Source organism: Streptomyces microflavus (assembly GCF_014650075.1).
Classification (GTDB): Bacteria; Actinomycetota; Actinomycetes; order Streptomycetales; family Streptomycetaceae; genus Streptomyces; species Streptomyces microflavus.
The window spans coordinates 287997-344283 of the sequence record NZ_BMUG01000006.1 but is presented as its reverse complement, the minus strand read 5'-3'; the positions used below and the strand labels follow the sequence as shown (position 1 = coordinate 344283).

Genomic DNA, 56287 nt, shown 5'->3' with positions numbered 1-56287 from the left:
CGGAGCGCGGGGCGTCGGCGCGGGGGGCCGCGGGTGCGGGGGCCGCGCCGGCGGTGCCCGCGAAGGGGACCAGTGTGGAGCCCAGGAGCGCCGCCGAGGTGGCCAGGAGGAGGGCTCTGCGTCCTGGGCGGGCGGATCTCGCCCGGCCGGGAACGGAGGAGGGGGAAGAAGTCATGCAGCTGATCTACCGGTAAATCGTGGGCGACCGCTGCGTTCATGGCTGGCAGGAAACCGCCGTGGCGGTTACCCGCCCGGCGTGGACCAGGGGTTTCAGGCCACGGAGGCGAGCGGTTGTCCGCTGCTGTCGTGGTGGATGGGGGTATGGGCGCCGGTGAGCGGTAGGCCGCTGCCGCCGCGCCGGACCGCGACGATCTCGGCGGCGATGGAGAGTGCCGTCTCCTCCGGCGTACGGGCGCCGAGGTCGAGGCCGATCGGCGAGTGCAGCCGGGACAGTTCGCGGTCGGTGAGGCCGACCTCGCGCAGCCGGTCGTTGCGCTCCAGGTGGGTGCGGCGCGAGCCCATCGCGCCGACGTAGGCGACCGGGAGGCGCAGTGCGGCCTCCAGCAGCGGCACGTCGAACTTGGCGTCGTGGGTGAGGACGCAGAGCACCGTACGGGCGTCGGTGGCGGTCCCCGCGAGGTAGCGGTGGGGCCAGTCGACGACGATCTCGTCGGCCTCGGGGAAGCGTGCGGCGGTGGCGAAGACGGGCCGGGCGTCGCAGACGGTGACCCGGTAGCCGAGGAACTTCCCGGCCCGGACCAGCGCGGCGGCGAAGTCGATGGCGCCGAAGACGATCATGCGGGGCGGGGGCACGCTGGACTCGACCAGGAGCTGGATCGGCCGGCCGCAGCGGGACCCTTCCGCGCCGATGGCGAGCGGCCCGGTGCGGCCCGCGTCCAGGAGGGCGCGGGTCTCGGCCGCGGCGGTCCGGTCGAGCGCCGGGTGGCCGCCGAGCCCGCCCTCGTAACTCCCGTCGGCCCGGACCAGGAGCGGGAGTCCGAGCAGCTCCTCGGGGCCCTCGGTGACCCGCGCCAGGGCCGCCGCCGCCCCCTGTGCGGCGGCCGCGAGCGCTGCGGCGAACACCGGCCGGGCGGGATCGTCCGCCCGAACCGGTGTGACCAGGATGTCGATGACGCCGCCGCAGGTCAGGCCGACCGCGAAGGCGTCCTCGTCGCTGTAGCCGAAGCGCTCGCGGACGGACCTGCCGTCATCGAGGGCCTGCCGGCACAGTTCGTAGACCGCGCCCTCCACACATCCGCCGGAGACCGAGCCGATGGCCGTGCCGTCGCGGTCGACGGCGAGGGCGGCACCCGGCTGGCGGGGCGCGCTGCCGCCGACCGCCACCACGGTGGCGACGGCGAACTCGCGTCCCTGCGAGACCCACCGGTGCAGCTCTTCGGCGATGTCCAGCATGGCGTTTCTCCTTAGGCGGGAAGAGGGCGGGGAGGGCGGCGGCCGTCAGTGGACGCCGAGCCAGCTCTCGATCGGGTTGAGGGCGAAGAAGACGATGAAGATCACCGTCAGCCCCCACATGAAGGCCCCGACCTCGCGGGCCCTGCCCTGGGCGAGCTTGATGGCGGAGTACGCGATGACACCCGCGGCGACACCGGTGGTGATGGTGTACGTGAAGGGCATCAGGACCACGGTCAGGAAGACCGGGATGGCGACGGAACGGTCGCTCCAGTCCACGTGCCGGGCGTTCTGCATCATCATCGCGCCGATGACGACGAGGGCGGCGGAGGCCACCTCGGTCGGCACGATCGCGGTGAGCGGGGTGAAGAAGAGGCAGGCGGCGAAGAAGAGGCCGGTGACGGCGGAGGCGAGCCCGGTCCGGGCCCCTTCCCCGACCCCGGTGGCCGATTCGACGAAGACCGTCTGGCCGGAGCCGGAGGCGACACCGCCGATGACACCGCCGGCGCCGTCGATGAACAGCGCCTTGGACAGGCCCGGCATACGGCCCTTGTCGTCGGCGAGCTTGGCCTCGGTGCCGACGCCGATGATGGTGGCCATCGCGTCGAAGAAGCCGGCCAGCACCAGGGTGAAGACGATCATGCCGACGGTCATCACGCCGACGTCGCCCCAGCCGCCGAACTCGACGTTCCCGAAGAGTGAGAAGTCGGGGGCGGAGACCGCGCTGCCCTCCAGGGCGGGCGGGCCGCTGCTCCACGCCTTCGCGGGGATGTCGACGATCGCGTTGATGACCAGGGCCACCAGCGTGCCGACGACGATGCCGATGAGGATCGCGCCGGGGATGTTGCGCGCCTGGAGCATGAAGATGAGGAGCAGGGTCACGCAGAAGATCAGGACGGGCCAGCCGGCGAGTTCACCGGCCGGGCCGAGGGAGACGGGGGTGGCCGCGCCCTTGTGGACGAATCCGGCCTTGTAGAGGCCGATGAGGGCGATGAAGAGCCCGATGCCCATGGTGATGCCGTGCTTGAGCGCGAGCGGGATCGCGTTCATGATCATCTCGCGGAGGCCGGTGACCACCAGGAGACAGATCACCACACCGTAGATCACACACATGCCCATGGCCTGCGGCCAGGTCATGTTCGGTGCGACCTGCGAGGCGAGCACACCGGAGACGCTGAGTCCGGCGGCGAGCGCCAGGGGCACCTTGCCGACGAAGCCCATGAGCAGGGTCGTCGCGGCCGCCGCGAAGGCGGTCGCGGTGATCAGGCCGGGCTGGCTGAGGAGGTTGCCGTTGACGTCCTCCCCGCCGAGGATCAGCGGGTTGAGCAGCAGGATGTACGCCATGGCCATGAAGGTCGTGACGCCGCCGCGCACTTCGCGCGCGACCGTGGAGCCTCGTTCGGATATGTGGAAGTAGCGGTCGAGCCATGATCTGCCGGCGGGGACGCGCGAGCCGGGGCCCGCGGCCTCCGCGCTGGTCTTCGGTTCCACTGACTGCTGGGTCATGATGCCTGACTCCCAAGGTTCACAGGGGCACCCGCGTGGTGACTGGGGATTGCGGGATTTGGGATGACTGCGTCGGCTGCACGACCCGGGGACGGCCGGGACGAACTGTTGAAGCAGATACGGATGTGCCGGAGCACGGTTGATCCGTGAGGCGCTGCCGGTGCGCCGGCGTGTGCCGGCGTACGGCGAAGAACCGCGAGCGGTGCGGTACTTGGTGTCTCCGGGCGGTGCGGGGTGCGGAAAAGTGTGACGTTCTCGGCTCAGCACACCGCCCGGAGAGTTCAGGGGGGACCGCTCGGAGGCGGGGGCCGGGGATCACCCGGCCCCCGCCTCAGGTACCGGTGAGGTGCTCGGGGCGTACCGGGGTCCTGTTGAGCTCAAGGCCCGTCGCGTTCCGGATCGCCGCGAGGACGGCCGGGGTCGACGACAGGGTGGGGGCCTCGCCGATGCCACGCAGCCCGTACGGGGCGTTCTCGTCGGCGAGTTCGAGCACGTCGACCGGGATGGTCGGCGTGTCGAGGATGGTGGGGAGGAGGTAGTCCGTGAAGGACGGGTTGCGCACCTTCGCGGTCTTCGGGTCGACGATGATCTCCTCCATCACGGCGACGCCCATGCCCTGGAGGGTGCCGCCCTGGATCTGGCCGAGGACGGAGAGCGGGTTGAGCGCCTTGCCGACGTCCTGGGCGCAGGCCAGTTCGATGACCTTGACCAGGCCGAGCTCGGTGTCGACCTCGACGACCGCACGGTGCGCGGCGAAGGAGTACTGGACGTGGCCGTTGCCCTGTCCGGTGCGCAGGTCGAACGCCTCGGTGGGCCGGTGGCGCCACTCCAGCTCGATGTCGATCGCCTCGTCCTCCAGGACGTCGGCCACGTCGGCGAGCACCTCACCGCCGTCGGTGACGACCTTGCCGCCCTCCAGGAGGAGTTCGGCGGTGGCCCAGGCCGGGTGGTAGGACCCGAACTTGCGGCGGCCGATCTCCAGCACCTGCTCCCGGACGGCCTCGCAGGAGTTCTTGACCGCGCCGCCGGTGACGTACGTCTGGCGGGAGGCGGAGGTGGATCCGGCGGAGCCGACCTTGGTGTCGGCGGGGTGGATGGTGACCTGGTTGACACCGAGTTCGGTACGGGCGATCTGGGCGTGCACGGTGACACCGCCCTGCCCGACCTCGGCCATCGCGGTGTGCACGGTGGCGACCGGCTCGCCGTTGATGACCTCCATCCGCACCCGGGCGGTGGAGTAGTCGTCGAAGCCCTCGGAGAAGCCGACGTTCTTCAGGCCGACCGCGTAGCCGACGCCGCGGACGACGCCTTCGCCGTGGGTGGTGTTGGAGAGCCCGCCGGGCAGCGCCCGCACGTCGACGGAGGTGCCTTCGCTGCCCGCCGTCAGCCACTCCTGCTCGGGCGGCAGCGGCCGGGCCTTGACCAGGCGCAGCAGCTCGGCGACCGGGGCCGGCGAGTCGCAGGGCTGGCCGGTGGGCAGCAGGGTGCCCTGTTCCATGGCATTGAGCTGCCGGAACTCGACGGGGTCCATGTCCAGCTTCGCGGCCAGCTTGTCCATCTGCGCCTCGTAGGCGAAGCAGGCCTGGACCGCGCCGAAGCCGCGCATCGCGCCGCAGGGCGGGTTGTTGGTGTAGAGCGCGACCGCCTCGATGTCGACGTCCTCGATGACGTACGGGCCGACCGAGAGCGAGGAGGCGTTGCCGACGACCGCCGGGGAGGCGGAGGCGTAGGCGCCGCCGTCCAGGACGATGCGGCACTTCATGTGCGTGAGCTTGCCGTCCTTGGTGGCGCCGTGCTCGTAGGTGAGCTTCGCCGGGTGCCGGTGGACGTGTCCGAAGAAGGACTCGAACCGGTTGTAGACGATCTTGACCGGCTTGCCGGTGCGGAGCGCCAGCAGGCAGGCGTGGATCTGCATCGAGATGTCCTCGCGGCCGCCGAAGGCCCCGCCGACGCCGGAGAGCGTCATCCGGACCTTGTCCTCGGGCAGGCCGAGGACGGGGGCGATCTGGCCGAGGTCCGAGTGCAGCCACTGGGTGGCGACGTACAGCTCGACACCGCCGTCCTCGGAGGGCACCGCGAGCCCGGACTCCGGGCCGAGGAAGGCCTGGTCCTGCATGCCGAAGGTGTACTCGCCCCTGACGATGACGTCGGCGCGCTTTGCGGCCTCGTCGGCGTCGCCACGGATGATCGGCTGGCGGTGCACGATGTTGGGGTGCGGGACATGACCGATGTGGTGGTCGTCGCGGCCCTCGTGCACGAGCACGGCGCCGGGAGCGGTCGCCGAGGCCTCGTCGGTGATGAGGGGCAGCTCCCGGTAGTCGATCTTGATCTTGGCGGCGGCGCGGCGCGCGGTCTCCGGGTGGTCGGCGGCCACGATGGCGACCGGCTCACCGTGGTGGCGGACCTTGCCGTGGGCGAGAACCGGGGTGTCCTGGATCTCCAGGCCGTAGTTCTTCATCGCGGCGGGCAGGTCGTCGTAGGTCAGCACGGCGTAGACGCCGGGCATCGCCAGGGCCTCGGAGGTGTCGATGGAGACGATCTCGGCGTGCGCGACGGTGGAGCGCAGCGTCTGGCCCCACAGCATGTCCTCGTGCCACATGTCGGAGGAGTACGCGAACTCTCCGGTGACCTTCAGGGTGCCGTCGGGGCGGAGCGTGGACTCACCGATGCCGCCCTTGGTGGGCGAACCCTGGGTGATCTTGGTGGGGGTTCCGGCCGGTACGTTCTGGGCCTTCGGGTACGTCGTCATGACTGGACCGCCTCTTCCTGGCGGGCGGCCGCGAGGCGGACCGCGTCGAGGATCTTCTCGTAACCCGTGCAGCGGCACAGGTTGCCGGAGAGCGCCTCGCGGATGTCCTGGTCGGACGGGGACGGGCTGTTCTCCAGCAGTTCGTCGGCGGCGACCAGCAGGCCGGGGGTGCAGAAGCCGCACTGGACGGCTCCGGCGTCGATGAACGCCTGCTGGATCGGGGAGAGCGGGGCGGCCTCGCCGGCCCGGCCGTCGGTGGGCTTGGACTGCCAGCGCTTGGCCTCGTCCAGGGTGGTGCCGCAGGCGCCGGAGGCGCAGCCGCCGCCGGGGTGGGTGTCCTGGCGGTGCTTGGCGTAGTCGGCCAGCCCCTCGACGGTGACGACCTCGCGGTCCTGGACCTGGCCGGCGGCGACCAGGCACGCACAGACCGGGACGCCGTCCAGGCGGACCGTGCAGGACCCGCACTCGCCCTGCTCGCAGGCGTTCTTGGAACCGGGCAGCCCCATACGCTCACGCAGCACGTAGAGAAGGGACTCGCCCTCCCATACGTCGTCGGCTTCCTGAGGACGGCCGTTGACCGTGAAATTGACTCGCATGGTTACGCAGCTCCTTCCAGCGTGCGGCCCGCGCCGCGGTACTGCTCCCAGGTCCAGCCGAGCGTGCGGCGGGCCATGATCCCGACCGCGTGCCTGCGGTACTTCGCCGTGCCCCGTACGTCGTCGATCGGGTTGCAGGCGCCGGAGGCGAGCGCGGCGAACTGCTTGGCGATGGCGGGGGTGATGATCTTGCCGCTCTCCCAGAACCCGCCCTCGTCGAGCGCGGCGTTCAGGAAGGCCTCGGCCTCCTTGGCCCGGACGGGGGTCGGGGCGGCGGAACCGATGCCGGTGCGCACGGTGCGGGTCTCGGGGTGCAGTGCGAGGCCGAAGGCGCAGACGGCGATGACCATCGCGTTGCGGGTGCCGACCTTGGAGTACTGCTGGGGCCCGTCGGCCTTCCTGATGTGCACGGCGCGGATCAGCTCGTCCGGCTCCAGGGCGTTGCGCTTGACCCCTGTGTAGAAAGCGTCGATAGGAATCAGCCGCGTTCCGCGTACGGATTCGGCCTCCACCTCGGCCCCCGCGGCGAGCAGCGCCGGGTGGGCGTCACCGGCGGGCGAAGCGGTGCCGAGGTTTCCTCCGACACCGCCGCGGTTGCGGATCTGCGGGGACGCGACGGTGTGCGAGGCGAGCGCCAGGCCGGGCAGCTCGGCCCGCAGGTGCTCCATGATGGCGCTGTACGGCACCGAGGCGCCGAGCCGTACGCTCTCCTGGCCCACCTCCCACTCGGACAGCTCACCGATGCGGTTCAGGTCCAGGAGGTACTCGGGCCGCCGGTGGTCGAAGTTGATCTCGACCATCACATCCGTGCCGCCCGCGATGGGCACAGCCGTGGGGTGCTCGGCCTTGGCGGCGAGCGCCTCCTCCCAGCTGGCGGGGCGAAGGAAGTCCATGAGTGGCTCTCTTCTTCTCAATCGGGTCGTTCGCTGGGGCTGGGGACGGCCGGCCCTCGACTGGCTCGTTCATGTGGTGTTCACGTGGTGTGTGGCCCAGTACACAAGCCAGGGCCCGGTGGGTGCAGTCACCGAAACACTGAAGGAGTTGGCTGGTCTCCGTCCTCGTCTTGTAGATTCGAACGAATGACGGGGATCAGTAACCTCGCTGCAATTCACAGGTACCCGTTCACCCCTCCGCTCCCCCACCCACCCACTCCTTCACCCACCTCTCCCACACCTACGGAAAAGATCGGCGGCGACGAGATGCGGCTGCGCGCACTGCTGGAGACCGAGGCGCTGGGCCTGCGGCTGCTCGGCGGTGAGGACGAGCTGGACCGCACGGTCCGGGGCGTCATGACGACCGACCTGCGCGACCCCAGCCGCTACCTCTCCGGCGGCGAGCTGGTGCTGACGGGTCTTGCCTGGCGCCGGGACGCGAGCGACTCCGAGCCGTTCGTGCGGATCCTGGCGGGCGCCGGGGTGGCGGGGCTCGCGGCCGGTGAGGCGGAGCTCGGTGATATCCCCGCCGACCTGGTGGAGGCATGTCTCCAGCATCGCCTGCCGCTCTTCGCGGTGCACGAGACCGTGGCGTTCGCAACGATCACCGAGCATGTCGTACGCCAGGTCTCCGGCGAGCGGGCGGGCGATCTGGCGGCCGTGGTGGACCGGCACCGGCGGCTGATGACCTCGGGCCCCGCCGGCGGCGGCCCCGAGGTGGTCCTGGACCTCCTCACCTCCGACCTGGACCTGCGGGCCTGGGTCCTCTCCCCCACCGGCCGCCAGATCGCCGGGGCGGGCGCCCCGCTACCGGGTGCGCTGGGCGCCGCCCTGGCCGGACGCCATCTGGCGGCGACCCGCACCGGACGCCGGGGCCCGCACCGGGCCGCCGTCGCCGGTACGACGTATTCGCTCTTCCCGATCCGCAACACCGGCCGGGGCGCGGTCCCGGCCGCCCGTGACGTCCGCGAGTCGGTGCTCTCCGACTGGCTGCTCGCCGTCGAGGCGGACGCCTCGGACTGGCCCGCCGCCCGCCTCGACCTGCTCCAGGGCGTCACCCAGCTGATCGCAGTCGAGCGCGACCGCCGCGACGCGGCCCGTACGGTACGCCGACGGCTCGCCCAGGAGGTCCTGGAGCTGGTCCAGGCGGGCGCCGCCCCGGCCGAGATCGCCGCCAGGCTCCGGGTCGCAGCCCCGGTCCTGCTGCCGGGCCTCGGTGCGGCCCCGCAGTGGCAGGTCGTGGTGGCCCGGGTCGACTGGACCGCCACGGACACGCCGGGCCCGGGAGGCGTCCCCGGCGACATCGCGGGCGGGCCGGCCGCCCAGGCCCTGCTGGAGGAGATCCTCGTCGACCCGGCGGTCAGCGGCCCGGACTCCGCCGACCGCATCGCCGTCGCCCACACGGGCGAGGAGGCCATCGCCCTCGTACCGCTCCCGGCCGTGCCCGCCCCCCTCCCCGACACGGTAGGCGGCCCCACCGACACCGCCGCCGGTACCGCAGAGACGGCCGCCGCACCGGAGAGCGGGGAGCCCACGGCGGCGCAGGACCCCGCGCTGCACGCCGACGCGCTGCTCGCCGCCGTACGCGAACCGCTCTCGGCGGGGCTCGCCGACGACGGGCGGCTGACACTGGGTGTCAGCGCGGCCGTGCACTCGGCCGAAGGGCTGCGCGGCGCGCTGGAGGAGGCCCGGCACGCCCGCCGGGTGGCGGCGGCCCGTCCGGGGCGGGTCTGCGCGGCCGGCCACCACGAGCTGGCCTCGCACGTGCTGCTGCTGCCGTTCGTCCCCGACGACGTCCGCCGCGCCTTCACCGCCCGGCTGCTGGACCCGCTGCGCGACTACGACCGGCGCCACCGCGCGGAGCTGATCGAGACCCTGGAAGCCTTCCTGGACTGCGACGGCTCCTGGACCCGCTGCGCGGCCCGGCTGCACCTCCACGTCAACACACTGCGCTACCGCGTCGGCCGCATCGAGCAGTTGACGGGCCGTGACCTTTCGCGTCTTGAGGACAAGCTCGACTTCTTCCTCGCCCTGCGTATGAGCTGACCTGTGCGCCCCGCCGCGCGCTGATGAGCTCCCCCCGTTTGTGAATTCCTTCACCTGACATCGGTCGGAACCCTTGGCCCGGCGTGCCAATCCGTGCTGAGATGCGGCCAGACTCAACAGCACAATGGCGCGCTCGGGGAGGGCAATGTGGCGCATACCGCCATGTCTGGTTCCGGAACGACAGCAGACGATCCGCCGCTCCAGACAGCGGTATGGCGGCTGAGGTCCCGCGCCTGCTGGACGGATGCGGCCGCCCTGCTGGAACCGCACGCGGCGAAGGACCCGGCGGCGGCGCTCCAGCGCACCGCCCTGCTGACCGAACGGTGTCTCTACACCGGCGAGGGCTGGACGGACGCCGAGGACGCGCTGCGCAGCGCGGAGGCGCTGGCCCGCAGCGACGACGAGCGCGGCGGGGCCGCCTGCGAGCGTGGCCACCTCGCCTACGCCTCGACCCTTCTGAGCGTACGGGACCGGGCCGACGAGGCGAGCGTCGCGCTGAGCCGGGCGGCGGCACTGCTGGCGCCCGCCGCACCGGGGCGGCCGCTGCTGGACTTCCGGCGCGGGCTCATTGCCCAGAACATCGCGGACTCCCCGGAGTCCGCCCGCGCCGCGTACCGCCGGGCGCACGCCGGAGCGACCGCGCGCGGCGACGAGCTGCTGCTCTCCTTCACCTGGCGCCACCTCGCGTCGCTCGCGCTCCAGGAGGGCGAGCTGGCCGAGGCGCGGCACGGGTTCTCGGAGTCGCTGCGGATCCGGGAGGAGCTGGGCTACCTGGTCGGTACGGCCCCGGCGCTGATCTCCCTGGCGGAGGCGGAGCCCGAACCGGAGGCCGCCAGGCTGCGTGCGGAGGCGGGGCGGCTGTTCCGGCTGCTCGGCGGGGTGCCCACCTGGCTGGCGCCGCACATCGGGGTCCCGGCGCCGCGGCCGGCGGCGGCGAGCTGAGGACCGGCGGGCCGCCCGTCCCGGCGGGCGACCTGTCCGCCGGGGGCGGGCGCACGCCGGAGCGGTCGCCCTGAAACATCCGCGCACGCCCGCAAACCCGCGCGCCCCGGTCAGCCGTCGTCAGCCGTCCGCGCCGGTGAAGTGCTCCCGTACGAGGGCCTGGACGACGGCCAGATCCTGGGCGATCAGGGCGTCGAGCAGGGCGGTGTGCTCGGCGGCGTCCGCCAGCAGGTCGGCCCGGCGGGTGGCGGGGCCCGCGACCAGCGGCCACTGCGAGCGGCGGTGCAGCTCGTCGGCGACGGCCACCAGCTGCTCGTTGCCCGCCAGGGTGAGGACCGCGCGGTGGAAGGCCCGGTCGCATTCGGCGTAACTCGCCCGGTCCCCCACGGCGGCCGCCGCGACCGTGGCGTCGGCCAGGGGGCGCAGGGTGCCCCAGCGCTCCGCCGGAACCGTGCGGGCCAGTCGCAGCATCACCGGTACCTCGATCAGGGCACGTACCTCGGCCAGCTCCGCCAGCTCACGGGGTCCTCGTTCGCTGACCCGGAAGCCGCGGTTCGGCACCACCTCGACGGCGCCCTCGACCGCCAGCTGCTGCATCGCCTCGCGCACCGGGGTCGCGGAGACCCCGAAGCGGGCGCCGAGCGCCGGGGCGGAGTAGACCTGGCCGGGGATCAGCTCGCCGTCGACGAGCGCGGCGCGCAGGGCCTCCAGGATCTGGCCCCGGACGGAGTGGCGGACCACGCGCGGGGCGGGCGGCTCGCTGTGGGTGTGCTCACCCCGGGCGGCCGCCCCGTCACGCGGACGGTCGCCGCGCAGCTGTTCGGGCACCCTGACGGTCTCCGGGGTGCCCGGGTACGCGCCGGGCGCGTACGGCGGCCGTACGCCCTCTCGCGCACTGCCCTGCTCCACCCGGACCTCCTAGGCCTGCCGCGCGGGCCGGCTCGCGCGTGCCCGGCCCCCCGTGCACGATAGAGGGAGGAGGCCGCAGTTCAAACATCGATCGCGTCGGGTAAGGTAAGCCTTACCTGCAAACGATCCCGATTCGGTGGTCCCTGCATGACCCTCACCACGCTGCTCACCGGCGCCGCGACGTCCCCCGTGACCGCCGCGTACGCCCGCCTGACCGAGGTCTTCCCCGGGCTGCGCGCCGAGGTCCTCGACGAGGGCGCGAGCGCCCCGTCGGGCGCCGGCTGGGTCGGCGCGGCCGAGCTGGCCGCGGGCGGACCGGCCGTGGACACCTTCCTCGCCTGGGACAACGCCCAGGTGCTGCGGGACTACGGACAGCAGGCCCGCCCCGACGTGGTGGCCAGCTTCGGCCTCCACCGGTACGCGTGGCCCGCCTGCCTGCTGGTGACCGTGCCCTGGTTCCTGCACCGCCGGGTGCCGCGCATCCCGGTCGAGGACGTGGCGTTCCAGCGGGCGCTGGGCCACCTGACCGTGCGGGTCCGGGAGTTCGCCTGCCTGCCGGACGACCCGGCCGCTTCCCTGCCGGGCGCCCGGGTGGTCCCGGACGAGTCCGCGCTGCGGGCCGAGGTCCTGGCCGCCCTCACCGAGCACCTGGAACCGGTGCTGACGGGGTTCGGACCGCGCATGCGGCGGGGGAAGCGGGCCCTGTGGGGGATGGCGACGGACGAGATCGTCGAGGGCCTCTGGTACATCGCGCACCTGCTCGGCGAGGAGCGCCGCGCGATGGCCGAGCTGGAGCTGCTGCTCCCCGGCACCACGAAGCCGTACGTCGGCACCGCGGGCTTCCGTGAGCTGACCGGACCCGAGGGGCAGTCGCTGCCGACCCGGGACCGGGCGAGCTGCTGCCTCTTCTACACCCTGCGTCCCGACGACACCTGTGTGACCTGCCCGCGTACCTGCGACGCGGACCGGGTGCGGAAGCTCGCCGCCACTTCCTGACCGCGCGTCATCCACACCGCCCGTCCGGATGACGTGGAATCGAACACAACTCGGCCGTACCGCGCGGCAGTTCGAGAAGATTCCACCCATCGATAGCCTCTCCCACCCCCATGGCGTGCTCTTGTCCCGAAACCCCCGGAGCGGGACGGGAATTCCGTCACGATGGCGCACGAAACGCCCTACGTGACGCAAGGGACCGCGCATGAGACTGACCGACATATCGCTTGACTGGCTGCTTCCGGGCGCCGTACTGCTCGTGGGAGTCATGGCGGCGGTGACGGTGGTCGCACGCGGCAAGCGTGCCGCCGGCAAGGCCGCGCCCGACGACAACTGGGAGCGCAGCGAGGACCGCCGCAGGCGCAAGGAAGCGCTGTACGCCACCGCCAGTTACGTCCTGCTGTTCTGCTGCGCGGCCGTCGCCGCCGCGCTCTCCTTCCACGGGCTCGTCGGCTTCGGCCGGCAGAACCTGAACCTCACCGGGGGCTGGGAGTACCTGGTCCCGTTCGGACTGGACGGCGCCGCGATGTTCTGTTCCGTGCTTGCCGTGCGGGAGGCGAGCCACGGAGACGCGGCGCTCGGCTCCCGGCTGCTGGTGTGGACCTTCGCCGGGGCCGCCGCCTGGTTCAACTGGGTGCACGCCCCGCGGGGCATGGACCACGCGGGCGCTCCGCACTTCTTCGCGGGGATGTCCCTGTCGGCGGCGGTGCTCTTCGACCGCGCGCTGAAGCAGACCCGCCGGGCCGCGCTGCGCGAACAGGGCCTGGTGCCCCGGCCGTTGCCGCAGATCCGGATCGTCCGCTGGCTGCGGGCGCCCCGGGAGACCTTCGGCGCCTGGTCGCTGATGCTCCTGGAGGGTGTCCGGACGCTGGACGAGGCGGTGGACGAGGTGCGGGAGGACCGCAAGGAGCGGGAGCAGGACCGGCTGCGCCGACGTGACCAGGAGAAGCTGGACCGGGCCCGTATCAAGGCCCTGAACCGGCAGAACCGGGTCTGGGGGCGCGGCGGCCGCGGCGGCCACCAGGTGGACGTACCCGCCCTCGCCCCCGCTTCGGGCTCGGCGGCGCAGGCCGTCGCGGAGCCTGCCATAGCAGAGCCGGGACAGCTGCCTCTGCGACCCCGGCCATCCCTGCAAGCCGTCGGCCCGAAGCAGCCGGCGGACGGTTCGAGCTCGAAGAGCCTCGGCCCTTCGACCCCGGGAGGTGACGCACGGACGGTCGACCTCACCGCCGAGGACGACACCCAGACACTCCCCCGGCTCGACTCGCTGGAACAGAAACTGAAGGATCTGGAGCAGCAGTTCGGCTGAGCGTGCGGGTCGGTGACCCGCACGCACCTCCGGGGGCCGTTCAGACCCCCGCGCCGCGCAGCTCGAACCAGACCACCTTGCCCAGGGCCCGCGCCTCGACACCCCAGGCGTCGGCCAGACTCCGCACCAGGATCAGCCCCCTGCCGTGCGTACCGTCGTCGGCGTTCGGTACGTACGGCGCGGGCAGATCCGCCTCGAAGTCCTGGACCTCCACCCGCAGCGCCGCGGGCGTCGCCGTCGCGGTGACCACCGCCCCGTGCCGGGTGTGGATCAGCGCGTTGGTCACCAGCTCGCTCAGCAGCAGCTCCGCCGCGTCGATCTGTTCGGGGCCGGAGCGATGTCGGAGGAACTCCCGCAGCTCGCGCCGGACCTCCCCCACCGCCGACCGTTCCGTATGGCCCACTCTGCGGCGCATCCGGGCCGGCTGCTGCGCCTCGCCCGGTCTCCGCCCCCGAGGGCCGCGCCCCTCTCCGGCCTGGGCCCTCTTCTGACGCTTCACCATGTCCCCCGCCCGCACTGCGATCCGACCTCCTCCGGTCCGGCCGTCCGTCGAACAGCCTCACGGGATGCATGCCCCTGTACGCACACGGTCACGCTTGTCGCTCCTACAGGACGAGCGCAGGCGGAGGCAGCGGGGGGCGCACGGGGAGACTGGCCCCGCACACGATTTCAGGGGTGCTCCGGGCCGCGCCGGGGAAGTGAACCTGGGCCGCAGCCGCCGGGCGCCGACCCCGAGGAGCCGAGATGCACGACGACCGCCCCCTGGTGGAAGGCCGCCTGGACCGGGCCCTCCAGCAGTTCATCCGCCCGGCGCAGTACGCCGCCCGCGCCCCGCTCACCCTGTCCGTGTGGCACGTACCGGGCGAGCCCGTGCCGGTCGCCGAGGCCCTGGAAGCGTCGTACGAGCCCTTCACCGCCGGTACGGAGTGGGGGAAGCCCTGGTCCACCAGCTGGTTCCGGCTCAAGGGGGCGGTTCCCCAGGAGTGGTCGGGGAGCCGGGTGGAAGTGGTCGTGGACCCGGGGTTCACCGGGCAGGGGCCCGGATTCCAGGCGGAAGGCATGCTGTACGGCCATCCGGGCGTCCCCCTCAAGGGTGTTCATCCCCGCAACCGCCACCTGACCGTCGCGCACCCGGCGGCGGGCGGTGAACCGGTCGATCTGCTGCTGGAGGCGGCCGCCAATCCGGCCGTGCTGGAACACGGATTCGAGCCGACCCCGCTCGGTGACGTCCGCACGGCGGGCGACCGTCCGCTGTACCGGTTCGCCTCCGCCGATCTGGCGGTGCTGGACGAGGAGGTCTGGCATCTCGTCCTGGACATCGAGGTGCTCTCCGAACTGATGCGGGAGCTGCCCGCCGACCGCTCGCGCCGCCACGAGATCCTGCGGGCCCTCGAAGCGATGCTGGACGCCCTGGACCTGCACGACGTCTCGGGTACGGCGGCCGCCGGGCGGGCGGAGCTCGCCGGGGTGCTGGCCCGGCCCGCGTCGGCGAGCGCGCACCGGATCTCGGCGGCCGGGCACGCCCATATCGACTCGGCCTGGCTGTGGCCGCTGCGCGAGAGCGTCCGCAAGGCGTCCCGTACGTTCGCCAATGTCACCGCCCTCGCGAAGGACTATCCGGAGCTGGTCTTCGCCTGTTCGCAGGCCCAGCAGTACGCCTGGGTGAAGGAGCACCAGCCGCACATCTGGGAGCGGATCGAGCAGGCGGTGGCGGCGGGGCAGTGGGCGCCGGTCGGCTCGATGTGGGTGGAGTCGGACGCGAACATGCCGGGCGGGGAGGCCCTGGCACGGCAGCTCGTGCACGGGAAGCGGTTCTTCCGGGAGGAGCTGGGGGTGGAGACGGAGGAGATCTGGCTGCCGGACTCCTTCGGATACACCGCCGCCTTCCCCCAGCTGGCCCGGCTGGCCGGGGTGCGGTGGTTCCTCACCCAGAAGCTGTCGTGGAACCAGGACAACAGGATGCCGCACCACTCCTTCTGGTGGGAGGGCATCGACGGCACCCGGGTCTTCACCCACTTCCCGCCGGTCGACACGTACAACGCACAGCTCCACGCCCGCGAACTGGCACACGCCGAGCGGAACTTCGCCGAGAAGGGCCGGGCCACCCGTTCGCTCGTCCCGTTCGGCTGGGGCGACGGAGGGGGCGGCCCGACCCGCGAGATGCTGGAGCGGGCCCGTCGGCTGCGGGACCTGGAGGGCTCGCCCCGGGTCGAGATCGAGAAGCCCTCGGCCTTCTTCGCGGCGGCCGAGGAGGAGTACGGGGAGCAGGCCCCCGTCTGGTCGGGCGAGCTCTACCTGGAGCTGCACCGGGCGACGTACACCACGCAGGCGAAGACCAAGCAGGGCAACCGCCGCAGCGAACACCTCCTGCGTGAGGCCGAGTTGTGGGCGACGGCGGCGGCCCTGCGCTCACCCTCGTCCTACCGCTACCCGTACGAGCGGCTGGACCGGGTCTGGAAGACCGTACTGCTCCACCAGTTCCACGACATCCTGCCCGGCTCGTCGATCGCCTGGGTGCACCGCGAGGCCCGCGACACCTATGAGGAGGTGCGGGCCGAGCTGGCGGAGCTGGTGGCCGAGGCGGTGACGTCACTGGGCGCGGCCGAGGGGATGGTGGCGCTCAACTCATCCCCGTACGACCGAAGTCAGGTGATCGAGCTGAACGCGGAGGCGGCCGGGGTCCTGCCGTCCGGCGCCCATGTCCAGGAGCTGGGCGACGGGCGGGCGGCGGTACTGGCGGTCGCCCCCGGGCTCGGGGCGGGGCTGCTGGACGGGGCGGCGGTGCCGGAGCGTCCGGTGACGGTGGCCGTGGCCGACGCCGGCGAGATCGTGCTGGACAACGGACTGTTGCGGGTCACCGTCGACCGGGACGGGCTGGTGTCGGGGGTTCGGGACCTGGTGGCCGGGCGCGAGGTGCTGGCCCCCGGCGGCCGGGCGAACCTCCTCCAGCTGCACCCGGACCACCCCAACCACTGGGACGCCTGGGACATCGACCGGCACTACCGCCGCACCCGAACCGACCTGACCGGCGCCGATACGGTGTCGCTGACCGAGGAGGGCCCGCTCCGGGCGGCGGTGCGTGTGGTGCGTACGTTCGGGAGGTCCACCCTCGTCCAGGAGCTGCGGCTCGCGGCGGGGAGCCAGCAGCTCGACATCGACACCGAGGTGGACTGGCAGGAGTCGGAGAAGGTGCTCAAGGCGGCCTTCCCGCTGGACGTGCACGCCGAACGGTCCACCGCCGAAATCCAGTTCGGCCATGTCCACCGGCCGACCCACGCCAACACCAGCTGGGACGCGGCCCGTTACGAGATCTGCGCCCACCGCTGGCTGCGGGTCGCCGAGCCCGGGTACGGCATCGCGCTGCTCAACGACTCGACGTACGGCCACGATGTGACCCGCGCCCCGCAACACGCCGACGGTGTGGGCACCACCGTCCGCCTCACCCTGCTGCGTGCCCCGCACAGCCCGGACCCGCACACCGACCTGGGCACGCACCGCTTCCGCTACGCACTGGCACCCGGGGCGGAGGTGACCGACGCGGTACGGGAAGGGCTCGCGCTCAACCTGCCGCTGCGGGCGGCGGTGGCCCCGGCCGTGCCGTCGCTCGTGGAGACGGGCCATCCGGCGGTGACGGTGGAGGCGGTCAAGTTGGCGGAGGACCGCAGCGGGGACGTGATCGTACGGCTCTACGAGTCGGCGGGCGGCCGGGCGGGCGCCCGGCTCACGGTGTCCTTCCCGGTCGTCCGGGCACAGATCACCGACCTGCTGGAACGGCCGCTCCACCCGGCGGTCACCGACGACCGGGGCCTGGTGCTGGAGCTGCGGCCGTTCCAGATCCTGACGGTGCGGCTCACGCCCGCGTGAACCCGTGAACCTCAGGGGCGGGGCACGTTACGGAGGTTGGAGCGGGCCATCTGGAGCATCCGGCCCACTCCCCCGTCCAGGACGACCTTGCTCGCCGAGAGCGCGAAGCCGGTGACCATGTCGGCCTTGATCTTCGGCGGGATGGAGAGCGCGTTGGGGTCGGTCACCACATCGACGAGGGCCGGGCCCTTGTGCTTGAAGGCGTCCTTCAGCGCGCTCTGCAACTGCTTGGGCTTCTCGACCCGCACCCCGTACGCCCCGCAGGCACGGGCGACGGCGGCGAAGTCCGGGTTCTTGTTGGTGGTGCCGTAGGCCGGGAGCCCGCCGACCATCATCTCCAACTCCACCATGCCGAGCGAGGAGTTGTTGAACAGTACGACCTTCACCGGCAGGTCGTACTGGACGAGGGTGAGGAAGTCGCCCATCAGCATGGAGAATCCACCGTCGCCCGACATCGCCACGACCTGCCGCTCTCGGTCCACGAACTGGGCACCGATCGCCTGCGGCAGCGCGTTGGCCATCGAGCCGTGGCTGAACGAACCGATCACCCGCCGCTTGCCGTTGGGCGTCAGATAGCGGGCCGCCCACACGTTGTTCATCCCGGTGTCGACGGTGAACACCGCGTCCTCGTCGGCCATTTCGTCCAGCACGGAGGCGACGTACTCGGGGTGGATCGGGGTGTGCTTGTCGACCTTGCGGGTGTACGCCTTGACGACACCCTCCAGCGCGTCCGCGTGCTTCTTCAGCATCCGGTCGAGGAACTTGCGGTCGCCCTTGGGCTTCACCCGGGGCGTCAGACAGCGCAGCGTCTCGCGCACATCGCCCCAGACCGCGAGATCCAGCTTGGAGCGCCGGCCCAGGTGCTCGGGGCGGACATCGACCTGGACGATCTTCACATCGTCCGGGAGGAACGCGTTGTACGGGAAGTCCGTGCCCAGCAGGATCAGCAGATCGCACTCATGGGTCGCCTCGTAGGCGGCGCCGTAGCCGAGCAGCCCGCTCATGCCGACGTCGTACGGGTTGTCGTACTGGATCCACTCCTTGCCGCGCAGCGCGTGCCCGACCGGGGACTTCACCTTCTCCGCGAACTCCATCACCTCGGCGTGCGCGCCCGCCGTGCCGCTGCCGCAGAACAGCGTCACCCGTTTGGCCTCGTCCACCATCCGGCAGAGCTTGTCGATCTCGTCATCGCCCGGCCGGACGGTGGGCCGCGAGGTGACGAGGGCATGCTCGACGGTCTTCTCGGGAGCGGCCTTGGAGGCGATGTCGCCCGGCATCGTCACGACGCTGACGCCGCCCTGGCCGATGGCGTGCTGGATGGCGCTCTGGAGGAGGCGCGGCATCTGCTCCGGATTGGAGATCATCTCGTTGTAGTGGCTGCACTCCTGGAAGAGCAGCTCCGGATGGGTCTCCTGGAAGTAGCCGAGCCCGATCTCGCTGGACGGGATGTGCGAGGCGAGGGCGAGGACCGGGGCCATCGAGCGGTGCGCGTCGTACAGGCCGTTGATGAGGTGCAGGTTGCCCGGTCCGCAGGAGCCGGCGCAGGCCGCCAGGGACCCGGTGATCTGGGCCTCGGCCCCGGCCGCGAAAGCGGCGGTCTCCTCGTGCCGGACGTGGATCCAGTCGATGGCCGAGTTGCGCCGAATGGCGTCCACGACGGGGTTCAGGCTGTCGCCGACGACGCCGTACAGGCGCTTGACGCCCGCCCTGGCGAGGATGTCGACGAACTGCTCCGCCACGTTCTGCTTGGCCATGGGTGCGCACCCTTTCCTTGCCCGTGCTCCGTGCACTGTCGCTTGTCCGGACTCCGGAGACCGAAACGTCGCCCGGCCGGTCTCCGGAGTCCATCAACCCACGGTGTGCGCGGTTACGCCTCCCAGACGGCCGCGCAGGTGCGGTCGTCGGCGTACCCCTTGATCCGGAGCTGGGTGTCGGCGAGGAAGGCGGGCAGTCCGGGCGGGCCGGGCGCGCCCCAGCGCTCGGCGAGCTCCGCGGGGAGCTCCGGTTCGCCGCGCATCGGCTCGGCCAACCCGTTGCTGCAGAGCAGCAGCGTGTCGCCCGGACGTGCCACGGAGGCCCGGAAGCGGAAGACCTCGGCGGGCGGCGGCGCAGGGCCGTCGCTGTACGGGGACGGGGGCGTGGTGATCTGGAGGTCCATGGTCAGCCGGTCGCCGTCCGGACTCTCCTCGCTCCCGCCGCCGGCGGCGGAGGTCACCTCCGGCATCGTGGGCTCCAGGTCCTGCCAGAGCCCGTCGCGGAGCCGGAAGAGGCCGCCGCTGCCGACGCCGAAGAAGACCCGGGTGCGGCAGGCGGGGTCGGCGGAGAGCAGCAGACACCGCAGGCTCGTGGTGTACTCCCCCGGTTCGAGGCCGAGTTCGGCGGCGCGCGCCCGGAGCTTGCCGTACGTGCGGTCGGTGAGCCGGTGCAGCCCCGACTTCAGATCGGCCCGGCGGCCGGCCCTTATGTCCTCGGAGAGCCGGGCGTGGCTGCGGGCCACGGCACCGCCGATCCAGCGGCAGGCGTCGGCCGCCGCGAGATGCGCCCCCTCGCCGGCCCGCACGCCCCCGGCCACGGCGACGAGCACCAGGGCGCTCTCGGCCGCCCCGAACCGGGTGGTGAGCAGCGCGTCGCGCCGGGGCTCGCCCCGGAACCGGGCGGAGTCGCCCCGGACGGAGGCGGCCCGCAGGGTGTACGTCCCGTACCGGGCACCGTCCAGCACGGTGTCGGGGACCAGGGCGTCCAGGTTCTCCGAGGTGGCGACGGGCAGGGCGGCGGGCTCCGCGTCATAGGTGGGCGGCCGGTCCCCGAGGTGGTCGACGAGGGGCCGGGCCCCGCCGCCGTCGGCCGGGGCATCGCTCGCGGCCCAGTCCGGGGACGGCTCGTGCAGGGCGCCGGGGTCGGGGACGGTGGCGGTTGCGGAAACGGGCGGGGCGGGCGGCGGCTCGGGCTCGGGCGGCTTCGGCACGGCGAAGGTACGGGGGCCGGGCGGGCCGGCGGGGGCTTCCCAGGGGGCCGGGAAGACGGTGTTACGGGGACCGGGGACGGCGGCGGAAGCGGTGAACGGATAGGGCTCCGGCTCTCGGTACGGCTCCGGCTCCTGGCCCCTGTGCGGCTCCGGCACCGGTTGCGACCGACCGTACGGCTCAGGATCCGGGTCCGGTTCCGGCCCCCGGTACAGGTCCCAGCCCGACCGGGGATCGGGCGTCGGCTCCGCCCGCAGTTCCTCCGGCTCCGGTTTCGGCTCCTCCCACGGCTCCGCCCGCAGCTCCTCGTCCTGTTGCGGCAGCGGCAGCGGCTCCGGTCTCAGCTCCGGTGCCGACACCGGCACCGGATCAGGTCCCCCATAGGCGTCCTCGGCCGTCTCCCGGCCGGTGGCCCGCTGGTGGCCCACCGCCGTGCTCACCGTGTCCGACACGGAGTCGAAGCGGTCGTCGAGGCTGTCGGGCGCGCTGCTCGGACCGGTGTCCGGCGCGGTCTCGTCGTACAGCTTCCGCCACCAGTCGTCCTCATGGGCGGCGGGCTTCTCCCCCTGCTGACTCATGCCCTTATTGTCCACCGCGGAGCCCGCCCGAAAACGGGGCATCCGGAAAAAGTGGCCCGTAAATGAGATCCGCCGGGCGGCCCCACCCCCCACGGGAAGGACGCCCGGCGGACCGGTCGGTGTGATCAGCGGATCAGCGGTTCGGCGGATGCCCACGCGCTGCTTCCCGCTCCCGGGTCGTTTCGGAACGAAGCAGCCCAAGAGAGCGCATTCCCGCAGTAGTTGCTGGTACTGCGGTGGCGCCACACTGGCAGAGGGGCCAGGGGGACGGGGGATGATGTGCGCGGCGGGTTTACGCCGTGGCCCTTTTCCGCCACGGCCGACCGGCCGGAACGGGCGCTACGACGCGCGATCACCACACCGGGGAGGGTCGGGAAATGCTGGGGGCCATAGGTCTCGATGAGAGGCAGGAAGCCGTGTACCGCGCGCTGGTGGCGGCGGGAGCGGCGGAACTCTCCGATCTCGCACACCGGCTGTCCCTCCCGGAGGTGGACGCCGAGCGGGTGCTGCGGAGGCTGGAGCAGCAGGGTCTGGCCGCGCAGTCGTCGGCCCGCCCGGGCCGCTGGGTGGCGGCTCCGCCCGGGGTGGCGCTGGGGGCCCTGCTGATCCAGCAGCGCCACGAGCTGGAGCAGGCGGAGCTGGCGTCCGCGCTGCTGGCCGAGGAGTACCGGGCGGAGGCGAGCGAGCCCGAGGTGCACGATCTGGTGGAGGTGGTGACCGGATCGGCGGCGGTCACCCAGCGGTTCCACCAGTTGCAGCTGGGAGCCGCTTCCGAGGTGTGCGCCCTGGTCACCGGGAAGCCGATCGCGGTGACCGGGATGGAGAACGAGTCCGAGGAGCGGGCGGCCTCGCGCGGGGTGGCCTACCGGGTGGTCGTCGAGCGCGAGGTGCTGTCGCTGCCGTCCGGGATCCTGGAGCTGTCCGCCGCGCTGAGCCGGGACGAGCAGTGCCGGGTGGTCGACCGGGTCCCGACGAAGCTGGTGATCGCCGACGGGACCCTGGCGATGGTCCCGCTGACCGGGCGCGGCGCCGAGCCCGCCGCCCTGGTGGTGCACGCCAGCGGGCTGCTCGAGTCGCTCATGGGCCTCTTCGAGGCGGTGTGGCGCGAGGCCATGCCACTGCGGCTCGGCGAGGGCGGGTGCGGGGTGCGCGAGGACGGCGTCGGGCCCGATCCGACGGACCTGGAGATCCTCTCGCTGCTGCTGGCCGGACTGACGGACGCCAGCGTGGCCAAGCAGCTGGAGCTGGGGCTGCGGACCGTGCAGCGCCGGGTCAAGGGGCTGATGGAGTTGACCGGGGTCTCCACCCGGCTCCAGCTGGGCTGGCATGCGTACGAACGTGGCTGGGTGGCCCGTACCCCGCCTGCCTGAGACACCGTCGGCGCAGGTCGCCGGGGGTGCGCTGACGCGCGGAGACGTGCGCTCTCCGGCAGGCTGGTCGAATGAGTGTGTGGCAGCTCGTCGCCGTGGGCCTGGTCATGCTGCTGGGGCTGGTCGGGGTCCTGGTGCCGGGTGTGCCGGGTCAGGCGATCGTCTGGGCGGCGGTGCTGTGGTGGGCGCTGACGGACATGACCCCGACGGCCTGGGGCGTACTGATCGGCGCAACGGCCCTGTTGCTGGTGAACCAGGCCCTGAAGCCGGTGCTGCCGCCGCGCCGCCCGGCCGAGTCGGGGGCACCCCGCCGGACCCTGATGATCGGCGGGGTCGCGGGGATCGTGGGGTTCTTCGTGGTACCGGTGGTGGGCGGCATCGCCGGGTTCGTGGGGGCGATCTACGGAGCGGAGCGGCTGCGGCTGGGGAGTCGTGGGGCGGGCTGGACGTCGGTGCGCTCGGTGATGCGGGCGACGGGTTACGCCGTGCTGGTGGAGCTGTTCGCCTGTCTGCTGGTGGCGGGGGCCTGGGTGGGCGCGCTGATCTGGGGGTGACCGGCCTCGGCGCGGAGCGCGGCCCCGCGGGCGGCGGTCTCCAGGTGGCGTACGGCGTACGAGCGCCAGGGCCGCCACCGCTCGGCCCCCGGCGTCCCGTACGGGTCCACGTCCGGATCGCCGAGCGCCCGCATCCGGATCAGGGCCGCGGTCGGCCCGTCCACCCCGGGCAGCGTCGCCAGCGTCCGTGCCGCCTCCTCCCGGTCGGCGCCCGCGTCCAGCCGCAGCTCCCCGTCGGCGAGCGCGGTGGCCAGGGCCCGCAGGGCGGGCTCCGTGGCGGCCCCGGCCAGGACGCCCGGCTCGGGGAACACATGGGTGAGCGCGCCGCACGGCACGTCCAGCACCTTCCCGTACCGCTCGACCAGCTCCTCGGCCCGCTCCCGCCCCACGAGCGCCCGTACGGCCTCCTCCTCCGGATCCGCCGCTCCCGGCGAGCGCAGCCCGGGGCGGGCGGCGACCAGCGGGGCGATCCGGGGGTCGGCCGCCAGGGCCTCGTCGACGGCGTACGGATCGGCGTCCAGGTCGAACAGGCGCCGCAGCCGCTGTACGGCGGTGGTCAGGTCGCGCAGGTCGGTGAGGTGGATCCGGGCCTCCAGCCAGGGTCCGGGCGACGCCTCGTCGACGGCGGCGATCCCGGTCCCGTACGGCAGCCGCAGGGTACGCCGGTAGGTGCGGCGCCCGGGCTCCCCGGCCAACTCCTCGACCCGGGCCACGGCCTGCTCCCCCAGCAGGTCGAACAGGGCGCCGGTGGCGTACGGGCCCCGATGGGCGAGGCGCAGCGGGATCCCGGCCCGCAGCCCTTCGCCCCGGCCCCCGCCGAGCCCGGTCCCGGCCTCCGCGCGCAGGGCACTGGGAGTGCGGGCGTAGATCCGGCGGATGGTGTCGTTGAACTGGCGGACACTGGCGAACCCGGCGGCGAAGGCGATCTCGGTGACCGGCAGGCCGGTGGTCTGGAGGAGCACCCGGGCGGTGTGGGAGCGCTGGGCGCGGGCCAGCGCGACGGGTCCGGCGCCGAGTTCGGCGTTGAGCTGGCGCTGGACCTGCCGGGCGCTGTAGCCGAGCCGCCCGGCGAGCCCGGGTACGCCTTCGCGGTCCACCACGCCGTCGCCGATCAGCCGCATGGCCCGGCCGACGACGTCGGCACGGACGTTCCACTCGGCCGAGCCGGGCACGGCGTCGGGGCGGCACCGCCGGCAGGCCCGGAAGCCGCCCGCCTGGGCGGCCGCGGCGGTCGGGTAGAAGCGCACGTTGGCGCGTCGGGGGGTGACGGCGGGGCAGCTCGGCCGGCAGTAGATGCCGGTGGTCACGACGGCGAAGAAGAACGCGCCGTCGAACCGTGCGTCGCGGCTGCTCACCGCCTCGTACCTGGTCCGTTCGTCCATCACACCGTCCAGTGTGCGGCAGCCGCCGCTGCCGCACTCGCGGTTTTCGGACGTCGAACCGTAGGACCCCGGCTACCGCACCCGGCCGCCGCGCTTGGCCTGCATCGCCGCGCGTCCCTCGGCGCCCTTGCGCTTCCAGTCCTTCAGGATCTCCGAGCGCACCCGGGCGTCGGTCTTGGCGACGATCCGCTGGTTCTCGCGCAGCAGCTTGCGGTAGCTCTCCAGCCGCCGCTCGGGCAGGGTGCCGTCCTCCAGCGCGCCGAGGACCGCGCACCCGGGCTCGCTCCCGTGGGCGCAGTCGTGGAACCGGCACCGCGCCGCCAGCTCCTCGATCTCGGAGAAGAGCTCGCCGACCCCGGTCCCGGCGTCGAAGAGGCCCACCCCGCGCAGCCCGGGGGTGTCGATGAGGACACCCCCCTGCGGCAGGACGAGGAGGTTGCGGGTCGTGGTGGTGTGCCGGCCCTTGCCGTCGACGTCCCGGGCCGCCTGCACCTCCATCTCTTCCCTGCCGAGCAGGGTGTTGGCGAGGGTGGACTTGCCGGCGCCGGAGATGCCGAGCAGCACGCTCGTACCGCCGGAGACGACGGCGCCGAACACGTCGAGCCCCTCGCCGGTGGTGGAGCTGACGGGGAGCACCTGGACTCCGGGGGCGACGGCCTCGATGTCCTGGACGAGGTGGGACAGGGTGGCCGCGTCGGGCACCAGGTCGGCCTTGGTGAGCAGGACGACCGGCTCGGGCCGGTACTCCGCGGTGACGGGTCCGTCGCCGAGGAGGGCGGCACCGTTGGAGCTGGACAGGGCGAGCGCGAGGAAGCGCTCGATCCGCCCGAGGTCGAGCTCCACGGCGAGCGAGACACAGATGGCGATGTGGTCGATGTTGGTGGCGAGCACCTGGCCCTCGGACCGCTCCGAGGAGGTCGAGCGGACGAAGGCGGTACGGCGCGGCAGCAGCGTACGGACGAACCGCGGGTCGCCGTCCGCGTCGAGCGCCACCCAGTCACCGGTGCAGACGATCCGCATCGGGTCGCGCGGCACCACGAAGGCGGTGTCGGCCCGGACCGGGCCGTCGGGGGTGATCACGTCGCACCGACCGCGGTCGACCCGCACCACACGCCCCGGCACGAGGCCCTGATCGGCGTAGGAGGAGAAGGCGGCCGCCCAGTCGTCGTCCCAGCCGTACGGAGTCAGCGGGTGCGAGGAGGACGGAACCGGAAGAAACGAGAAAGACAAGGGAAACCCTTCACAGGGCGGCCCCGGCACCGCGCGCTCGCGCGGGACGTACGTGACGTGGGTCAGCCGGTGGCCACGGGGGTGGGAACGATGATCTTCTGGTTGTGGGCAGCGCCCATCGCAACGACAGTCATCAATGTCCTCACCTCCTGATTCCTCGGGTTCTGATTCCTTGGTCTCTTGCGCGGCCGAGCTTAGCCGCGCCGCTCCCGGCGGCGTCAACAGGTTTTCCGGCGCCCGCGCCGGAGTTACCCCGTGATCTCCGCGATCTCCCACGATCGGGTGATACGCATGCATAGCGACCGGTCCGGGGCCGTTAGGGTGCCGGTCATGACCACACCTCAGACCTCCACCGGCACGTTCACACCGGCCCAGTTGGGCACCCAGATCCTGATCGGCTGGAGCAGCCGGCAGCCCGGCGCCGACCAGGACACCGCCTACCTCCTCGCCTACTCGCTGGGCGACGGCCAGGACGGCCCGGAGGTCGGCCGGAACGCGCTGCGCATCGCGCTGGAGCGGGCGGGCCTCCAGGCCGGCGGCCCGATCCAGGACGCGGCCGAGGCCCCGGGCATCCAGGCGAAGCTCCTCGTCCAGGCGGGCCAGGCCGTCCTGACGATGCCTCACCTCAAGGCGCAGTACCCGGCCCCTCCGGAGTGGCTCGCAGCCGCCCTGGGGCAGGGGCAGGTGTACGGCATGTTCGCCACCACCCCGTGGCCGGAGGCCGTTCCGGGGCAGCCCGTCAGCGAGGACCAGCTGCGGGCCTTCGCGGCGAACGAAGAGGTCGTGCGCACCGCCGCCCACTGCCTGCTCCCGGTCCGCTCCCTCGGCTGACCTTCCCCACTGGCCGCCCGGACACGGCGATGCCCACCACCCCCCGTGGAGTGGTGGGCATCGCCGTGTCCCGGTGCCGCGACGGGCGCGGTGCCGTGACAACGAGGGCGGGCGGCCCGGGGGTGCACCCCGGACCGCCCGCGCTCACTGCGTCAGGCAGTGGTACGTCAGTTGTTGCCGACGCCGTTGCCCGAGAGAACCGGGATGTCGTCCAGGATGTGCGAGAGCGGCTCGTCGCCCTTGGCCTGGGTGGAGTTGTCGGCGCACTGCTGGTTCTGCGGGTTGGACAGGACGTTGACGTCCTGGACCGCGATCGGCACGAGGCCGACGAGCGAACCGACGTTGGCCTTGAGCGGCAGGCCGACGCAGAGCTTGTTCAGGGTGCCCTGGACGAGCTGGTTCTGCGGGCTCCAGTCGCCCTCGGTCTCGGCGTTGCCGATCTCCGACTCGGCACCGTTGCCGTTGACCGTGGTGGTGCCACCGTCGTTGCCGATCGCCATGGCCGTGGGAGCCGCGACTGCGGACAGACCGAGCAGGGACACGGCCACTGCAGCGCCGGCCATAATCTTCTTCATCAACTTCACCTTTCGGAGCGTCCCGTTGTGGAACGTACTGATCAACTGCCGGGGTGCCCGATCGGTTGCGCAGTACCACTCAAATGGGTTTGTTCCGGCGCAAGGTCGACGCCACTCCCCAGTCGCCAGGGGCCTCAGCTCCCGGGGACCTGGTCCGAGGTGCGCGCCGCCGGTACGAATCCGCCGCTGCGGCGGGGGGCGGGCTCCTGGTGCGGTTCGGGGAGGGGGCTGTCGTGCCCGGCGGCCCGCCACTCGGCGACGAGCCGGTCGTAGATCGGTGTGCCGCCCGGTGCGGGCCACTGCTCTCTGCTCTGCGGGGTCTGACTGTCGTACGGATCCATGGAGAGGCACTACCCGGACCGGGGCGGATCGTCAGCCGGGGCTACGGCATCCGGCCCAACCGGGTGGACCGGCCGGAGGCGACGGCACACGACGAAGGGCCAGTCCCTCCGGGCCGGCGAAGAACGGTCGCCGTGCGGATGGACTGGCCCCACGCGGTCACGCGGTGCGGACCGGGACTACCCGGTCTCAGTTGTTGCCGGCACCGTTGCCGGAGAGGATCGGGATGTCGTTCAGGAGGTGCGACAGAGCCTCGTCACCCTTGGCCTGGGTGGAGTTCTCGGTGCACTGCTGGTTCTGCGGCGAGGACAGGACGTTGATGTCCTGGACCGAGATCGGCACGAGGCCGACGAGCGAACCGAGGTTCGCCTTGGCCGGCAGGGCGATGCAGGGCTTGTTGAGCGAGCCCTGGATCAGCGCGAACTGCGGGCTCCAGTCACCGTGGGTCTCGGAGTTGCCGTAGGCCTGCGAGGCGCCGTTGCCGTTCACCGTGGTGGTACCGCCGTCGTTGGCGATGGCCATGGCGGAGGGGGCGGCCGCAGCGGAGACACCGACGACCGAGACAGCGACAGCTGCCGAGGCCATGATCTTCTTGAACATGAAAGAGCCCTTCTGGGGAGTGATGCGTATCGATCGAGGAACCAGGGAGGAACGGTCGTGCTGCGGCGGTCAGCCGCCGAGGGGAACCCCACCGAGCAGCGGAGTGGCACTCTCGGCCGCACCGGTTGCCTGGCCCGCCAGCTTGCCGACCGTGCCGTCCTTCGAGACCGTCTCGGTGGTCTCGGCGACCGTGTCCACGAGGGGGTCCACGACCTGCGGGGCACTGGCCATCACCTGGTTGAGGCCACTGTCGAGGCTGAAGCTCGGGGCCGTGGGGGTAGTAACGGCGAAGGCGGGAGCGGCCGCTCCGAGGGCAGCCACGGAACCGGCAACGAGGGCGGCGGTCTTCGCGTACTTCACTTTTCTGGTTCCCTTCTGCGCGGCGTCTGCTTCGGTCACGTCTCCGTGCCGCACACAAGCTTTCTTTACCTGTGACTTCTGCCGCTTTCCTCAGGGATAACGATCAGGCCGCGTGCGGGAAACTGCGCCCGCACGACTTTCTCCGGCGGAAGGTTTCCGCGACGGACGGCGGGAGGAATTGCGCGGACAACGCAGAAGCCCCGGACGGCCATTGCCGTCCGGGGCGGGACCGGTCCGGGCGCGAAGGCCCGGACCGGTCGGTTTTCACGCGTTGATGCAGGTGTTGCCGAAGGTCGGGTTCAGCAGGCCGATCACGTTGACGGTGTTGCCGCAGACGTTGACCGGGATGTGCACCGGCACCTGCACGACGTTGCCCGACAGCACGCCCGGGGAGCCCGCGGCGATGGCCTCGGCACCCGAGTCGGCCATGGCCGGCGCGGCGGCACCCATCGCCATGAGGGTTCCGGCGGCGACTGCGGCAACCTTGGTGTACTTCACTTTTTTGTCCCTTTCCTCGGCGGAGTCCGGTGCGGTCACGACTGTCGTGCCCGCCCGAGCCAGGTCCTGATCGCTCGTGACTCCGGCGCTGTCCTACCTAACGATGAACGCCCGGGATCGAAACTGTTCGACGGGCGGATTCCCGGATTTCCGCCCGAATGCCGCAATGCCCGTGGGGCCTTGGGGCCGTGCGGTGGGGAATGCGGACGGAAGGCCGACGGCCGCATTCCCGGGAAGACGACGGACCCGGGCCGCTCGGTGGAGGAACGCCGATGGCCCGGGCCCGAGTAGGACGGCTGCGGATCAGCCGTTGCCGGCACCGTTGCCCGAGAGGATCGGGATGTCCTCCAGGATGTGGGACAGGGCCTCGTCACCCTTGGCCTGGGTGGAGTTCTCGGTGCACTGCTGGTTCTGCGGCGAGGACAGGACGTTGATGTCCTGGACCGCGATCGGCACGAGGCCGACGAGCGAACCGAGGTTCGCCTTGGCCGGCAGGGCGATGCAGGGCTTGTTGAGCGAGCCCTGGATCAGGCCGAACTGCGGGCTCCAGTCACCGTGGGTCTCGGAGTTGCCGTACGACTGCGAAGCGCCGTTGCCGTTGACCGAGGTAGTGCCTCCGTCGTTACTGATCGCCATGGCCTGCGTCGAGCCGAGCCCGAGGATGGAGGCGGCGACAGCGCCCGTAGCCAGAACCTTCTTGATCACGATTAACCCTTCTCGTACTGGTTGCCCCGTAGCGGGGCGCCCTGGTCAACTCGGCACCGGGTGTTTGGTTCCGTGCATTCACCCGAATGCCGGGCTCAGGGGGCGCACGGCGCGGGAGCGCGACCGGTCCGGCTCCGCCTTCGCACGCCTTTAGCACCGCACACCTTTAGCACCACCTCTGTTCGCACGACCATCTGTTCGTGAAGGAATTGCGGACACATCGTCCGGTGCGTTCGTCCGAACGGGTCGACGTGCCCGGTACGCCGTCTCCCCGCGCACCCATCGCCGCGGCGCCCACCTCAAGGTCAACACCGCTTATGCAAAGGAAAGTTGGGGCTGAATCGTTTCCCTTCAACGGCGGCCGGGTCAGGGCACGGTTCACCTAATCCATCCGTTCGGGTGATTACATAACTTCCACGCCTCTCCGAGTTTCCCGCGTGGCCTTCGATCGTTATGGCAGTCGTCCAGCGCGCATGTGTTCACGACTTTCACCATGGCTTCCCGTGGGGGATCCGGGGGTCCGCCACAGCAGCGGCACCACCCGACGGCTCCGCGCGCGTAGCACCCACGCGAATGTCCTCGCGAATGTCCTAAGGAAGGGCAAGTAATGCGACAGGCCTTGAATAAAAGCATGATCGTCATGGCGGCCGCGTCGGGCCTCCTGGCCGCGGCCGGCGGCTCCGCGTACGCCGACGCGTCGGCCGAGGGCGCTGCCGTCGGTTCGCCGGGCGTCGGCTCGGGCAATGCCGTGCAGGTGCCGGTGCACGTCCCGGTCAACGCGTGCGGCAACACCGTCAATGTGATCGCCCTGTTGAACCCCACGTTCGGCAACGCCTGCAAGAACGTGAGCTCCAGCGGCCACGACGACGGTTACGGATACGGCAACGGCGGCGGGAACGGCACGGGCGGCTCCAGCGCCGAGGGTGCGGCGGTCGGCTCCCCCGGGGTGCTCTCCGGGAACCTGGTCCAGGCCCCCGTGCACGTCCCGTTGAACGTGTGCGGCAACACCGTGAACGTCATCGGTGCGCTCAACCCGGCCTTCGGCAACAAGTGCGCGAACGTGAGCGGCCCGAAGGACGACTACCCGCCCACCGAGCCGCCGGTCGAGCCTCCGGTCGAGCCGCCCACCGAGGAGCCGCCCACGGAGGAGCCGCCGACCGAGGAGCCCCCGGTCGAGGAGCCGCCCACCGAGGAGCCCCCGATCGAGGAGCCTCCCACGGAGGAGCCCCCGACCCAGGAGCCGCCGGTCGACGAGCCCCCCACCGAGGAGCCCCCGACCCAGGAGCCGCCGGTGGACGAGCCGCCGACCCAGGAGCCCCCGGTCGACGAGCCGCCGGTCGACGAGCCCCCGACCGCGCAGCCGCCCACCGGCACCCCCGGATCGAACACCCCGGGTACGCACACCCCCGGCTCCGGCACCCCGGGCCTGGCCGACACCGGTGCGGCCGGTCTCGGCCTGGCGGCAGGCGCGAGTGCCGCACTGCTGCTCGGCGGGACGGTGCTGATGCGCCGCACCCGTAACGCGCGGGACTGATAGCCGGCCACCGCAGGAACGAGGTCCGGCCGGACAGCGGGGACTGTCCGGCCGGACCTTTCGCGCGCCCGGAGAAGGAGGCCGGGGCCGCCGTCAGCGGGCGACGCGCTCGAAGACCGCGGCGAGCGCCTGGCCGCCGCCGATGCACATCGTCTCCAGGCCGTAACGGCCCTCGCGGCGGTGCAGTTCGCGGGTGAGGGTGGCGAGGATGCGGGCTCCGGTGGCGCCGACCGGGTGGCCCAGCGAGATGCCCGAGCCGTTGACGTTGATCCGCTGTTCGTGGTCGGTCTCGCCGAGGCCCAGCTCCCGTGTGCAGGCGAGCACTTGGGCGGCGAACGCCTCGTTCAGCTCGATCAGGTCGAGGTCGGCAAGGATGAGTCCGGCGCGGTCCAGTGCCGTGCGGGTCGCGGCGACGGGGGCGATGCCCATGGTGGCGGCGGGGACCCCCGCGCGGGCGCACGAGACGAGCCGGACGAGCGGGGTGAGGCCGAGGCGTTCCGCGGTCCCGGCGCTGGTGACGAGGCAGGCGGCGGCCGCGTCGTTCTGGCCGCTGGCGTTGCCCGCCGTGACGGTGGCCTCCGGGTCGGACTTCGCCATCACCGGGCGGAGGGCGGCGAGTTGCTCGGCGGTGGTGTCGGGGCGGGGGTGCTCGTCGGCCGAGACGACGGTCTCGCCCCTGCGGGTGCGTACGGTGACGGGGGCGGTCTCCGCCTCGTACCGCCCCTCGGCCGCGGCACGGGCCGCCCGGTGCTGCGAGCGCAGGGCCAGGGCGTCCTGGTCGGCGCGGCTGATCCCGTACTCCCGGCGCAGGTTCTCGGCGGTCTCGATCATGCCGCCGGGGACCGGGTGGTGGACGCCTCCGGCGGTGACCCGGCCCCGGGCGAGGGAGTCGTGGAGCTGGAGGCCGGGGCCCTTGATGCCCCAGCGTCCGTCGTGGGTGTAGTAGGGCGCGGCGCTCATGACGTCGACGCCGCCGGCGATCACCACCTCGCTGAAGCCGGTCCTGATCTGCATCGCCGCGTCCAGGACCGCCTGGAGCCCCGAGCCGCAGCGGCGGTCGATCTGGGAGCCGGTGACGGTGGTGGGGAGCCCGGCGTCCAGGGCGGCGACCCGGCCGATGGCGGGTGCGTCGGACGAGGGGTAGGCGTGGCCGAGGATCACCTCGTCGACCCGGTCAGGGTCGATGCCCGTGCGGGCGACGACCTCGGCGACGACGTGCGCGGCGAGCGAGGCCGGTGTCTGCTGCGCGAACGCTCCGCCGAAGCGGCCGATGGGGGTGCGCAGCGGTTCGCAGATGACGACTTCGAGCGGCACGGCGGGGCCTTTCCTTCAGGGCTGTGACGGTACGGGCGGGTTCGGGCGGTCGGTGGCCTTTCACCTCGGGTCACGTTCCGGAGGGCCTCCCGGATGACCTTCGCATTTCGGGACTGAGTCGGTCCAATATCGAATGTGCGCCGGATCGAGAGGTTCCGCGTCTCAATCGGGGGTCTGCGTGGGGGTCGGCAGCGCTTCCTCCGCCACGGCGAGGACCGCGCGCAGGGCGGCGGAGGGGTTGTCGGCGCGCCAGGCCAGGGCCGCCCGGAGGCGGATCGGGGGCCCGGCGAGGGGGCGGTAGACCAGGCCGTTCTGCTGGATGTGCTGGACCGAGGTGACCGTGAGGGTGACGCCCACCCCGGCGGCGACGAGGGCGAGGATCGTGTACGAGTCGGGGGCCTCCTGGACGACGCGCGGGGTGAACCCGGCGCTCTCGCAGGCCTCGGTCATGGCGTCGCGGACGGTGGAGCCGGAGTTGGCGGGGAAGGAGACGAACGGTTCGCCGGCGAGTACGTCGAGCGGTACGGTCCCGCGCCGGGCGAGCGGGTGGTCGGAGGGCAGGGCGCAGACCAGCTCCTCCTCGTCGATCACCCGGTGGGCGACGCCGGGCCGGGTCACCGGCAGCCGGACGAAGCCGAGGTCGAGCGAGCCGTCCGCGACCCGGGACAGTGCGGTGTTGGCGTACGTCTGGCCGGTCATGACGAGTTCGAGCCCGGGGTGGGCGGCGCGCACGGCCCGGGTGAGCTGGGGCAGCGTCTCGTGGCTGGAGGCCCCGGCGAAGCCGATGGTGACCCGGCCGTACTCGCCCCTCCCCGCCGATCTGGCGGCCCGGACGGCGGTGTCGAGGTCGTCGAGGACGGTCCTTACGGGTTCGAGAAAGGACTCCCCCGCGCTGGTGAGCCGGACCGAGCGGGTGTTGCGGCGGAAGAGCTGGACGCCGAGCTCCTTCTCCAGCTGGCGGATCTGCTGGCTCAGCGGTGGCTGGGCCATCTGGAGCCGCTTGGCGGCCCGGCCGAAGTGCAGTTCCTCGGCCACGGCGAGGAACGCGTTGAGGTGGCGTAGCTCCATATTCATACTCCTGGCGTCTCGATCCGACCTTAATTCGGTATTGGACAGCCATCAATGGGTGCTGACACCGTGGGGTCCGCGTATGCGGACGATGAGGAGAACCGTGGACCGGACGGCCGGCAAGGTCATGTCGATGAGGGAGGCCGTCGCCGCCTTCGTCCACGACGGGGACACCGTGAGCCTCGAAGGGTTCACCCATCTCATCCCGACCGCCGCCGGGCACGAGATCATCCGGCAGGGCCGCCGGGATCTCACGGTCGTCCGGATGACGGCGGACATCGTGGTGGACCAGATGCTGGCGGCCGGGTGCGTGACGCGGCTGGTCTCCTCCTTCGTGGGGAACTCCTCCGCCGGTTCGCTCGGGGAGCTGCGGCGGCGGATCGAGCACGCCGACCCCGAGCCGCTGGCGTTCGAGGAGTACAGCCACTACGGGATGATCTGCCGCTACCTCGCGGGGTCGCAGCGGCTGCCGTTCTACCCGCTGCGTTCGTACGCGGGCAGCGACCTGCCGTCCGTCAGCCCCGGGATCCGCAAGGTCGCCTCGCCCTATCCGGCCGCCGACGGGTCCACCGAGCAGATCTACGTCGTACCGCCCGTCAACCCGGACGTGACGATCATCCACGCCCAGCGCGCCGACCGCCGGGGCAACACCCAGATCTGGGGGCTGACCGGCATCCAGGCCGAGGCGGTGTACGCGGCGGAGAAGGCGGTCGTGGTGGTGGAGGAGCTGGTGTCGGACGAGGTGGTCCGCGCGGATCCGAACCGTACCCTCGTCCCCGCCCACGCGGTCGACGCGGTGGTGCTCTGCCCGCGCGGGGCGCACCCCTCGTTCGCGCAGGGCTACTACGACCGGGACAACGCCTTCTACCGGGCCTGGTCCGCGATCAGCAAGGACCCGGTGCGGCTGCGGGAGTGGCTGGCGGAGTGGGTGTACGGGACCGCCGACCACGCGGAGTACGTGACGAGGCTCGGCGAGGAGTTCTGGGCCGGCCTCGCGGTCGGCGAGGCGCTGAGCGAGCCGGTGAACTACGGGAGGCGGCTGTGAGCGAGGAGCGTACGAAGACCACGGGGGCCGTCACCTCGTCGGAGCTGCTCTCCGTCGTCGCCGCGCGCGAACTGGCGGGCCGCCGGACCGTGTTCGCGGGGATCGGGCTGCCGACGCTCGCCGCCGAGCTGGCACATCTGACCGTCGCGCCGGAGATTGAGGTGGTGTACGAGTCCGGGGTCTGCGGGGCGCACCCCTCCCATCTGCCGGAGACCATCGCGGACGCGGTGCTGATCACGGGCGCCGAGGCGGTGCTGTCGATGCCCGCGCTGTTCGGCTGTGTGCTCCAGGGCGGCCATATCGACGTGGGGTTCCTGGGGGCCGCGCAGATCGACCGGTGGGGCAGCCTCAACACCTCGGTGATCGGGGAGTGGGCGAGTCCGGCGGTACGGCTGCCGGGCTCCGGGGGCGCGGTCGAGGTGATGGCCAACGCCCGGGAGGTCTTCGTCGTGATGCGCCGCCACACTCCGCGCTCCTTCGCCGGAGAGCTCGACTTCTGTACGACGCCCGGTCCCGACCGGGCTCTCGCGGACGGCATCCGCCCCTTCGGCGCCGGCGTCACCCGGGTCATCACCGAGCTCGGCGTCCTCGCCCGCGACGGGGTGGGCGACGAGCTGCGGCTGGTGGCCGTGCACCCCGGGGTCACCGTCGAGCAGGTCCGGGCCGCCACCGGCTGGGAGCTGAAGGTGGCCGATGCGGTCACGACGGTGGAACCGCCCACGGATGCGGAGCTGCGGCTCCTGCGCGACGATGTCGACCCCCACCGTGTCTACCTCCGCTGACAACCGCTTCATGACCGTCTCCGCCGGAAGGACCTCAACTGCCATGCGTATCAGGATCGTCGGAGCCGGGGCCATGGGCCGCGGCATCGCCCAGTGGGCGGCGAGCGCGGGTCACACCGTGGAGCTGGGAGACGTACGGGCCGAAGCGGTGAAGGACGCCGTGGAGTTCGTCGTCTCGATGCTGGACCGGGCGGTGACCAAGGGCCGGATGTCCGCGGCGGACCGGGACGCGTCCGTGGCGCGGCTGGTGCCGCTGGAGGACCCGTGGGCCGCCGGGCCGGACGTGGAGCTGGTCATCGAGGCCGTACGGGAGGACCTGGGGACCAAGGCCGAGGTGTTCGGGAAGCTGGAGCGGGCGCTGCCCTCCTCCGCCGTCTTCGCGACCAACACCTCGTCCCTGTCGGTGACCCGGATCGCGGCCACCCTCCAGGACCCTTCGCGCCTGGCGGGGCTGCACTTCTTCAACCCGGTGCCGCTGATGCGGATCGTGGAGGTGGTGCCGGGCGCGGCGACCCGGCCGGAGATCCCGGCCGCGCTGACCGAGCTGGTGGAGGGGTGCGGGCACAAGGCGGTGACCGTGGCCGACACCCCCGGCTTCCTGGTCAACCACGCGGGGCGCGGCCTGGTGACGGAGGCGCTCGCGCTGCTGGAGGAGTCGGTGGCGGGGCCCGCCGACATCGACCGGATCGCGCGGGACGTGCTGGGGCTGCGGATGGGCCCGTTCGAGCTGATGGACCTGACCGGTCTCGATGTCACGGCCGCGGTGATCGACTCGATCTGGCAGGGCTTCCGGTACGAGGACCGGCTGCGCGCGTCCTACCTGACGCCGAACCGGGTGGTGGCCGGGCTGCACGGCCGCAAGACCGGGCAGGGCTGGTACGCGTACGGCGAGGACGCCGGGGGTCCCGCGCCGGAGCCGGCGGTGACCGGGGACGGTGACCGGCCGGTGTTCCTGGCCCCGAGCGGGTCCGTGGAGACGACGTCGTACGTGGACGCGCTCGCCGGTGCGCTGGAGGCGGCGGGGGTCCGGGTCGAGCGGGGCGCGGGGCCGTCCCCGGAGGCGTTGGTGCTGGTGCCGGGGTGGGGGACGACGGTGTCCGCCGCGATCCGGGCGGGCGGGCTGCCGCCGGAGCGGACGATGGGCGTGGAGGTGCTGCCCGCGGCCGGACGGCGGCGGGTCCTCGCGGTGACGGCCGCCACCGGTCCTGCGGCCGCCCGGGACGCCCGGGCGGTGCTGGCGCGGGCGGCGGCGGACGAGCCGCACGCCGTGACCGTGGTGCGGGACACGGCGGGCTCGGTCGCGCAGCGGCTGCTGTCGTCGGTCGTCGCGGTCGGCGCCTCGATCGCGGAGCGCTCGCTCGCCACCCCGGCCGACATCGATCTGGCGGTGACGACCGGGCTCGGCTATCCGGCCGGGCCGCTGGCCTGGGGCGAGCGGATCGGGGCCCGGCGGCTGCTGGAGCTCCAGCGGGCGCTGCACGCGGCGACGGGCGACCCGCGCCACCGTCCGACGCGCTGGGTGACTGAGCGGGCGGATCTGGGGCTCGCGCTGACCGAGGCGGGGACTCCGGTGGGCGACTGCTGGGGGTGATCCCGAATCGGACGCGCGCGCGTCCGATTCGTACAAGACCGTGGGGAGGCCCGGTGGCTACGGTCGTTCCATGACTCCACGACTCGACGCGATCAGCATCATCACGGCCGACCTGGCGGCCTCGCTCGCCTTCTACCGCAGGCTCGGTCTCGACATCCCGGCCGGGGCGGAGTCCGCCCCGCATGTGGAGGTGGTCCTGCCGGGCGGGCAGCGGCTGCTGTGGGACACCGAGGACGTCATCCTCTCGTTCGACCCGAGCTGGGAGCGCCCGGCGGGCGGCGAGCGGCTGGGGCTGGCGTTCGTCTGCGACAGCCCGGCGGAGGTGGACGCGCTGTACGCGGAGCTGACCGGTGCCGGGTACGCCGGGCACCTGAAGCCGTGGGACGCGGTGTGGGGGCAGCGCTATGCGGTGGTGCTGGACCCGGACGGCTGCGGGGTTTCGCTGTTCGCGTCCGCGTCCCCCGCCCCGAAGTAGGCCCCGAGGGTCGTGCCGGCCAGGTCGCGCATCTCGCGGGCGAGGTGGGCCTGGTCGGTGCAGCCTGCCGTGCAGGCCGCTTCGGCGTACGGGAGGCCGGTGCGGATGAGTTCCAGGGCGCGCTGGAGGCGGAGGATCCGGGCCAGCGTCTTGGGGCCGTAGCCGAAGGCGGCCAGGGAGCGGCGGTGGAGCTGGCGGGCGCCGAGTCCGGCCTCCGCCGCCGTCGCGGCGACGGAGCGGCCCCGGCGCAGTCCCTCCGCTACGGCGACCGTTCGCGGGTCCCGGGGGCCCGGTGTCGGCGATCCGGTCCAGGGCGAAGTGTTCCAGGGCCGCTGCGGGGTCGGAGGCCTCGTCGATCCGCTCGGTGAGGCGGCGTACGGCCGGGGAGGGCCAGAGGTCGGCGAGGTCGGCCCGGTGGTCACGCAGCAGGGACGCCGGTACGCCGAGGAGGACGGGCGCGGTGCCGGGGGCGAACCGGATCGCGGCGCAGGAGCCCCGGTTCTCCGGGTCCACTTCGAAGGCGTGGGTGTCCGGCCCGGCGACGACGATGCGGCCGCCGGTCCAGATCAGGTCCATGCAGCCGTCGGGCAGCACGGACCGGGGAGCCGTCGGCGGGCCTTCGGGGGCGTCCCAGGTCCAGACGACGGCACCGGGCAGCCGGGAGGGCCGTTCCTGGTAGCGCGGGCGTTCCTGGGGCATGTCTCCACGCTAGCGCGGGGTCACGCGGGGGGCGGTCCGGAGTTGTCCCGGGAGTGCCCGGACTCCCTGCCCGAGGTGTTGCTCTCCCTGCTGCCCTTGGTCTCCTTGGGCTCCTTCTCCCAGGTCGACTGGAGCCGCGACTTGACGTCGTCGGGCGGCAGGAAGCGGGACCAGCGCTCCGGGAACTCCGAGGGCATGTAGGCCGGGCCGTCGTCCTCGTCGTCCTCGTCGTCGTTCGCGGCCTCCCAGGCCGGACGGGTCCGGGCGACGAACTCGGCTGCCTGCGCAGCCCGGACGCGTTCGGTGGCCTCGCGGGCGGCGGCGGTGGCGAGCGAGGGCCACACATGGTCGATGGCCGCGTTGACCGCGGCGCCGACCAGGACGGCGAAGGCCGAGATACCGATCCACAGCAGGACGGCGATGGGCGCCGCCAAGGAGCCGTAGATCGTGGGGCCTTCGACGGTGTTGGTGAGGTAGATCCGCAGCAGGAAGCTGCCGAGCACCCACATCCCGAGCGCCACGAGCGCGCCGGGGACGTCCTCGATCCAGGGCGATCGCACGGGGACGGACACGTGGTAGAGCGTCGTGAGGAACGCGATGGTCAGCAGTATGACCAGCGGCCAGTAGAGGACGGCGATGACCTCGGTGCCCCAGGGCACGAACTCGACCACCCGGTCGGGGCCGACGACGAGCAGCGGCAGCACCACCGCGCCCAGCAGCAGGGCGACGACGTACAGCAGGAAGGCGAGCAGCCGGGTCTTGACGATGCCGCGGTGGCCGTCGAGGCCGTACATGACGGTGATGGTGTCGATGAAGACGTTCACCGCGCGGGAGCCGGACCACAGGGCGATGGCGAAGCCGATGGAGATGATGTCGGGGCGGGCGCCGGTGGTGACGTCGGCCAGCAGCGGTTTGGCGAAGTCGTTGACCCCGCGCTCGGAGAGCACGGTCTGCGAGGCCGAGAGGATGTTGCGCTCGATGGAGGCGACCGTGGTGGTGGTCGTCCACTCGTCGACGTAACCGAGCAGCCCGATCATGCCGAGCAGCAGCGGCGGCAGGGAGAGCAGGGTGAAGAACGCCGCCTCGGCCGCCAGCCCGAGGATCCGGTACTCGATGCACGAGTTGACGGTGTCCTTGAGCAACTGCCACGCCATCCGCCGCTTGGAGACGTTGCGGTAGAGGACTCTGGCCCGGTGGAGCCGGCCCGGTGGCCGCTCGGGTGTTTCATTTGCTGCCTGCACCTCCTTACCGTATCGGCATGGCAGCCACCACCCACACAGTGACCAATCAGGTTCCGCCGCTGGTCGGCTATGACGTCTACACCGCCGACAGGGCCCTGTCCGAGGCCGTCGAGCGGCACATCGAGCCGGGCGTTCTGCCCGGGGCACAGGAGGAACTCGGGGCGCTCGGGCGGGCCGCGGGTTCGGCGCAGGCCCAGGAGTGGGGTGCGCAGGCCAACGAGCATCCGCCCGTTCTGCGCACCCATGACCGGTATGGGAACCGGATCGACGAAGTGGAGTTCCATCCGTCCTGGCACCGGCTCCTGGGGCACGCGGTCGCCGCCGGGCTGACCGACGCCTGGGGCCGTCCGGCCGGTCATGTCCGGCGTGCGGCCGGGTTCCTGGTCTGGACGCAGGCCGAGGCGGGGCACGGCTGCCCGCTCTCGATGACGCACGCCGCGGTGCCCGCGCTGCGGACCGACCCGGTGCTGGCCGCCGAGTGGGAGCCGAAGCTGACCTCGTACGTCTACGAGGAGGGGCTGCGGCCCGCGCCGGAGAAGGCCGGGGTGCTCTTCGGGATGGGCATGACGGAGAAGCAGGGCGGCACCGATGTGCGGTCCAACACGACGCGGGCGGAGCCTCTCTCCGGGGAGGGCGAGTATCTGCTCACCGGGCACAAGTGGTTCTGTTCGGCGCCGATGTCGGACGGGTTCCTCGTGCTGGCGCAGGCGCCGGGCGGGCTGACGTGCTTCCTGGTTCCGCGCGCGCTGCCCGACGGTACGCGCAACGTGTTCGCGATCCAGCGGCTGAAGGACAAGCTGGGCAACAAGTCCAACGCCTCCGGCGAGGTCGAGTTCGACGGGACCTGGGCCCGCCGGGTCGGCGAGGAGGGGCGTGGGGTGCGCACCATCATCGAGATGGTGGCGGCCACCCGGCTGGACTGCGTGGTGGGTTCGGCGGCGCTGATGCGGCAGGCGGTGGCGCAGGCGATCCACCACGCCACCTACCGCAGTGCGTTCGGCGGGCTGCTGATCGACAAGCCGCTGATGCGCAACGTGCTGGCCGATCTGGCGCTGGAGTCGGAGGCGGCGACCGTCCTGGCGATGCGGCTGGCCTCGGCGTACGACACGGACACCGAGGAGGAGCGGGCGTTCCTGCGGATCGCGGTGCCCGCCGCCAAGTACTGGGTGACCAAGCGCTGTACCCCGGTCGTCGGTGAGGCGCTGGAGTGCCTGGGCGGCAACGGGTACGTGGAGGAGTCCGGGATGCCCCGGCTGCTGCGTGAGGCGCCGCTCAACTCGATCTGGGAGGGCTCGGGCAACGTACAGGCGCTGGATGTGCTGCGGGCGCTCCAGCGGGAGCCGCAGGCCCTCGACGCGTTCCTGCGGGAGGTCGGGAAGGCGCGCGGGGCCGATCACCGGCTGGACGCGGCGATCAAGGACCTGCTGACCGAGCTGGCGGACCTGGAGGGCATCGAGGCGCGGGCACGGCGGCTGGTGGAGCGGATGGCGCTGGTGCTCCAGGGTTCGCTGCTGGTGCGGTGGGCGCCGCCGGAGGTCTCCGACGCGTTCTGCGCCTCGCGGCTGGGCCGGGACTGGGGCACGGCGTTCGGGACGCTGCCGCACAGTCTGGATCTGGCCTCGGTGGTGGCGCGGGCCCGGCCGGTCGCGGAGTAGTCGCCGGGCCGGAGGCAAGCGACGGAGGGTGGTGCTGCGCCGACACGGCACCACCCTCCATGCTTGAACCGTGCCGAACGCCGGACACGGGCCCGGCGTACGGCACGCTGCCACTCTCGTACGGTTCGGCGGGGCATCGCCAGAGTTGCAAAGGGTTGCAACCATTGTGTGGACTGCCAGGTGGGGTTGGCCGGGCAGCGGCAGGATGGGGCCGCCAGAGCGCGGAGTGTTTCGGGGGGAACGGGTGGGGACCATGAGCGAGCAGCGTTCTGCCGCAGGGGTGCGGGTGATCGGCCGCGAGGCCGACCGCGCGGCCCGGCTGATGCACCGGGCCAGGGAGGCCCGGCTGGCGGGCGAGCGGTCCTCCGTCGCCCCGCGGGCGGAGATCAACGCCTCCTGGGACCGGGTGGTGCGCAGTGGCATCGACCCCGAGCAGTCGCCTTCGAGCGAGCTGCTGCAGGTGGAGGAGATCGAGCACCGGCGGCACAGCACGGTGCTCGGCGAGGTGATGCCGCTGCTGCGGGCGGGGCTCGCGTCCATCGCCGACGCGGCGCAGCAGATCATGGTGGTCACCGATGTGGAGGGCCGGGTGCTGTGGCGCCAGGGCAACTCCGGGGTGCTCCACCGGGCCCACGACATCTGCCTGGAGGAGGGGGCCGCCTGGGCGGAGGAGGCGACGGGGACCAACGCGATCGGTACGGCGCTGGCCGCCCGCGCACCCATCCAGGTCCACTCGGCGGAGCACTTCATCCGGGCCCTGCACAACTGGACCTGCGCGGCGGCTCCGGTCCGTGACCCGCGCGACGGGCGGCTGGTGGGCATCGTCGACATCAGCGGCCCGGCCTCCACCTTCCATCCGGCGACGCTGGCCCTGGTGGACTCGGTGGCGCGGCTCGCCGAGGGCGAGATCCGCACCCGTCACCTGGTGGCGATCGAACGGCTGCGCGCGGTGGCGGCGCCGATCCTGTGCCGGCTGGGGGGCCGGGCGCTGGCGGTGGACACGCACGGCTGGCTGGCGGCGGTGACGGGGATGCCGCCGGTGGACCGGCTGCCGCTGCCGAAGTCGCTGCGGGCGGGCCGGGTGTGGCTGCCCTCGCTCGGCATGTGCCGGGTGGAGCCGCTGCCGGGCGGCTGGCTGGTGCAGGTGTCGGACAGCACGGCGGAGGGGGCGCCGCGCCGGGTGGTGCTCGACCTGAGCCGGCCGCGGGCGCTGGCCGTGCATCTGGTGGGCCCGCTGGGCACCTCGACGCAGCGGCTCTCGCCGCGCCACGCGGAGCTGCTGTACGCGCTGGCGGTGCACCGGGAGGGGCGTACGGCCTCCGAGCTGGCGCAGGACATCTTCGGCGACGCGACCCGGACGGTGACCGTACGGGCCGAGGTCTCCCGGCTCCGGCGCCATCTGGCGGAGGTGCTGGCGCACCGCCCGTACCGCTTCGGGGAGGGGGTCGAGGTGGAGGTGGTCCGGCCGGAGCACCCCGCCGACCTGTTGCCGCACTCGAAGGCGCCGGTGGTGACGGGGGCGCGGCGGGGGGCGGCACAGGCCTGACCGGGGGCGATGGGCGGGCCGGCGGGCGGGCCCGCTGTGCACCGGTGGGCGGCGGCATGGTTTTCTGGCGGCCATGAGCAACCCCGTGCAGCCCCCCGCAGCCACCACCGAAGCGCCCGAGGTGACCGAGGTGACGGTCTGGTCGCTGGAGCAGACCTCGCCCGCCGATCTGCGGCCCGCCACCGCGCCGGAGGGCGATGTACGGATCGTCCGGTCCGAGGTGGTGCTGCCGGAGTTCAGCCGCTTCCTCTACTCCGCCGTGGGCGGCGACATCCGGTGGACCGACCGGCTGGCGCTGACGTACGCGCAGTGGCAGGAGGCCCTGGAGCGGCCGGGGGCGGAGACCTGGGTGGCGTACGTGAACGGGACGCCGGCCGGGTACGTGGAGCTGGACCCGCAGGACGACGGCGTGGTCGAGATCATGTACTTCGGGCTGATCCCGGCCTTCCGGGGGCGGCGGATCGGCGGCCACCTCCTCTCGTACGGGGTGGCGCGCGCCTGGGACCTGGCGGAGCGGTGGCCCGAGCGGCCGCGGACGGAGCGGGTGTGGCTGCACACGTGCTCCAAGGACGGCCCGTACGCGATGGACAACTATCTGCGGCGGGGCTTCCGGCTCTTCGACACGAAGACCGAGCTGGAGCCGGACGTGGCGACTCCGGGACCGTGGCCGGGAGCGTACGGCGTCTGACCCTTCCACCGTTCCGTCCGGCCTTTGCACTGTTCTGTCCGGGCGGGGTCCTTCCGGCTCCACCGCCGGGCGTTTTGTCCCCATTGCCGCCGACGCCACCTGTGACCGATACCACATCGTCTCATTCTGCGAGACCATGTCGTCCACATCGTGGATAGTGGTGGACTGCCCCGAGATCCGCGTGACACGCTTCCGTCATGTCTGGAACTGGAATTGCCTTGGTGAGTCGACGCCACGTCGACCTCTGCCGCATGTCCAGCGCCATCTGTCCGGCGGGCTGAGAGTCCCAGCACCGCCGCGCCCCCTCATACCTCTGCCGAACCCAGCGCACCGCCGCGCCTCAGCGCGAGTGTGCGGTTCAGAGCCGCCCTCCTGCAGTCCCGAAGGACGTACTGTCATGGCCGCTACCCCCGAACAGCCTGCGACCACCACGCCCCGCCGCAAGGCCGGACGCCACCGTGGCGAGGGTCAGTGGGCCGTGGGCCACCACACGCCCCTCAACGGGAACGAGCAGTTCAAGAAGGACGACGACGGTCTCAACGTACGGACACGTATCGAGACGATCTACTCCAAGCGCGGCTTCGACTCCATCGACCCCAACGACCTGCGCGGACGTATGCGCTGGTGGGGGCTGTACACCCAGCGCAAGCCCGGCATCGACGGCGGCAAGACGGCCGTGCTGGAGCCGGAGGAGCTGGACGACAAGTTCTTCATGCTGCGCGTCCGGATCGACGGTGGCCGGCTGACCACGCAGCAGCTGCGGGTGATCGGTGAGATCTCCCAGGAGTTCGCGCGCGGCACCGCCGACCTCACCGACCGGCAGAACGTGCAGTACCACTGGATCCGGATCGAGGACGTGCCGGAGATCTGGCGCCGGCTCGAAGAGGTGGGCCTCTCCACCACCGAGGCCTGCGGTGACACGCCCCGCGTGATCCTCGGTTCCCCGGTGGCGGGCATCGCCGAGAACGAGATCATCGACGGCACCCCCGCGATCGACGAGATCCAGCGCCGGTTCATCGGCAACCCCGACTTCTCCAACCTGCCCCGCAAGTTCAAGTCCGCCGTCTCCGGCTCCCCTCAGCTGGACGTGGCGCACGAGATCAACGACATCGCGTTCGTCGGCGTGAACCACCCGGAGCACGGCCCCGGCTTCGACCTCTGGGTCGGCGGCGGCCTCTCCACCAACCCCAAGCTCGGGGTCCGCCTCGGCGCCTGGGTGCCGCTGGACGAGGTGGCCGATGTGTACGGCGGGGTCATCGGGATCTTCCGCGACTACGGCTACCGGCGGCTGCGCACCCGCGCCCGGCTGAAGTTCCTGGTCGCGGACTGGGGCGCGGAGAAGTTCCGCCAGGTCCTGGAGGACGACTACCTCCAGCGCAAGCTGGTCGACGGCCCCGCGCCCGAGCAGCCCGCCCAGACCTGGCGCGACCACCTCGGCGTGCACCGGCAGAAGGACGGCCGCTTCTACGTCGGCTTCGCCGCGCGGGTGGGCCGGGTCGACGGCACCACTCTCACCAAGATCGCGGAGCTGGCCGACGCGCACGGCTCCGGCCGGGTGCGCACCACCGCCGAGCAGAAGATGATCGTGCTGGACGTGGCCGAGGAGCAGGTCGAGTCCCTGGTCGCCGGTCTGGAGGCGCTCGACCTGCGGGTCACGCCCTCCCCGTTCCGGCGCGGCACGATGGCCTGCACCGGCATCGAGTTCTGCAAGCTGGCGATCGTCGAGACGAAGGCGCGCGGCGCCTCGCTCATCGACGAACTGGAGCGCCGCATCCCGGAGTTCGACCAGCCGATCACCATCAACATCAACGGCTGCCCGAACGCCTGCGCCCGGATCCAGGTCGCGGACATCGGTCTCAAGGGCCAGCTGATGCTGGACGGCGAGGGCAACCAGGTCGAGGGCTACCAGGTCCACCTCGGTGGCGCGCTCGGGCTTGAGGCCGGGTTCGGCCGCAAGGTCCGTGGCCTGAAGGTCACTTCGGCCGAACTGCCTGACTACGTCGAGCGGGTGCTCGGCCGGTTCCAGGAGGAGCGCGAGGACGGCGAGCGCTTCGCGACCTGGGCGGCGCGCGCCAGTGCGGAGTCGCTGTCATGAGCGAGCGAGCCGCCCCGTTCTACTGCCCGTACTGCGGCGACGAGGACCTGCGCCCCAACGAGACCGGCCACGGCGCCTGGGAATGCGCCTCCTGCAACCGTGCGTTCCAGCTGAAGTTCCTGGGTCTGCTGACCCGGGGCGTCCAGCGCAACGACGGTGAAGGGGACCGGATATGACGGACACTCTGCTGAGCGGCGAGCTGACGGACAGCGAGCTCCAGGAGCTGGCCGAGCGGGCCGGCCGGGAGCTGGAGGACGCCTCCGCCACCGAGATCCTGAAGTGGGCCACCGACACCTTCGGGCCGCGCTTCTGCGTCACCTCCTCCATGGAGGACGCCGTGGTCGCGCACCTGGCCTCCCGGGTGATGCCGGGCGTGGACGTGGTCTTCCTGGACACCGGCTACCACTTCCCCGAGACCATCGGGACCCGGGACGCGGTGGACGCGGTGATGGACGTCAACGTCATCACGATCACCCCCCGGAAAACGGTGGCCGAGCAGGACGCGGAGCACGGCGAGAAGCTGCACGACCGCGACCCCGACCTGTGCTGCGCGCTGCGCAAGGTCAAGCCGTTGGAGGACGGCCTGACCGCGTACGCCGCATGGGCGACGGGGCTGCGCCGCGACGAGTCCCCGACCCGGGCCGGCACCCCGGTCGTCGGCTGGGACGCCAAGCGCCGCAAGGTCAAGGTCTCCCCCATCGCCCGCTGGACCCAGGACGACGTGGACGCCTACGTCGCCGAGCACGGGGTGCTCACCAACCCGCTGCTGATGAACGGTTACGCCTCCGTCGGCTGCGCGCCCTGCACCCGCCGGGTGCTGGAGGGCGAGGACGCACGGGCCGGCCGCTGGGCCGGACGCGGCAAGACCGAATGCGGGCTGCACGGCTGATGACGACTGATCAGGAGAGTTCGATGAGCGTGACGGAGACGGGAGCCACCATCTGGCTGACCGGTCTGCCGAGCGCGGGCAAGACCACCATCGCGTACGAGCTGGCGGGCCGGCTGCGGACCGAGGGCCACAAGGTGGAGGTGCTCGACGGCGACGAGATCCGGGAGTTCCTCTCCGCGGGGCTCGGCTTCTCCCGTGAGGACCGGCACACCAATGTGGCCCGGATCGGCTTCGTCGCCGAACTGCTCGCCGCCAACGGCGTGAAGGTGCTGGTCCCCGTCATCGCCCCGTTCGCCGACAGCCGCGAGGCGGTCCGCAAGCGGCACGCCGCCGAGTCCACCGGCTACCTGGAGGTACACGTCGCGACGCCCGTCGAGGTGTGCTCCGTACGGGATGTGAAGGGTCTTTACGCCAAGCAGGCGGCCGGCGAGATCAGCGGTCTCACCGGGGTCGACGACCCCTACGAGGCACCCGAATCGCCCGACCTGCGCATCGAGTCGCACCAGCAGACCGTGCAGGAGTCCGCAGCGGCGCTCCACGCGCTGCTCACCGAGAGGGGCCTGGCGTGAGCACCGTCACCACCGTGCCGGAGGGCACCGTCAATCCGTACGCGCTCAGCCACCTGGACTCCCTGGAGTCGGAGGCGGTCCACATCTTCCGTGAGGTGGCGGGGGAGTTCGAGCGGCCGGTGATCCTGTTCTCCGGCGGCAAGGACTCCATCGTGATGCTGCACCTGGCGCTGAAGGCGTTCGCGCCCGCGCCGGTGCCGTTCACGCTGCTGCACGTGGACACCGGGCACAACTTCCCCGAGGTCCTGGAGTACCGCGACCGTACGGTGAAGAAGCACGGGCTGCGGCTCCATGTCGCCTCCGTGCAGGAGTACATCGACGCCGGGAAGCTCCGCGAGCGCCCCGACGGCACCCGCAACCCGCTCCAGACCGTCCCGCTCACCGAGGCGATCCAGCAGCACCGCTTCGACGCGGTGTTCGGCGGCGGGCGGCGCGACGAGGAGAAGGCGCGCGCCAAGGAGCGGGTCTTCTCGCTGCGCGACGAGTTCTCGCAGTGGGACCCGCGCCGCCAGCGCCCCGAGCTGTGGCAGCTGTACAACGGCCGGCACGCCCCCGGCGAGCACGTCCGGGTCTTCCCGATCTCCAACTGGACCGAGCTGGACGTCTGGCAGTACATCGAGCGCGAGGGGATCGAGCTCCCGGAGATCTACTTCGCCCATGAGCGCGAGGTCTTCAACCGCAACGGCATGTGGCTGACCGCCGGGCACTGGGGCGGCCCCAAGGAGCACGAGTCCACCGAGACCCGTCTGGTGCGCTACCGCACGGTCGGTGACATGTCCTGCACCGGGGCCGTCGACTCCGACGCCACCACGCTGGACGCCGTGATCACCGAGATCGCCGCCTCCCGGCTCACCGAGCGGGGCGCGACCCGCGCCGACGACAAGATGTCCGAGGCCGCGATGGAAGACCGCAAGCGCGAGGGGTACTTCTAACCATGACCACACCCATCCTCCCGGCGCTCTCCGCCGAGCAGCTGTCGGCCACCACCCTGCTGCGGTTCGCCACCGCCGGGTCGGTGGACGACGGCAAGTCCACCCTCGTGGGACGCCTGCTGCACGACTCCAAGTCGATCCTCACCGACCAGCTGGAGGCCGTGGAGCAGGTGTCGCTGAGCCGTGGCCAGGAGACGCCGGACCTGGCGCTGCTGACCGACGGGCTGCGGGCCGAGCGCGAGCAGGGCATCACCATCGATGTCGCCTACCGCTACTTCGCCACCGCCCGCCGCCGGTTCATCCTCGCGGACACCCCGGGCCATGTGCAGTACACCCGCAACATGGTGACCGGCGCCTCCACCGCCGAGCTGGCCGTGGTCCTGGTCGACGCCCGCAACGGGGTGGTCGAGCAGACCCGCCGGCACGCCGCCGTCGCCGCGCTGCTCCGCGTCCCGCACGTGGTGCTGGCCGTCAACAAGATGGACCTCGTCGACTACGCGGAGCCCGTGTTCGCCGCGATAGCCGAGGAGTTCACCGCGTACGCCGCTTCGCTGGGCGTCCCGGAGATCACCGCGATCCCGATCTCGGCGCTGGCCGGGGACAACGTGGTGGAGCCGTCCGCCCACATGGACTGGTACGGCGGGCCGACCGTGCTGGAACACCTGGAGACGGTGCCGGTCAGCCACGACCTCACCGCCTGCCACGCGCGCTTCCCCGTGCAGTACGTGATCCGGCCGCAGACCGCCGAGCACCCGGACTACCGGGGGTACGCCGGTCAGATCGCCGCCGGGGTCTTCCGGGTCGGCGAGGCCGTCTCCGTACTCCCCTCGGGGCGTACGACCACGATCACGGGCATCGACGCGCTCGGCGAGAGCGTGGACATCGCCTGGGCGCCGCAGTCGGTGACGATCCGCCTGGCCGACGACATCGACATCTCGCGCGGCGACCTGATCGCCCCCGCCGACGACGCACCGCCGGTCACCCAGGACATCGAGGCGACCGTCTGCCACGTGGCCGACCAGCCGCTCTCGGTGGGCCAGCGGGTGCTGCTCAAGCACACCACCCGTACGGTCAAGGCGATCGTCAAGGACATCCCGTCCCGGCTCACCCTGGACGACCTCTCCCAGCACCCGGCGCCCGGACAGCTGGTCGCCAACGACATCGGCCGGGTCGTGGTGCGGACCGCCGAGCCGCTCGCGCTGGACGCGTACGCCGACTCCCGGCGTACGGGCTCGTTCCTGCTGATCGACCCGGCGGACGGTACGACGCTGAGCGCCGGCATGGCGGGCGCCGCGTTCGCCGCGGCCCCGGAGCCGGTCGTGGCCGACGACGACGCCGAATGGGACTTCTGACGTGACCGACTTCTTCTCCACCTTCGCGAAGGAGGGCGGCCGTGTGGGCAGCGGCGCCCTCGGCAGCGGCCAGGGAGGCGTGGGGCGATGTGCGTGATGACGTACGCGCACCGCTCGCGCGCCCTGAACCCCCCGCATCCGTACCGCCGAAGACCTGCCGATCTCCCGGCCGCGCCCCCCTGACCAACAGCGGGACGCGAGTACCGGGCCAACGAGAGGAAAGCCTCCCGTGCCTGCCCCCCGTTCCACCGTTCGCCGCTCCATAGCCGCTGTCGCGGCCCTGCCGCTGCTCGCCCTGGCCGCCACCGCCTGCGGATACGGCGCCGACGCCAAGGACGACGACGCGAAGAAGGCGAACGTCTCCTCCGGGGAGAAGAAGCTCTCCGCGGACACCGTGAAGATCGGCTACTTCCCGAACCTCACCCACGCCACCGCCCTGGTCGGTATCCAGGAAGGCACCATCCAGAAGGAGCTGGGCGGCACCAAGGTCGAGTCCACGACCTTCAACGCCGGCCCCTCCGAGATCGAGGCGCTGAACGCCGGATCGATCGACATCGGCTTCATCGGCCCCTCCCCCGCCATCAACGCCTACGTCAAGTCCCAGGGCAAGGGCCTGCGGATCGTGGCGGGTTCGGCCTCCGGCGGGGTGAAGCTGGTCGTCAACCCGAAGAAGATCAAGACTCTGGACGACCTCAAGGGCAAGCGGATCGCGACCCCGCAGATCGGCAACACCCAGGACGTGGCCTTCCTCAACTGGATCTCCGAGAAGGGCTGGAAGGTCGACCCGCAGAGCGGCAAGGGCGACGTCTCCGTGGTCCGCTCGGACAACAAGGTGACGCCCGACGCCTACAAGTCCGGTTCGCTGGACGGCGCGTGGGTGCCGGAGCCGACCGCGTCCAAGCTGGTCTCCGAGGGCGCGAAGGTGCTTCTCGACGAGACGGACCTGTGGCCGGACAAGAAGTTCGTGATCACGCACATCATCGTGTCGCAGAAGTTCCTGGACGCGCACCCCGACGTGGTCGAGGCCGTGGTCAAGGGTTCGGTCTCCACCAACAAGTGGATCAACGCCAACCCCGACGAGGCCAAGGCGTCCGCCAACAAGGCGCTGGAGAAGCTGAGCGGCAAGCCGCTGCCCCAGGAGATCCTCGACCCGGCGTGGGAGTCCGTCGAGTTCACCAACGACCCGCTGGCCACCACGCTCAAGACGCAGGCGGGGTACTCGGTGAAGGCCGGTCTGCTGGAGGACCCGAAGCTGGAGGGCATCTACGACCTCGGGCCGCTGAACAAGATCCTGAAGGCCGACGGTCAGCCTGAGGTCGACGACGCCGGTCTCGGCGTCAAGTAACCCGACCACCCGACCATCCGACCATCCGGATCCGGATCCAACGGATTCCCAGGATTCCCAGGAGGTGACGACCATGGCGACCACCACCCTCACCAAGGCCGAGGACCGTACGACGGTCGAGCACGCCGCCCGGCTCTCGCACGTCTCGAAGTCCTTCGCCGGCCCCACGGGTCAACAGCTCGTCCTGGACGACATCACCCTCGATGTCGCTCCGGGCGAGTTCGTCACCCTCCTGGGGGCCTCCGGGTGCGGTAAGTCGACGCTGCTCAATCTGGTGGCCGGACTCGACCGCCCGTCCGCGGGGTCCATCGAGACCCCCGGCGGGCGGCCGGCCCTGATGTTCCAGGAGCACGCCCTCTTCCCGTGGCTGACCGCGGGCAAGAACATCGAACTGGCCCTGCGGCTGCGCGGGGTCCCCAAGGCGGAGCGCCGCACCGAGGCCGAGCGGCTGCTCGAACTCGTCCGTCTCGGCGGTGCGTACGGCAAGCGGGTGCACGAGCTCTCCGGCGGGATGCGGCAGCGGGTCGCGATGGCCCGCGCGCTCGCCCAGGACAGCCAACTGCTGTTGATGGACGAGCCGTTCGCGGCGCTGGACGCCATCACCCGCGATGTGCTGCACGACGAGCTGACCCGGATCTGGCGCGAGACGAACGCCTCGGTCCTCTTCGTCACGCACAACGTGCGCGAGGCCGTACGGCTCGCGCAGCGCGTCGTGCTGCTGTCGTCCCGGCCCGGCCGGATCGCCCGTGAGTGGACGGTCGACATCGAGCAGCCGCGCCGTATCGAGGACACCGCCGTGGCAGAGCTGTCCGTCGAGATCACCGAAGAACTGCGTGGGGAGATCCGCCGACATGGCCAGCACTGACATCACGTCCGACCGGAAGCGGCCGGACGGGACGGCCGGACCCGTCGACGCGAAACCCGACGATCTGGCCGGCCTGGAGGCCGGTCTCGACGCCCTGGACGCGGTGCAGATCCGCCGCACACCGGTGCGTGAGGTCCTGCTGCGCAAGGTGCTGCCGCCGGCCGTGGCGGTGGCCCTGGTCCTGATCGTCTGGGAACTGCTGGTCCGCGCCCAGGTCACCGAGGTCTACAAGCTGCCGCCGCCGTCCGCGGTGTGGGACAGCGCGCAGGACATGTGGCTCAAGGGAACGCTCCTGGAGGTCGTCTGGACCAGCGTCTCGCGCGGTCTGCTCGGCTTCCTCCTCGCGGTCGCCATCGGTACGCCGCTGGGGCTGCTGGTCGCCCGGGTCAAGCTGGTCCGGGCCGCGATCGGCCCGATCCTCTCCGGGCTCCAGTCGCTGCCGTCGGTCGCGTGGGTGGCCCCGGCGGTCATCTGGCTCGGGCTGAACGACCAGATGATGTACGCGGTGATCCTGCTGGGCGCGGTGCCCTCGATCGCCAACGGGCTGGTCTCCGGCGTCGACCAGGTTCCGCCGCTGTTCCTGCGGGCGGGCCGCACGCTGGGCGCGACCGGGATCCGCGGCACGTGGCACATCGTGCTCCCGGCCGCGCTGCCCGGCTACCTGGCGGGTCTCAAGCAGGGCTGGGCATTCTCCTGGCGCTCGCTGATGGCCGCCGAGATCATCGCCTCCTCCCCCGAACTGGGTCTGGGGCTCGGGCAGTTGCTGGAGAACGGCCGCAGCAACTTCGACATGCCCGGGGTCTTCCTCTCGATCCTGCTCATCCTGTTCGTCGGCATCGCGATCGACCTGCTGATCTTCAGTCCGCTGGAGCGGTGGGTGTTGCGCAGCCGCGGTCTCCTCGTCAAGAACTGAGTCACGCCATGTCCCACCCCGTCCTCCTCGTCATCGCCCACGGCAGCCGCGACCCACGGCACGCCGCGACCGTGCACGCCCTCACCGGGCGGGTGCGGGCGCAGCGGCCGGGGCTGCGCGTGGAGACGGCGTTCCTGGAGTTCAACGCCCCATCCGTGCCCCGGGTGCTGGAGCGCCTGGCCGCGGAGGGGGCGGCCGAGGTCGTCGCCCTGCCGCTCCTCCTCACCCGGGCGTTCCACGCCAAGACCGACATCCCCTCGGTCCTGCGCGAGGCCCGCGCCCGGCTGCCGAGGCTGCACATCCGGCAGGCCGACGTGCTCGGCCCGTCCCCGCTGCTCAACGCCACCCTGGGGCGGCGGCTGCGGGAGGCCGGGGTCCGCCCCGGCGACATCCCCCGGACCGGGCTCGTCCTGGCCTCGGCGGGATCCTCAGACCCGGAGGCGATCGCAGTGATCGCTGAAATCGCGCGGGAGCTGCGGCACACCGGTTGGTGCGCCGTGCGGCCTGCGTTCGCCTCCGCATCCCTTCCCCGCACCGAGGACGCGGTACGGACCCTGCGGGCCGAGGGTGTGGAGCGGGTGGCGGTCGCGCCGTACGTCATCGCCCCCGGCCGGCTCCCGGACCGCATCGCGGCGGGCGCCGAGGCGGCCGGGGCGGACGTGCTGGCCGATGTCCTGGGCCCCGCACCGGAGTTGGCGCGGCTGCTGCTGGACCGGTACGACGAGGCGCGGGTGCCGGTGGGGGCATCACTCTCGGCGTGAGGGCGGCTGCCGCTATCCGGCGACCAGTCCGACGACCGCGCAGACGAACGCCCCGAGAGCCATCGTGTCCGCGCCGATCGACCACGTGAACCGTCGCTCCACTGCGGTGCCGGGAGTTGCCCCACGCGTTCCGGCAGAGCGGACATGGGCACTCATGGCATCGGCGCACACGGCGGAAAAGTCGTAGAAACCGTCCCACAGAGATCCGTCGAACCAGTAGAAGTCGACGTCCTCCCCCGCGCGGGTCTCCAGTACAAGGCCCCCTCGGAAGGACTCCCTGTGCAGTCGCCGCACGGAGGAGCAGGGCACGACGACGTGCCGCCACACGCCGAAGCGCACGATCTCACCAGGCCGCAAGACCACCCTGATGAGAGAACACCGCCAGACGAGGGAAGCCGACCCGAGTATCAAGGCGCCCAGCAGAGCCCGCTCCCCGGGGGCGAGGGACGGGTCCCAGGTCACCCCGATGGCCACACCGGCGGCGAGAAGGGCCAACCCTCGCAGAAGGCAGACACGCAGCCAGCGTGCCAGGGTGATCCGTCCACGGCGATCCGGACGGTAGCTCCGCGCCCGCTGTACGAGGGGAGTCCCCGGCCCGTACCAGGCCTCCAGCCCCGCCCCCCACAACCCCGTCGCCATGTTCATCATTCTATGAGCGGCCCCCGGCGGGGCCATGGCGGGTCAGTCGTATGACAGGCCGCCCGAGCGGGCCCGCTTGAGTTCGAAGAAGCCCTTGTGGTTGGCGAGCACCCGGAAGCTGTCGAAGAGTTCGGCCGCCTCCTCGCCGCGCGGGATCGCGTTGAGTACCGGGCCGAACCAGACCGTGCCGTCCACGTGGATCGTCGGCGTGCCCACGTACGCGTCCTGCTCCGGATCCTTGCCCGCGTCGTGGCTGCGGGCGACCTCGTCGTCGTACGCCGTCGAGTGCGCGGCCTCCGCCAGCGCGGCGGGCAGGTCCACCTCGGCGAGGGAGGCGGCGATGACCGCGTCGAAGTCCGCCTCCTTGTGCTGGTGGATGCGGGTGCCCAGCGCGGTGTAGAGGTCCCGCAGGACTCCGTCGCCGTGGGCGGCGGCAGCGGCGACGGCGACCCGGACCGGGCCGATCGACTTGTCGACCAGGTCGCGGTACCAGGGGGCCAGTTCGTTGCCCTGGTTGTGCAGGTACAGGCTCATGGGGCGGAAGCGGAGCTGGATGTCCCGGTGCTGCTCCACCTCCAGGATCCAGCGGGAGGCGATCCAGGCGAACGGGCAGGCGGGGTCGAAGAAGAAGTCGACGGTGGTGCGGTGCGGGGTGCTCATGGGTCCCAGCCTAGGAAGCGATTGGCGTGGAATCCCGGGCCAATCGTGTTCCGGTGCGGTGGGCCATTCACCGTGGCGGCAGCCGTCAGGCAAGCGTCTTGCGTGGCTCCTCGGGGTCCGGGGTGTGGTGGCGGCCGACCGGGATCACCAGCGGGGTCCGGCTCACCGGGTCCGTGGCCACCTGGCAGCGGAGGCCGAAGACGTCCTCGACGGTCTCGGCGGTGATGACGTCGGCGGGGGCGCCCTCGGCGACGATGCTGCCCTTCTTCATCGCGATGACGTGATCGGCGTACCGGCAGGCCTGGTTGAGGTCGTGCAGGACCATGACGACCGTGCGCCCCTCGCGGCGGTTGAGATCGACGACGAGGTCCAGGACGTCGATCTGATGGGCGAGGTCGAGGTACGTCGTCGGCTCGTCCAGGAGGAGGACCGGGGTGCCCTGGGCGACGGCCATGGCGATCCAGGCGCGCTGGCGCTGGCCGCCGGAGAGTTCGTCCACCGCACGGTCGGCCAGGTCGGTGGTGCCGGTGGCGGCCAGTGCGTCGTGCACCGCCTGCTCGTCGGCCTTGGTCCACTGCCGCCACCACGTCTGGTGCGGGGAGCGCCCCCGGTTGACCAGGTCGATGACGGTGAGGCCCTCGGGGGCGACCGGCGACTGCGGGAGGATGCCGAGCTGCTGGGCCAACTCCCTGGTGGGGATGGAGTGCAGGGCCCGGCCGTCCAGGGTTACCGTCCCTTCGCGGGGGGTCAGAAGGCGGGCCAGGGCGCGCAACAGGGTCGATTTGCCGCAGGCGTTGGCGCCGACGATGGCGGTGATCCGGCCTGGCGGGATGGCCAGGTCGAGGCCGGAGACGACGGCCCGGTCGTCGTAACCGAGGTGCAGGTCCTCTGCCCTCAGGTCGGGTTCGGCGGTGGACATCGGTCAGCCTCCTGAGCCCGCGCGGTTGACGCGGATGAGCAGCCAGAGCAGCACCGGGGCGCCGAGCACTCCGGTGACGATCCCGACGGGCAGTTCGGTGCCGGGGATCAGTTCGCGTGCGAGGACGTCGGACGCGAGGACGACGACGGCGCCGGTGAGTCCTCCGGCGAGCGGGGGCGGCCAGGCCGTGCGGCAGAGCCGCTGGGCGATCTGCGGGGCGGCGAGCGCCACGAAGGCCACCGGTCCGGCCGCCGCGGTGGCGAAGGCGACCAGGCCGACGCCGGTGAGCAGGACGGTGAGGCGGACGGCCTGGACCCGAGTGCCCAGCCCCTTGGCGACGTCGTCGCCGAGTTGCAGCGTACGCATCAGCCTGCCGATCAGCAGGGCCGCGGGCACCAGTACGACGAGGGAGGCGGCGAGGGGTGCGGCCTGCTGCCAGTCGCGGCCGTTGAGGTTGCCGACGAGCCAGCCGAGCGCGGCCTGTGCCTGGAAACGGCCGCCCCGGGCGAGCAGGAAGTCGGTGACGCTGAGGCAGATCCAGGAGACGCCGATGCCGACGAGGATGATGCGGTAGCCGGTGGTGCCGCGCCGCCAGGCGAGCCCGTAGACCAGCAGGGCGCTGGTGAGTGCGCCGATCAGGCCGAGGGCCTGGGTGCCGAGGCCGAAGTCCCAGCCGAGCACGATGCCCGCGACGACCGCGGTTCCGGCGCCCTGGGTGAGGCCGATCATGTCGGGGCTGGCGAGCGGGTTGCGGGTCATCGTCTGGAACAGGGCCCCGGACATGCCGAACGCGATACCCGCGAGCAGCCCGGTCATGGCGCGGGGCAGCCGCAGTTCCTGGACGACGAGGAGGGTGCCCGGGTCGCCGGAGCCGGTCAGGGCGCGGGCGACGTCGGTGAGGGGGATGCCGTACTCACCGATGGAGACGTTCCAGCACAGGGCCGCGAACACGGCGACGACGAGGGCCGCGCAGACGGCGAGCTGCCGGGGGCGCAGGGTGCCGGAGACCGGCGGGAAGGCCAGGCGGAAGGGGCGGGCGGCGGCCATCCCGGCCGGGTCTTTCTCAGACCTCAGGGAATCTGTGGTCACGGTCATACCTCCGCGAGCCGGCGTCGGCGGACCAGGGCGATGAAGAACGGGCCGCCGATGAAGGCGACGATGATGCCCGCCTGGACCTCGACGGGCCGGGCGATCACCCGGCCGAGGATGTCCGCCCCGAGCAGCAGCCCGGCGGCCAGCGCGGCCGAGAGCGGCAGCAGCCAGCGGTGGTCCGGGCCGAGTCCGGCGGACTGGGCGAGGGCCCGGGCGACGTGCGGGACGACCAGGCCGATGAAGACGACGGGGCCGATCACCGCGACCGCCGCCCCGGTGAGGAGGGTGACCGCGACGACGCCCTGGAGGCGTACGAGGCCGAGCTTGCGGCCGAGCGAGGCGGCCACGTCGTCGCCGAGGGCGAGGCTGTTGAGGGC

52 protein-coding genes and 2 pseudogenes (2 of these 54 only partly in view) are annotated in these 56287 nt (G+C 72.1%); 27 read left to right on the top strand and 27 right to left on the bottom strand.

Annotated elements, in window-relative coordinates:
- The 6 genes from IE264_RS19555 to IE264_RS19530 form a co-directional block, all read right to left on the bottom strand.
- On the bottom strand, positions 1-175 hold the 5' portion of the coding sequence (locus IE264_RS19555) for a S8 family peptidase (protein WP_229887635.1). Its footprint begins 3584 nt before the window's first position; only the first 175 of its 3759 coding nucleotides appear in the window; its start codon is at positions 173-175; its stop codon lies beyond the left edge, outside the window.
- A gap of 95 nt (positions 176-270) precedes the next feature.
- Positions 271-1413, bottom strand: a complete 1143-nt coding sequence (locus tag IE264_RS19550) for an XdhC family protein (RefSeq protein ID WP_032753728.1) — start codon at positions 1411-1413, stop codon at positions 271-273.
- A 45-nt stretch (positions 1414-1458) separates the two neighbouring features.
- Positions 1459-2916, bottom strand: coding sequence for an NCS2 family permease (locus IE264_RS19545; protein WP_015612289.1), 1458 nt, complete (start codon positions 2914-2916; stop codon positions 1459-1461).
- A 331-nt stretch (positions 2917-3247) separates the two neighbouring features.
- Complete coding sequence (locus IE264_RS19540) at positions 3248-5665, bottom strand: xanthine dehydrogenase family protein molybdopterin-binding subunit (protein WP_032753726.1); 2418 nt, start codon at positions 5663-5665, stop codon at positions 3248-3250.
- Positions 5662-6261 carry a (2Fe-2S)-binding protein gene (locus IE264_RS19535; RefSeq protein ID WP_015612287.1) on the bottom strand — a complete coding sequence of 200 codons (600 nt, stop codon included), beginning with the start codon at positions 6259-6261 and terminating at the stop codon, positions 5662-5664. The genes IE264_RS19540 and IE264_RS19535 overlap by 4 nt, the downstream gene beginning before the upstream one ends.
- 2 nt (positions 6262-6263) lie before the next feature.
- Positions 6264-7154 (bottom strand): FAD binding domain-containing protein, encoded by an 891-nt coding sequence (locus IE264_RS19530; protein ID WP_015612286.1) that lies wholly within the window; start codon positions 7152-7154, stop codon positions 6264-6266.
- 306 nt (positions 7155-7460) lie between these two features.
- On the opposite strand from IE264_RS19530, the gene IE264_RS19525 reads away from it, so the two are divergent.
- Both IE264_RS19525 and IE264_RS19520 read left to right on the top strand, forming a co-directional pair.
- Positions 7461-9239, top strand: a complete 1779-nt coding sequence (locus tag IE264_RS19525; RefSeq protein WP_032753724.1) for a PucR family transcriptional regulator ligand-binding domain-containing protein — start codon at positions 7461-7463, stop codon at positions 9237-9239.
- Positions 9240-9401: 162 nt separating this feature from the next.
- Complete coding sequence (locus IE264_RS19520; RefSeq protein WP_032753722.1) at positions 9402-10181, top strand: hypothetical protein; 780 nt, start codon at positions 9402-9404, stop codon at positions 10179-10181.
- 120 nt (positions 10182-10301) lie between these two features.
- Here IE264_RS19520 and IE264_RS19515 read toward each other — a convergent pair whose 3' ends face one another.
- On the bottom strand, positions 10302-11090 hold the full coding sequence (locus IE264_RS19515; RefSeq protein WP_032753720.1) for a GntR family transcriptional regulator: 789 nt from the start codon (positions 11088-11090) through the stop codon (positions 10302-10304).
- Positions 11091-11237: 147 nt separating this feature from the next.
- Between IE264_RS19515 and IE264_RS19510 the strand changes: the two genes are divergently transcribed.
- Positions 11238-12086, top strand: coding sequence for a (2Fe-2S)-binding protein (locus tag IE264_RS19510; protein ID WP_032753717.1), 849 nt, complete (start codon positions 11238-11240; stop codon positions 12084-12086).
- 202 nt (positions 12087-12288) lie between these two features.
- Positions 12289-13392 (top strand): DUF2637 domain-containing protein, encoded by a 1104-nt coding sequence (locus IE264_RS19505; RefSeq protein ID WP_015612281.1) that lies wholly within the window; start codon positions 12289-12291, stop codon positions 13390-13392.
- 40 nt (positions 13393-13432) lie between these two features.
- On the opposite strand, the gene IE264_RS19500 is transcribed toward IE264_RS19505, so the two are convergent.
- Positions 13433-13807: an ATP-binding protein gene (locus IE264_RS19500; protein WP_229887633.1), complete on the bottom strand. Its 375-nt coding sequence runs from the start codon at positions 13805-13807 to the stop codon at positions 13433-13435.
- 329 nt (positions 13808-14136) lie between these two features.
- Between IE264_RS19500 and IE264_RS19495 the strand changes: the two genes are divergently transcribed.
- Positions 14137-17256, top strand: a complete 3120-nt coding sequence (locus IE264_RS19495) for an alpha-mannosidase (RefSeq protein WP_032753711.1) — start codon at positions 14137-14139, stop codon at positions 17254-17256.
- 11 nt (positions 17257-17267) lie between these two features.
- On the opposite strand, the gene IE264_RS19490 is transcribed toward IE264_RS19495, so the two are convergent.
- Both IE264_RS19490 and IE264_RS19485 read right to left on the bottom strand, forming a co-directional pair.
- Positions 17268-19010, bottom strand: a complete 1743-nt coding sequence (locus IE264_RS19490) for a pyruvate dehydrogenase (protein WP_015612278.1) — start codon at positions 19008-19010, stop codon at positions 17268-17270.
- Positions 19011-19123: 113 nt separating this feature from the next.
- On the bottom strand, positions 19124-20797 hold the full coding sequence (locus tag IE264_RS19485) for a protein phosphatase 2C domain-containing protein (protein WP_032753709.1): 1674 nt from the start codon (positions 20795-20797) through the stop codon (positions 19124-19126).
- A gap of 377 nt (positions 20798-21174) precedes the next feature.
- Here IE264_RS19485 and IE264_RS19480 point away from each other — a divergent pair, with 377 nt between their 5' ends.
- Together IE264_RS19480 and IE264_RS19475 are read left to right on the top strand one after the other, a co-directional pair.
- Entirely contained in the window at positions 21175-22167 is a 993-nt protein-coding gene (locus IE264_RS19480; RefSeq protein WP_015612276.1) for a helix-turn-helix transcriptional regulator, read from the top strand.
- A gap of 71 nt (positions 22168-22238) precedes the next feature.
- Positions 22239-22721, top strand: a complete 483-nt coding sequence (locus tag IE264_RS19475) for a DUF456 domain-containing protein (protein ID WP_031127188.1) — start codon at positions 22239-22241, stop codon at positions 22719-22721.
- Here IE264_RS19475 and IE264_RS19470 read toward each other — a convergent pair.
- Together IE264_RS19470 and rsgA are read right to left on the bottom strand one after the other, a co-directional pair.
- Positions 22646-24103, bottom strand: a complete 1458-nt coding sequence (locus IE264_RS19470) for a DNA-3-methyladenine glycosylase 2 family protein (protein WP_032753706.1) — start codon at positions 24101-24103, stop codon at positions 22646-22648. The two genes, IE264_RS19475 and IE264_RS19470, sit on opposite strands and share 76 nt — an antisense overlap.
- A gap of 72 nt (positions 24104-24175) precedes the next feature.
- A complete protein-coding gene (gene rsgA, locus IE264_RS19465) occupies positions 24176-25333 on the bottom strand; it encodes a ribosome small subunit-dependent GTPase A (RefSeq protein ID WP_032753704.1) in 1158 nt (385 codons plus the stop codon).
- Between the two features lie 330 nt (positions 25334-25663).
- Here rsgA and IE264_RS19460 point away from each other — a divergent pair, with 330 nt between their 5' ends.
- Entirely contained in the window at positions 25664-26164 is a 501-nt protein-coding gene (locus IE264_RS19460) for a DUF5949 family protein (protein WP_032753702.1), read from the top strand.
- A gap of 167 nt (positions 26165-26331) precedes the next feature.
- On the opposite strand, the gene IE264_RS19455 is transcribed toward IE264_RS19460, so the two are convergent.
- The 6 genes from IE264_RS19455 to IE264_RS19430 all read right to left on the bottom strand — a co-directional run bounded on the left by IE264_RS19455 (position 26332) and on the right by IE264_RS19430 (position 29241).
- Positions 26332-26739 (bottom strand): rodlin, encoded by a 408-nt coding sequence (locus IE264_RS19455; protein WP_015612271.1) that lies wholly within the window; start codon positions 26737-26739, stop codon positions 26332-26334.
- A gap of 134 nt (positions 26740-26873) precedes the next feature.
- Complete coding sequence (locus IE264_RS19450; RefSeq protein ID WP_032753700.1) at positions 26874-27080, bottom strand: hypothetical protein; 207 nt, start codon at positions 27078-27080, stop codon at positions 26874-26876.
- Positions 27081-27267: 187 nt separating this feature from the next.
- Positions 27268-27678, bottom strand: a complete 411-nt coding sequence (locus tag IE264_RS19445) for a rodlin (protein ID WP_015612269.1) — start codon at positions 27676-27678, stop codon at positions 27268-27270.
- A 69-nt stretch (positions 27679-27747) separates the two neighbouring features.
- Positions 27748-28038, bottom strand: coding sequence for a hypothetical protein (locus tag IE264_RS19440; protein ID WP_015612268.1), 291 nt, complete (start codon positions 28036-28038; stop codon positions 27748-27750).
- A gap of 264 nt (positions 28039-28302) precedes the next feature.
- Complete coding sequence (locus tag IE264_RS19435) at positions 28303-28536, bottom strand: chaplin (RefSeq protein ID WP_031127181.1); 234 nt, start codon at positions 28534-28536, stop codon at positions 28303-28305.
- Positions 28537-28839: 303 nt separating this feature from the next.
- Positions 28840-29241, bottom strand: coding sequence for a rodlin (locus IE264_RS19430; RefSeq protein ID WP_015612266.1), 402 nt, complete (start codon positions 29239-29241; stop codon positions 28840-28842).
- Positions 29242-29848: 607 nt separating this feature from the next.
- On the opposite strand from IE264_RS19430, the gene IE264_RS38550 reads away from it, so the two are divergent.
- Positions 29849-30775 carry a chaplin gene (locus IE264_RS38550; RefSeq protein WP_032753698.1) on the top strand — a complete coding sequence of 309 codons (927 nt, stop codon included), beginning with the start codon at positions 29849-29851 and terminating at the stop codon, positions 30773-30775.
- 93 nt (positions 30776-30868) lie between these two features.
- On the opposite strand, the gene IE264_RS19420 is transcribed toward IE264_RS38550, so the two are convergent.
- The gene (locus tag IE264_RS19420; protein WP_032753695.1) at positions 30869-32089 is read right to left on the bottom strand and encodes an acetyl-CoA C-acetyltransferase; all 1221 of its coding nucleotides are present in this window, start codon (positions 32087-32089) and stop codon (positions 30869-30871) included.
- Positions 32090-32251: 162 nt separating this feature from the next.
- Positions 32252-33157 carry a LysR family transcriptional regulator gene (locus IE264_RS19415; protein ID WP_032753692.1) on the bottom strand — a complete coding sequence of 302 codons (906 nt, stop codon included), beginning with the start codon at positions 33155-33157 and terminating at the stop codon, positions 32252-32254.
- Positions 33158-33248: 91 nt separating this feature from the next.
- On the opposite strand from IE264_RS19415, the gene IE264_RS19410 reads away from it, so the two are divergent.
- The 4 genes from IE264_RS19410 (at position 33249) to IE264_RS19395 (ending at position 37050) form a co-directional block, all read left to right on the top strand.
- Complete coding sequence (locus IE264_RS19410) at positions 33249-34202, top strand: CoA transferase subunit A (RefSeq protein ID WP_032753689.1); 954 nt, start codon at positions 33249-33251, stop codon at positions 34200-34202.
- Positions 34199-34984: a CoA-transferase subunit beta gene (locus tag IE264_RS19405; RefSeq protein WP_032753687.1), complete on the top strand. Its 786-nt coding sequence runs from the start codon at positions 34199-34201 to the stop codon at positions 34982-34984. Before IE264_RS19410 ends, IE264_RS19405 begins: the two co-directional genes overlap by 4 nt.
- Before the next feature lie 43 nt (positions 34985-35027).
- The gene (locus IE264_RS19400) at positions 35028-36575 is read left to right on the top strand and encodes a 3-hydroxyacyl-CoA dehydrogenase (RefSeq protein WP_032753686.1); all 1548 of its coding nucleotides are present in this window, start codon (positions 35028-35030) and stop codon (positions 36573-36575) included.
- A 70-nt stretch (positions 36576-36645) separates the two neighbouring features.
- The gene (locus IE264_RS19395) at positions 36646-37050 is read left to right on the top strand and encodes a VOC family protein (protein ID WP_015612259.1); all 405 of its coding nucleotides are present in this window, start codon (positions 36646-36648) and stop codon (positions 37048-37050) included.
- On the opposite strand, the pseudogene IE264_RS19390 reads toward IE264_RS19395, so the two are convergent.
- A pseudogene (locus IE264_RS19390) lies at positions 36978-37749 on the bottom strand (DUF6597 domain-containing transcriptional factor). The gene IE264_RS19395 and the pseudogene IE264_RS19390 sit on opposite strands and share 73 nt — an antisense overlap.
- Positions 37750-37769: 20 nt before the next feature.
- The gene (locus IE264_RS19385; RefSeq protein ID WP_190167671.1) at positions 37770-38990 is read right to left on the bottom strand and encodes a YihY/virulence factor BrkB family protein; all 1221 of its coding nucleotides are present in this window, start codon (positions 38988-38990) and stop codon (positions 37770-37772) included.
- 17 nt (positions 38991-39007) lie between these two features.
- Between IE264_RS19385 and IE264_RS19380 the strand changes: the two genes are divergently transcribed.
- From IE264_RS19380 to IE264_RS19320, 14 genes and pseudogenes are all read left to right on the top strand, one after another.
- On the top strand, positions 39008-40645 hold the full coding sequence (locus IE264_RS19380; RefSeq protein ID WP_015612256.1) for an acyl-CoA dehydrogenase family protein: 1638 nt from the start codon (positions 39008-39010) through the stop codon (positions 40643-40645).
- Positions 40646-40898: 253 nt separating this feature from the next.
- Complete coding sequence (locus tag IE264_RS19375; RefSeq protein ID WP_032753678.1) at positions 40899-42191, top strand: helix-turn-helix domain-containing protein; 1293 nt, start codon at positions 40899-40901, stop codon at positions 42189-42191.
- A 73-nt stretch (positions 42192-42264) separates the two neighbouring features.
- Positions 42265-42879: a GNAT family N-acetyltransferase gene (locus IE264_RS19370; RefSeq protein WP_015612254.1), complete on the top strand. Its 615-nt coding sequence runs from the start codon at positions 42265-42267 to the stop codon at positions 42877-42879.
- A gap of 209 nt (positions 42880-43088) precedes the next feature.
- Positions 43089-43160 (top strand): annotated as a pseudogene (locus tag IE264_RS38685) (putative leader peptide); the annotation flags it as partial.
- Positions 43161-43276: 116 nt separating this feature from the next.
- Complete coding sequence (locus tag IE264_RS19365) at positions 43277-44974, top strand: nitrite/sulfite reductase (protein ID WP_032753674.1); 1698 nt, start codon at positions 43277-43279, stop codon at positions 44972-44974.
- A complete protein-coding gene (locus IE264_RS19360; protein WP_007449013.1) occupies positions 44971-45150 on the top strand; it encodes a hypothetical protein in 180 nt (59 codons plus the stop codon). The genes IE264_RS19365 and IE264_RS19360 overlap by 4 nt, the downstream gene beginning before the upstream one ends.
- Positions 45147-45863, top strand: a complete 717-nt coding sequence (locus IE264_RS19355) for a phosphoadenylyl-sulfate reductase (RefSeq protein ID WP_032753670.1) — start codon at positions 45147-45149, stop codon at positions 45861-45863. The genes IE264_RS19360 and IE264_RS19355 overlap by 4 nt, the downstream gene beginning before the upstream one ends.
- 23 nt (positions 45864-45886) lie before the next feature.
- Complete coding sequence (gene cysC, locus IE264_RS19350; RefSeq protein ID WP_031127162.1) at positions 45887-46432, top strand: adenylyl-sulfate kinase; 546 nt, start codon at positions 45887-45889, stop codon at positions 46430-46432.
- Positions 46429-47364 carry a sulfate adenylyltransferase subunit CysD gene (gene cysD, locus IE264_RS19345; RefSeq protein WP_015612250.1) on the top strand — a complete coding sequence of 312 codons (936 nt, stop codon included), beginning with the start codon at positions 46429-46431 and terminating at the stop codon, positions 47362-47364. Before cysC ends, cysD begins: the two co-directional genes overlap by 4 nt.
- A 2-nt stretch (positions 47365-47366) precedes the next feature.
- Positions 47367-48716 carry a sulfate adenylyltransferase subunit 1 gene (locus tag IE264_RS19340; protein ID WP_015612249.1) on the top strand — a complete coding sequence of 450 codons (1350 nt, stop codon included), beginning with the start codon at positions 47367-47369 and terminating at the stop codon, positions 48714-48716.
- Between the two features lie 229 nt (positions 48717-48945).
- A complete protein-coding gene (locus IE264_RS19335) occupies positions 48946-50061 on the top strand; it encodes an aliphatic sulfonate ABC transporter substrate-binding protein (protein WP_032753667.1) in 1116 nt (371 codons plus the stop codon).
- A gap of 73 nt (positions 50062-50134) precedes the next feature.
- Entirely contained in the window at positions 50135-50926 is a 792-nt protein-coding gene (locus tag IE264_RS19330; protein WP_032753664.1) for an ABC transporter ATP-binding protein, read from the top strand.
- Complete coding sequence (locus tag IE264_RS19325) at positions 50913-51839, top strand: ABC transporter permease (protein ID WP_015612246.1); 927 nt, start codon at positions 50913-50915, stop codon at positions 51837-51839. Before IE264_RS19330 ends, IE264_RS19325 begins: the two co-directional genes overlap by 14 nt.
- An 8-nt stretch (positions 51840-51847) precedes the next feature.
- A complete protein-coding gene (locus IE264_RS19320; RefSeq protein WP_032753662.1) occupies positions 51848-52600 on the top strand; it encodes a sirohydrochlorin chelatase in 753 nt (250 codons plus the stop codon).
- A gap of 12 nt (positions 52601-52612) precedes the next feature.
- On the opposite strand, the gene IE264_RS37995 is transcribed toward IE264_RS19320, so the two are convergent.
- From IE264_RS37995 to IE264_RS19295, 5 genes are all read right to left on the bottom strand, one after another.
- Positions 52613-52939, bottom strand: a complete 327-nt coding sequence (locus tag IE264_RS37995; protein WP_229887631.1) for a hypothetical protein — start codon at positions 52937-52939, stop codon at positions 52613-52615.
- A gap of 342 nt (positions 52940-53281) precedes the next feature.
- Entirely contained in the window at positions 53282-53899 is a 618-nt protein-coding gene (locus tag IE264_RS19310) for a mycothiol-dependent nitroreductase Rv2466c family protein (protein WP_032753660.1), read from the bottom strand.
- A gap of 85 nt (positions 53900-53984) precedes the next feature.
- Positions 53985-54818 carry an ABC transporter ATP-binding protein gene (locus IE264_RS19305; RefSeq protein ID WP_015612242.1) on the bottom strand — a complete coding sequence of 278 codons (834 nt, stop codon included), beginning with the start codon at positions 54816-54818 and terminating at the stop codon, positions 53985-53987.
- A 3-nt stretch (positions 54819-54821) separates the two neighbouring features.
- Positions 54822-55913, bottom strand: coding sequence for a FecCD family ABC transporter permease (locus tag IE264_RS19300; RefSeq protein WP_099128029.1), 1092 nt, complete (start codon positions 55911-55913; stop codon positions 54822-54824).
- Positions 55910-56287: the 3' portion of a FecCD family ABC transporter permease gene (locus IE264_RS19295; RefSeq protein WP_032753658.1), read on the bottom strand. The gene runs 648 nt beyond the window's last position; only the last 378 of its 1026 coding nucleotides appear in the window; its start codon lies off the right edge, out of view — the gene reads right to left on this strand; the stop codon is at positions 55910-55912. The genes IE264_RS19300 and IE264_RS19295 overlap by 4 nt, the downstream gene beginning before the upstream one ends.

Bases quoted from the DNA above. Each gene is read 5' to 3' on its own strand.
- IE264_RS19550 (WP_032753728.1), bottom strand. From the start codon at position 1,413: ATGCTGGACATCGCCGAAGAGCTGCACCGGTGGGTCTCGCAGGGACGC.
- IE264_RS19545 (WP_015612289.1), bottom strand. From the start codon at position 2,916: ATGACCCAGCAGTCAGTGGAACCGAAGACCAGCGCGGAGGCCGCGGGC.
- IE264_RS19540 (WP_032753726.1), bottom strand. From the start codon at position 5,665: ATGACGACGTACCCGAAGGCCCAGAACGTACCGGCCGGAACCCCCACC.
- IE264_RS19535 (WP_015612287.1), bottom strand. From the start codon at position 6,261: ATGCGAGTCAATTTCACGGTCAACGGCCGTCCTCAGGAAGCCGACGAC.
- IE264_RS19530 (WP_015612286.1), bottom strand. From the start codon at position 7,154: ATGGACTTCCTTCGCCCCGCCAGCTGGGAGGAGGCGCTCGCCGCCAAG.
- IE264_RS19525 (WP_032753724.1), top strand. From the start codon at position 7,461: ATGCGGCTGCGCGCACTGCTGGAGACCGAGGCGCTGGGCCTGCGGCTG.
- IE264_RS19520 (WP_032753722.1), top strand. From the start codon at position 9,402: ATGTCTGGTTCCGGAACGACAGCAGACGATCCGCCGCTCCAGACAGCG.
- IE264_RS19510 (WP_032753717.1), top strand. From the start codon at position 11,238: ATGACCCTCACCACGCTGCTCACCGGCGCCGCGACGTCCCCCGTGACC.
- IE264_RS19505 (WP_015612281.1), top strand. From the start codon at position 12,289: ATGAGACTGACCGACATATCGCTTGACTGGCTGCTTCCGGGCGCCGTA.
- IE264_RS19500 (WP_229887633.1), bottom strand. From the start codon at position 13,807: ATGCGCCGCAGAGTGGGCCATACGGAACGGTCGGCGGTGGGGGAGGTC.
- IE264_RS19495 (WP_032753711.1), top strand. From the start codon at position 14,137: ATGCACGACGACCGCCCCCTGGTGGAAGGCCGCCTGGACCGGGCCCTC.
- IE264_RS19490 (WP_015612278.1), bottom strand. From the start codon at position 19,010: ATGGCCAAGCAGAACGTGGCGGAGCAGTTCGTCGACATCCTCGCCAGG.
- IE264_RS19485 (WP_032753709.1), bottom strand. From the start codon at position 20,797: ATGAGTCAGCAGGGGGAGAAGCCCGCCGCCCATGAGGACGACTGGTGG.
- IE264_RS19480 (WP_015612276.1), top strand. From the start codon at position 21,175: ATGCTGGGGGCCATAGGTCTCGATGAGAGGCAGGAAGCCGTGTACCGC.
- IE264_RS19475 (WP_031127188.1), top strand. From the start codon at position 22,239: ATGAGTGTGTGGCAGCTCGTCGCCGTGGGCCTGGTCATGCTGCTGGGG.
- IE264_RS19470 (WP_032753706.1), bottom strand. From the start codon at position 24,103: ATGGACGAACGGACCAGGTACGAGGCGGTGAGCAGCCGCGACGCACGG.
- IE264_RS19460 (WP_032753702.1), top strand. From the start codon at position 25,664: ATGACCACACCTCAGACCTCCACCGGCACGTTCACACCGGCCCAGTTG.
- IE264_RS19455 (WP_015612271.1), bottom strand. From the start codon at position 26,739: ATGAAGAAGATTATGGCCGGCGCTGCAGTGGCCGTGTCCCTGCTCGGT.
- IE264_RS19450 (WP_032753700.1), bottom strand. From the start codon at position 27,080: ATGGATCCGTACGACAGTCAGACCCCGCAGAGCAGAGAGCAGTGGCCC.
- IE264_RS19445 (WP_015612269.1), bottom strand. From the start codon at position 27,678: ATGTTCAAGAAGATCATGGCCTCGGCAGCTGTCGCTGTCTCGGTCGTC.
- IE264_RS38550 (WP_032753698.1), top strand. From the start codon at position 29,849: ATGCGACAGGCCTTGAATAAAAGCATGATCGTCATGGCGGCCGCGTCG.
- IE264_RS19415 (WP_032753692.1), bottom strand. From the start codon at position 33,157: ATGGAGCTACGCCACCTCAACGCGTTCCTCGCCGTGGCCGAGGAACTG.
- IE264_RS19410 (WP_032753689.1), top strand. From the start codon at position 33,249: ATGAGGAGAACCGTGGACCGGACGGCCGGCAAGGTCATGTCGATGAGG.
- IE264_RS19400 (WP_032753686.1), top strand. From the start codon at position 35,028: ATGCGTATCAGGATCGTCGGAGCCGGGGCCATGGGCCGCGGCATCGCC.
- IE264_RS19395 (WP_015612259.1), top strand. From the start codon at position 36,646: ATGACTCCACGACTCGACGCGATCAGCATCATCACGGCCGACCTGGCG.
- IE264_RS19380 (WP_015612256.1), top strand. From the start codon at position 39,008: ATGGCAGCCACCACCCACACAGTGACCAATCAGGTTCCGCCGCTGGTC.
- IE264_RS19375 (WP_032753678.1), top strand. From the start codon at position 40,899: ATGAGCGAGCAGCGTTCTGCCGCAGGGGTGCGGGTGATCGGCCGCGAG.
- IE264_RS19370 (WP_015612254.1), top strand. From the start codon at position 42,265: ATGAGCAACCCCGTGCAGCCCCCCGCAGCCACCACCGAAGCGCCCGAG.
- IE264_RS19365 (WP_032753674.1), top strand. From the start codon at position 43,277: ATGGCCGCTACCCCCGAACAGCCTGCGACCACCACGCCCCGCCGCAAG.
- IE264_RS19360 (WP_007449013.1), top strand. From the start codon at position 44,971: ATGAGCGAGCGAGCCGCCCCGTTCTACTGCCCGTACTGCGGCGACGAG.
- IE264_RS19355 (WP_032753670.1), top strand. From the start codon at position 45,147: ATGACGGACACTCTGCTGAGCGGCGAGCTGACGGACAGCGAGCTCCAG.
- cysC (WP_031127162.1), top strand. From the start codon at position 45,887: ATGAGCGTGACGGAGACGGGAGCCACCATCTGGCTGACCGGTCTGCCG.
- IE264_RS19340 (WP_015612249.1), top strand. From the start codon at position 47,367: ATGACCACACCCATCCTCCCGGCGCTCTCCGCCGAGCAGCTGTCGGCC.
- IE264_RS19330 (WP_032753664.1), top strand. From the start codon at position 50,135: ATGGCGACCACCACCCTCACCAAGGCCGAGGACCGTACGACGGTCGAG.
- IE264_RS19325 (WP_015612246.1), top strand. From the start codon at position 50,913: ATGGCCAGCACTGACATCACGTCCGACCGGAAGCGGCCGGACGGGACG.
- IE264_RS19320 (WP_032753662.1), top strand. From the start codon at position 51,848: ATGTCCCACCCCGTCCTCCTCGTCATCGCCCACGGCAGCCGCGACCCA.
- IE264_RS19310 (WP_032753660.1), bottom strand. From the start codon at position 53,899: ATGAGCACCCCGCACCGCACCACCGTCGACTTCTTCTTCGACCCCGCC.
- IE264_RS19305 (WP_015612242.1), bottom strand. From the start codon at position 54,818: ATGTCCACCGCCGAACCCGACCTGAGGGCAGAGGACCTGCACCTCGGT.
- IE264_RS19300 (WP_099128029.1), bottom strand. From the start codon at position 55,913: ATGACCGTGACCACAGATTCCCTGAGGTCTGAGAAAGACCCGGCCGGG.